Annotated in this window: 54 protein-coding genes and 1 pseudogene (1 of these 55 running past the window's edge); 22 read left to right on the forward strand and 33 right to left on the reverse strand. The window is 49.5% G+C overall.

Features of this window, described 5'->3' with window-relative positions:
* Positions 1 to 385: 385 nt before the first annotated feature.
* Positions 386 to 712, reverse strand: a complete 327-nt coding sequence (locus tag Q4A84_RS04700) for a hypothetical protein (RefSeq protein WP_303087776.1) — start codon at positions 710 to 712, stop codon at positions 386 to 388.
* 562 nt (positions 713 to 1,274) lie between these two features.
* Complete coding sequence (locus Q4A84_RS04705; RefSeq protein ID WP_303087777.1) at positions 1,275 to 2,063, reverse strand: inositol monophosphatase family protein; 789 nt, start codon at positions 2,061 to 2,063, stop codon at positions 1,275 to 1,277.
* A 74-nt stretch (positions 2,064 to 2,137) separates the two neighbouring features.
* Between Q4A84_RS04705 and Q4A84_RS04710 the strand changes: the two genes are divergently transcribed.
* Together Q4A84_RS04710 and Q4A84_RS04715 are read left to right on the forward strand one after the other, a co-directional pair.
* Complete coding sequence (locus Q4A84_RS04710) at positions 2,138 to 2,860, forward strand: 16S rRNA (uracil(1498)-N(3))-methyltransferase (protein WP_303087778.1); 723 nt, start codon at positions 2,138 to 2,140, stop codon at positions 2,858 to 2,860.
* A gap of 31 nt (positions 2,861 to 2,891) precedes the next feature.
* Positions 2,892 to 3,326: pseudogene (locus Q4A84_RS04715) on the forward strand (ClbS/DfsB family four-helix bundle protein).
* 154 nt (positions 3,327 to 3,480) lie between these two features.
* On the opposite strand, the gene rmuC reads toward Q4A84_RS04715, so the two are convergent.
* Positions 3,481 to 4,950 (reverse strand): DNA recombination protein RmuC, encoded by a 1,470-nt coding sequence (rmuC, locus tag Q4A84_RS04720; RefSeq protein WP_303087779.1) that lies wholly within the window; start codon positions 4,948 to 4,950, stop codon positions 3,481 to 3,483.
* A 233-nt stretch (positions 4,951 to 5,183) separates the two neighbouring features.
* Here rmuC and dusB point away from each other — a divergent pair, with 233 nt between their 5' ends.
* From dusB to Q4A84_RS04740, 4 genes are all read left to right on the forward strand, one after another.
* Complete coding sequence (gene dusB, locus Q4A84_RS04725; RefSeq protein WP_303087780.1) at positions 5,184 to 6,176, forward strand: tRNA dihydrouridine synthase DusB; 993 nt, start codon at positions 5,184 to 5,186, stop codon at positions 6,174 to 6,176.
* 90 nt (positions 6,177 to 6,266) lie between these two features.
* Positions 6,267 to 6,515: a Fis family transcriptional regulator gene (locus Q4A84_RS04730; protein ID WP_303087781.1), complete on the forward strand. Its 249-nt coding sequence runs from the start codon at positions 6,267 to 6,269 to the stop codon at positions 6,513 to 6,515.
* Positions 6,516 to 6,625: 110 nt separating this feature from the next.
* Complete coding sequence (gene purH / locus Q4A84_RS04735) at positions 6,626 to 8,203, forward strand: bifunctional phosphoribosylaminoimidazolecarboxamide formyltransferase/IMP cyclohydrolase (protein ID WP_303087782.1); 1,578 nt, start codon at positions 6,626 to 6,628, stop codon at positions 8,201 to 8,203.
* A gap of 169 nt (positions 8,204 to 8,372) precedes the next feature.
* Positions 8,373 to 8,843, forward strand: coding sequence for an Imm42 family immunity protein (locus Q4A84_RS04740; RefSeq protein WP_303087783.1), 471 nt, complete (start codon positions 8,373 to 8,375; stop codon positions 8,841 to 8,843).
* An 87-nt stretch (positions 8,844 to 8,930) separates the two neighbouring features.
* Here the strand turns inward: Q4A84_RS04740 and Q4A84_RS04745 are convergent, their stop codons facing one another.
* From Q4A84_RS04745 to Q4A84_RS04775, 7 genes are all read right to left on the reverse strand, one after another.
* Positions 8,931 to 9,770 carry a GNAT family N-acetyltransferase gene (locus Q4A84_RS04745; RefSeq protein ID WP_303087784.1) on the reverse strand — a complete coding sequence of 280 codons (840 nt, stop codon included), beginning with the start codon at positions 9,768 to 9,770 and terminating at the stop codon, positions 8,931 to 8,933.
* Between the two features lie 223 nt (positions 9,771 to 9,993).
* Positions 9,994 to 10,479: a DUF4149 domain-containing protein gene (locus Q4A84_RS04750; RefSeq protein ID WP_303087785.1), complete on the reverse strand. Its 486-nt coding sequence runs from the start codon at positions 10,477 to 10,479 to the stop codon at positions 9,994 to 9,996.
* A 206-nt stretch (positions 10,480 to 10,685) separates the two neighbouring features.
* Positions 10,686 to 11,162, reverse strand: a complete 477-nt coding sequence (gene greA, locus Q4A84_RS04755) for a transcription elongation factor GreA (protein WP_303087869.1) — start codon at positions 11,160 to 11,162, stop codon at positions 10,686 to 10,688.
* Positions 11,163 to 11,357: 195 nt separating this feature from the next.
* Entirely contained in the window at positions 11,358 to 11,870 is a 513-nt protein-coding gene (locus Q4A84_RS04760; RefSeq protein ID WP_303087786.1) for a single-stranded DNA-binding protein, read from the reverse strand.
* Complete coding sequence (locus Q4A84_RS04765) at positions 11,870 to 13,252, reverse strand: MFS transporter (protein WP_303087787.1); 1,383 nt, start codon at positions 13,250 to 13,252, stop codon at positions 11,870 to 11,872. The genes Q4A84_RS04760 and Q4A84_RS04765 overlap by 1 nt, the downstream gene beginning before the upstream one ends.
* A gap of 65 nt (positions 13,253 to 13,317) precedes the next feature.
* Positions 13,318 to 13,950, reverse strand: coding sequence for a lytic transglycosylase domain-containing protein (locus Q4A84_RS04770; RefSeq protein WP_303087788.1), 633 nt, complete (start codon positions 13,948 to 13,950; stop codon positions 13,318 to 13,320).
* A 772-nt stretch (positions 13,951 to 14,722) separates the two neighbouring features.
* Positions 14,723 to 15,079: an energy transducer TonB gene (locus tag Q4A84_RS04775; protein WP_303087789.1), complete on the reverse strand. Its 357-nt coding sequence runs from the start codon at positions 15,077 to 15,079 to the stop codon at positions 14,723 to 14,725.
* A 760-nt stretch (positions 15,080 to 15,839) separates the two neighbouring features.
* Between Q4A84_RS04775 and Q4A84_RS04780 the strand changes: the two genes are divergently transcribed.
* A complete protein-coding gene (locus Q4A84_RS04780; RefSeq protein WP_303087790.1) occupies positions 15,840 to 18,014 on the forward strand; it encodes a malate synthase G in 2,175 nt (724 codons plus the stop codon).
* Positions 18,015 to 18,084: 70 nt separating this feature from the next.
* Here Q4A84_RS04780 and Q4A84_RS04785 read toward each other — a convergent pair whose 3' ends face one another.
* The 4 genes from Q4A84_RS04785 to yajC form a co-directional block, all read right to left on the reverse strand.
* On the reverse strand, positions 18,085 to 19,224 hold the full coding sequence (locus tag Q4A84_RS04785; protein WP_303087791.1) for a class I SAM-dependent RNA methyltransferase: 1,140 nt from the start codon (positions 19,222 to 19,224) through the stop codon (positions 18,085 to 18,087).
* A 119-nt stretch (positions 19,225 to 19,343) separates the two neighbouring features.
* Entirely contained in the window at positions 19,344 to 20,279 is a 936-nt protein-coding gene (gene secF, locus Q4A84_RS04790) for a protein translocase subunit SecF (protein WP_303087792.1), read from the reverse strand.
* A 3-nt stretch (positions 20,280 to 20,282) separates the two neighbouring features.
* Positions 20,283 to 22,133, reverse strand: coding sequence for a protein translocase subunit SecD (gene secD, locus Q4A84_RS04795; protein WP_303087793.1), 1,851 nt, complete (start codon positions 22,131 to 22,133; stop codon positions 20,283 to 20,285).
* Positions 22,134 to 22,213: 80 nt separating this feature from the next.
* The gene (gene yajC, locus Q4A84_RS04800) at positions 22,214 to 22,516 is read right to left on the reverse strand and encodes a preprotein translocase subunit YajC (protein WP_303087794.1); all 303 of its coding nucleotides are present in this window, start codon (positions 22,514 to 22,516) and stop codon (positions 22,214 to 22,216) included.
* A gap of 287 nt (positions 22,517 to 22,803) precedes the next feature.
* On the opposite strand from yajC, the gene grpE reads away from it, so the two are divergent.
* Both grpE and dnaK read left to right on the forward strand, forming a co-directional pair.
* Positions 22,804 to 23,370, forward strand: coding sequence for a nucleotide exchange factor GrpE (grpE, locus tag Q4A84_RS04805; RefSeq protein WP_303087795.1), 567 nt, complete (start codon positions 22,804 to 22,806; stop codon positions 23,368 to 23,370).
* Positions 23,371 to 23,534: 164 nt separating this feature from the next.
* Positions 23,535 to 25,472, forward strand: coding sequence for a molecular chaperone DnaK (gene dnaK, locus Q4A84_RS04810; protein ID WP_303087796.1), 1,938 nt, complete (start codon positions 23,535 to 23,537; stop codon positions 25,470 to 25,472).
* Between the two features lie 102 nt (positions 25,473 to 25,574).
* On the opposite strand, the gene Q4A84_RS04815 is transcribed toward dnaK, so the two are convergent.
* Genes Q4A84_RS04815 through Q4A84_RS04825 form a run of 3 tightly spaced genes read right to left on the reverse strand, consistent with a single transcriptional unit; the run spans position 25,575 to position 27,365 of the window.
* Positions 25,575 to 26,465 carry a tyrosine-type recombinase/integrase gene (locus Q4A84_RS04815; protein WP_303087797.1) on the reverse strand — a complete coding sequence of 297 codons (891 nt, stop codon included), beginning with the start codon at positions 26,463 to 26,465 and terminating at the stop codon, positions 25,575 to 25,577.
* A gap of 29 nt (positions 26,466 to 26,494) precedes the next feature.
* A complete protein-coding gene (locus Q4A84_RS04820; RefSeq protein ID WP_303087798.1) occupies positions 26,495 to 26,905 on the reverse strand; it encodes a hypothetical protein in 411 nt (136 codons plus the stop codon).
* Positions 26,906 to 26,936: 31 nt separating this feature from the next.
* On the reverse strand, positions 26,937 to 27,365 hold the full coding sequence (locus Q4A84_RS04825) for a thioesterase family protein (protein ID WP_303087799.1): 429 nt from the start codon (positions 27,363 to 27,365) through the stop codon (positions 26,937 to 26,939).
* A 168-nt stretch (positions 27,366 to 27,533) separates the two neighbouring features.
* On the opposite strand from Q4A84_RS04825, the gene Q4A84_RS04830 reads away from it, so the two are divergent.
* On the forward strand, positions 27,534 to 27,980 hold the full coding sequence (locus Q4A84_RS04830) for a universal stress protein (RefSeq protein ID WP_303087800.1): 447 nt from the start codon (positions 27,534 to 27,536) through the stop codon (positions 27,978 to 27,980).
* A 70-nt stretch (positions 27,981 to 28,050) separates the two neighbouring features.
* Here the strand turns inward: Q4A84_RS04830 and Q4A84_RS04835 are convergent, their stop codons facing one another.
* Positions 28,051 to 28,680 (reverse strand): TetR family transcriptional regulator, encoded by a 630-nt coding sequence (locus Q4A84_RS04835; protein WP_303087801.1) that lies wholly within the window; start codon positions 28,678 to 28,680, stop codon positions 28,051 to 28,053.
* 220 nt (positions 28,681 to 28,900) lie between these two features.
* Between Q4A84_RS04835 and Q4A84_RS04840 the strand changes: the two genes are divergently transcribed.
* The 10 genes from Q4A84_RS04840 to Q4A84_RS04885 all read left to right on the forward strand — a co-directional run bounded on the left by Q4A84_RS04840 (position 28,901) and on the right by Q4A84_RS04885 (position 38,821).
* Complete coding sequence (locus Q4A84_RS04840; RefSeq protein WP_303087802.1) at positions 28,901 to 30,181, forward strand: efflux RND transporter periplasmic adaptor subunit; 1,281 nt, start codon at positions 28,901 to 28,903, stop codon at positions 30,179 to 30,181.
* 11 nt (positions 30,182 to 30,192) lie between these two features.
* Positions 30,193 to 33,438: an efflux RND transporter permease subunit gene (locus Q4A84_RS04845; RefSeq protein ID WP_303087803.1), complete on the forward strand. Its 3,246-nt coding sequence runs from the start codon at positions 30,193 to 30,195 to the stop codon at positions 33,436 to 33,438.
* Positions 33,439 to 33,452: 14 nt separating this feature from the next.
* Positions 33,453 to 34,889: an efflux transporter outer membrane subunit gene (locus Q4A84_RS04850; protein ID WP_303087804.1), complete on the forward strand. Its 1,437-nt coding sequence runs from the start codon at positions 33,453 to 33,455 to the stop codon at positions 34,887 to 34,889.
* A gap of 179 nt (positions 34,890 to 35,068) precedes the next feature.
* Complete coding sequence (locus Q4A84_RS04855; protein WP_303087870.1) at positions 35,069 to 35,521, forward strand: DoxX family protein; 453 nt, start codon at positions 35,069 to 35,071, stop codon at positions 35,519 to 35,521.
* A 67-nt stretch (positions 35,522 to 35,588) separates the two neighbouring features.
* Positions 35,589 to 35,936, forward strand: a complete 348-nt coding sequence (locus tag Q4A84_RS04860; RefSeq protein ID WP_303087805.1) for a hypothetical protein — start codon at positions 35,589 to 35,591, stop codon at positions 35,934 to 35,936.
* Positions 35,937 to 36,040: 104 nt separating this feature from the next.
* Positions 36,041 to 36,346, forward strand: a complete 306-nt coding sequence (locus tag Q4A84_RS04865; RefSeq protein WP_303087806.1) for a hypothetical protein — start codon at positions 36,041 to 36,043, stop codon at positions 36,344 to 36,346.
* 129 nt (positions 36,347 to 36,475) lie between these two features.
* Complete coding sequence (locus Q4A84_RS04870; RefSeq protein WP_303087871.1) at positions 36,476 to 37,321, forward strand: DUF692 domain-containing protein; 846 nt, start codon at positions 36,476 to 36,478, stop codon at positions 37,319 to 37,321.
* Positions 37,308 to 38,036 carry a DUF2063 domain-containing protein gene (locus tag Q4A84_RS04875; RefSeq protein ID WP_303087807.1) on the forward strand — a complete coding sequence of 243 codons (729 nt, stop codon included), beginning with the start codon at positions 37,308 to 37,310 and terminating at the stop codon, positions 38,034 to 38,036. The genes Q4A84_RS04870 and Q4A84_RS04875 overlap by 14 nt, the downstream gene beginning before the upstream one ends.
* Complete coding sequence (locus Q4A84_RS04880; protein WP_303087808.1) at positions 38,036 to 38,617, forward strand: sigma-70 family RNA polymerase sigma factor; 582 nt, start codon at positions 38,036 to 38,038, stop codon at positions 38,615 to 38,617. Before Q4A84_RS04875 ends, Q4A84_RS04880 begins: the two co-directional genes overlap by 1 nt.
* 27 nt (positions 38,618 to 38,644) lie before the next feature.
* Positions 38,645 to 38,821 (forward strand): anti-sigma factor, encoded by a 177-nt coding sequence (locus Q4A84_RS04885; RefSeq protein WP_368389559.1) that lies wholly within the window; start codon positions 38,645 to 38,647, stop codon positions 38,819 to 38,821.
* Positions 38,822 to 38,917: 96 nt separating this feature from the next.
* Here the strand turns inward: Q4A84_RS04885 and trxA are convergent, their stop codons facing one another.
* From trxA to Q4A84_RS04960, 15 genes are all read right to left on the reverse strand, one after another.
* The gene (gene trxA / locus Q4A84_RS04890) at positions 38,918 to 39,247 is read right to left on the reverse strand and encodes a thioredoxin TrxA (RefSeq protein ID WP_303087809.1); all 330 of its coding nucleotides are present in this window, start codon (positions 39,245 to 39,247) and stop codon (positions 38,918 to 38,920) included.
* A gap of 71 nt (positions 39,248 to 39,318) precedes the next feature.
* Entirely contained in the window at positions 39,319 to 40,860 is a 1,542-nt protein-coding gene (locus tag Q4A84_RS04895; protein ID WP_303087810.1) for an ABC transporter ATP-binding protein, read from the reverse strand.
* Positions 40,860 to 41,882 carry an ABC transporter permease gene (locus tag Q4A84_RS04900; protein ID WP_303087811.1) on the reverse strand — a complete coding sequence of 341 codons (1,023 nt, stop codon included), beginning with the start codon at positions 41,880 to 41,882 and terminating at the stop codon, positions 40,860 to 40,862. Before Q4A84_RS04900 ends, Q4A84_RS04895 begins: the two co-directional genes overlap by 1 nt.
* Positions 41,883 to 41,948: 66 nt before the next feature.
* Positions 41,949 to 43,001, reverse strand: a complete 1,053-nt coding sequence (locus Q4A84_RS04905) for an ABC transporter permease subunit (RefSeq protein ID WP_303087812.1) — start codon at positions 42,999 to 43,001, stop codon at positions 41,949 to 41,951.
* A 58-nt stretch (positions 43,002 to 43,059) separates the two neighbouring features.
* On the reverse strand, positions 43,060 to 43,266 hold the full coding sequence (locus tag Q4A84_RS04910) for a DUF2788 domain-containing protein (protein WP_303087813.1): 207 nt from the start codon (positions 43,264 to 43,266) through the stop codon (positions 43,060 to 43,062).
* Positions 43,259 to 44,473 (reverse strand): MFS transporter, encoded by a 1,215-nt coding sequence (locus Q4A84_RS04915; RefSeq protein ID WP_303087814.1) that lies wholly within the window; start codon positions 44,471 to 44,473, stop codon positions 43,259 to 43,261. The genes Q4A84_RS04910 and Q4A84_RS04915 overlap by 8 nt, the downstream gene beginning before the upstream one ends.
* A gap of 69 nt (positions 44,474 to 44,542) precedes the next feature.
* Positions 44,543 to 45,709: an O-succinylhomoserine sulfhydrylase gene (metZ, locus tag Q4A84_RS04920; RefSeq protein WP_303087815.1), complete on the reverse strand. Its 1,167-nt coding sequence runs from the start codon at positions 45,707 to 45,709 to the stop codon at positions 44,543 to 44,545.
* A 263-nt stretch (positions 45,710 to 45,972) separates the two neighbouring features.
* Entirely contained in the window at positions 45,973 to 47,517 is a 1,545-nt protein-coding gene (purF, locus tag Q4A84_RS04925; protein ID WP_303087816.1) for an amidophosphoribosyltransferase, read from the reverse strand.
* A 2-nt stretch (positions 47,518 to 47,519) separates the two neighbouring features.
* Positions 47,520 to 48,035 carry a CvpA family protein gene (locus tag Q4A84_RS04930; RefSeq protein WP_303087817.1) on the reverse strand — a complete coding sequence of 172 codons (516 nt, stop codon included), beginning with the start codon at positions 48,033 to 48,035 and terminating at the stop codon, positions 47,520 to 47,522.
* Between the two features lies 1 nt (position 48,036).
* Positions 48,037 to 49,665 (reverse strand): SPOR domain-containing protein, encoded by a 1,629-nt coding sequence (locus tag Q4A84_RS04935; RefSeq protein ID WP_303087818.1) that lies wholly within the window; start codon positions 49,663 to 49,665, stop codon positions 48,037 to 48,039.
* Between the two features lie 13 nt (positions 49,666 to 49,678).
* Positions 49,679 to 50,968 carry a bifunctional tetrahydrofolate synthase/dihydrofolate synthase gene (folC, locus tag Q4A84_RS04940; RefSeq protein WP_303087819.1) on the reverse strand — a complete coding sequence of 430 codons (1,290 nt, stop codon included), beginning with the start codon at positions 50,966 to 50,968 and terminating at the stop codon, positions 49,679 to 49,681.
* Between the two features lie 122 nt (positions 50,969 to 51,090).
* Positions 51,091 to 51,531, reverse strand: a complete 441-nt coding sequence (locus Q4A84_RS04945; RefSeq protein ID WP_303087820.1) for a protein YgfX — start codon at positions 51,529 to 51,531, stop codon at positions 51,091 to 51,093.
* 4 nt (positions 51,532 to 51,535) lie between these two features.
* The gene (locus tag Q4A84_RS04950) at positions 51,536 to 51,895 is read right to left on the reverse strand and encodes a hypothetical protein (RefSeq protein WP_303087821.1); all 360 of its coding nucleotides are present in this window, start codon (positions 51,893 to 51,895) and stop codon (positions 51,536 to 51,538) included.
* Between the two features lie 163 nt (positions 51,896 to 52,058).
* Positions 52,059 to 53,747, reverse strand: a complete 1,689-nt coding sequence (locus Q4A84_RS04955) for a cation acetate symporter (protein ID WP_303087822.1) — start codon at positions 53,745 to 53,747, stop codon at positions 52,059 to 52,061.
* Positions 53,747 to 54,064: a DUF485 domain-containing protein gene (locus Q4A84_RS04960; RefSeq protein WP_303087823.1), complete on the reverse strand. Its 318-nt coding sequence runs from the start codon at positions 54,062 to 54,064 to the stop codon at positions 53,747 to 53,749. Before Q4A84_RS04960 ends, Q4A84_RS04955 begins: the two co-directional genes overlap by 1 nt.
* A gap of 261 nt (positions 54,065 to 54,325) precedes the next feature.
* On the opposite strand from Q4A84_RS04960, the gene Q4A84_RS04965 reads away from it, so the two are divergent.
* A complete protein-coding gene (locus Q4A84_RS04965) occupies positions 54,326 to 55,225 on the forward strand; it encodes a LysR family transcriptional regulator (protein ID WP_303087824.1) in 900 nt (299 codons plus the stop codon).
* Positions 55,226 to 55,373: 148 nt separating this feature from the next.
* Positions 55,374 to 56,630 carry the 5' portion of a DNA polymerase III subunit gamma/tau gene (gene dnaX, locus Q4A84_RS04970; protein WP_303087825.1) on the forward strand. It continues 795 nt past the right edge of the window, so the window shows 1,257 of its 2,052 coding nt (coding positions 1-1,257); it begins with the start codon at positions 55,374 to 55,376; the stop codon falls past the right edge of the window.

The raw sequence follows: 56,630 nt of genomic DNA on the forward strand, positions 1-56,630 counted from the left end.
TTAAGTGAACCGGAACGACAGGCAAACGAAAAAAGCCCGATGACAGTCGGGCTTTAGTGTTGGGGCCAAAAGACAAAGGGCAGATGCTTATAAAGGAGGGCTCTCCGACTGCAATTTGTCTCAATATGTACTGTTCCGGTGCGGTTATATAAAATTATGTTCAGAAGGAAGGATAATTAAAAATCTTAATTAATAAAGAATCGCGTACTATTTAGAAAAAGCCTGTCTGAAATTATTTTCAGACAGGCTTTTTTTAGGGAAAACCTTATTTAATATTCATTAATAATATCCAATCAAATTTGAATGGCTCAGCTTTGGGATGGCAGATTTTGTGGTTTTTAAACACAAATTAGAAAATGCTTGTGCCATTCAATAAATGATCTGGTTAAGGTTGGGGAGGAGTTACCGCGGCATCGTTGCCTTGTTCTGTTGACGTAGCAGCCTCATGGTTTGCGGTTTTTTTCATGGCTTTGTGTTTTTTGTGCGCTCTTTTTTTGTTTTTGGCTTTTTTGGTTTTTTTAGGGGTAACCGCCTGTTCGGCATCAGTAGCCGGAGCGGAAGTTACGCTGCTGCTATCCGGTGTTGTTGTAGTCATCGGAGCAGTCGGTAGGGATGTAGATTGATCTGAAGAAGGTAATGGTGCGCTAGCAGGAGCGGCGATAAGGCTGCCTGAAACCAATAATGATGATGCTAATAGGATAAGTTTTTTCATATTTAAAGTCTCTCTGTTTTTCAAATTAAGATGTTGCTGTTTACAGCGGTTTTCATGCTATCGGTTTTGGTGTAAGTGGGCGTTAAAGGGCGGATAATTTAGGCGTTTTTGGGTAATTTTCAACAAATAGGGTTAATGGGTGCAATATGGTTTTATTATTTTGATTTTATTGTATATTTGATGATGAATAACTGGTTATGCAAAGTCAATAAATTTATTAAAGGGTAAAATTAATTTATATTTTTGAACTTTATTAAGAAAGGAATTATTGATAGCCGGTTAAATTTCTGCAGGCTGGTTAGGGAGCCATCTTTGATATTTAGGTTATTTGATGAGCGCTGGATACAGGCAAAAAAAAAAACCATTCAAGCTGGGAAGCATGAATGGCCAATACATATACGGGAAATGTCGTACTTACTTGGGTTGCAGGGAGATATACAACCTTAGTGAGACGGTTACAATTATAACTAAGTTAATTTTAATAACTGTTAAGTATTGCAATAAGGATATTAAATTTAGTATTTATTCTATTTGGATATATTTTTGTGACTGTTTGAAAGATTTATTGGTTGGTACGAATCCATTGCAGCCATGTGTCGAATAATTCTGGTTGTAGGGCTGCGATAACGGTGCGTTTGAAAACATGCTGCCCACTCCAGAAATCGTCACCTTCCAGTGTGGCTAAGAGGCCGCCGGCCTCTTCGAAAATTAAAGCGCCTGCGGCGTAGTCCCATAGTTTTTGACCGCCGTGCACATAAACGTCATAGCGGCCTGCGGCTAGATAGCACCAGTCAAGCGTGCTGCTGCCGAGGCTGCGTATGCTGCCGAAGGGCGATAGCGTGTTCATGCGGCTGGCCAACTTGCCTGAGCGCAGATGCTTGATTTCTACGCCGGCGATAGCGTGTTGTAATTTTTTTTCTATGCTGCGTAAAGGCAAAGGCCTGCCGTTGAGGAAGGCACCTTTACCGCTTTCGGCATAAAAGCATTCGTTGCTTACCGGGTTGTATACGACGCCGAGCTTGGGGCGGCCGTTTTCTATATAGGCCGCGGATAGGGCAAAATGGGGAATGCCATTGATGAAATTATTAGAACCGTCAATCGGGTCGACCACCCATAAGCCGCTGTCTGAATTTTTCCATAATTCGCGTTGCTGCGTTTCGGTCATTTCTTCACCGAGCATAGGGCAATCGATGATTTCGGTCAAGCCGTAGGCAAATGCGGCCTGCGAAGCTAAATCAGCCTCGGAAAACAGGCTGCCGTCTGCCTTGCGGTTGGCGGCGACGTTGAGGAAAAAAGGCATAACTTCGGCTTGAGCCACTTCGCGTACCAGTGTTTGCAGTTGGTTTAACACGGTTTGTCCTTAGAAAGCTTCAGTTTGATGGTTATAATAGCAGGCTTATATTAACCTATTTTTCTGTGAAAAACATGCCTAGATTCTATCTTGAGGCCGGGCTTGCTCCCGGGCTGATACTCGAGCTGCCTTCTGATGTTGTGCGTCATATTCATGTGCTGCGCTTGCGTGAAGGAGGCGGCATTGTTTTGTTTAATGGCAATGGTAAAAGTTATCCTGCTGTTTTGCGTCATTTGTCGAAGAAATCGGTGCAAGCGGAGGTGACGGGAGAGGAAGGCTCCGATAATGAATCCCCTTTGGATATTACTTTGGTGCAGGCTGTGTCAAGCGGCGAACGTATGGATTTTACGCTGCAAAAAAGCGTGGAACTGGGGGTGAATCGGATTATTCCGGTTACCAGCGCGCGTAGTATTGTGAAGCTCGATGTTGAGCGGGCAGAAAAACGGGTGGCGCGCTGGCAAGAGATTGTGATTTCGGCTTGCGAGCAGTGCGGGCGTAATGTGGTGCCGCAGGTTATGCCGATTATGGGCTTCCGGCAAATGCTGCAATGCCTGCCTGAAAAGAGTACGCGTTTTTTATTAGGATTGAATGATGCGCAACTCTTGAATAATCGGGTTGATAAGCCTGAGCGTATTGTGTTTATGGTGGGGCCGGAAGGCGGATGGGCTCCGGAAGAAGAGCAGCAGGCATTGGCGGCCGGATTTGAGGCGATATTGCTCGGGCCTCGGGTTTTGCGTACGGAAACCGCCGCTCTGGCTGCATTGGCAGCGATGCAAACTTTGTGGGGTGATTTTTAAAAGTAAATTGTGATGTTGGGAGCGTGTCGGTATGCGAAGTTATGCTGATAAAACGGAATTAGTGGCGGCTATTCAAACGAGTTTGGATAAATATCTTGTTGAATTTGCCGATATCCCGGAAGCGTTGAGGCATCAGCGGTCGGATGACAATGAAAAAACACCTTTCGAACATCTTTCTTATCAATTGGGTTGGGTTAATCTGTTGTTACAATGGGAAAAGGATGAGCAGGCAGGCAAGACGGTGCATATGCCTGCATCGGGTTATCAGTGGAATTAACTGGGAAAATTGTATCAGCATTTTTATGCTTGCTACGGCAGCTATAGTTTGTGCGAGCAACAGAAAATGTTGCGAGACTCGGTAGCAGCGTTATGCGATTGGGTGGCAACGTTGCCGGAGCCGCAATTATTCGAACCCGGGCAGTGCCGATGGGCAACCACGTCGGCTGAATGGCCTTTATGGAAGTAGATTCACATGAATACTGTGGCGCCGTTTACGAATTTCCGGGGGAAGATTCGTCGTTGGAAAAAGCAAGAATTGAGTGGTAAGGCGGATTGACGGTTTGTGTTGATGGCGTAGCGATGCCTGGCCTGTCTGAAAAACAGTTTCAGACAGGCATTTGTTATGAGGATATATCCGATTGGTTTGGCGCTATGGCAACGGTCGGTTCGTTGGCCGCATGTTCGGCCAGCTGTTTGTCGAGCTGTTTGCTGGCTTTGATGCCGAGCTTGCGTAGTTTTTCGGCCCGGTTGACAAGGTTGCCGCGGCCTTCGTAGAGTTGTTTGTATGCCGCTTGATATTGGCTTTGCGCCTGATCGATGTTTTTGCCGACGCTTTCAAGCGTTTGCACGAAACCGACGAATTTGTCATACAGCCTGCCGCCTTCTTCTGCGATGGTCAGGGCATTTTGGTTTTGCTGCTCGTTACGCCATAAATGGGCAACGGTGCGCAAGGTGGCGAGCAGGGTGCTGGGGCCGGTAAGCATGATGCGTTTGTCGAAGCACTCTTGGAAGAGGGCTTGATCATGTTGCAGGGCGAGTAGGTAGGCCGGCTCGACGGGGATGAACATAAACACAAAGTCGAGCGTCTGTAAGCCGTCGATTTCGTTGTATTGTTTCAGCGAGAGGGTTTTTATGTGGTGGCGGATGCTGGCGATGTGGGCCGCCAGCTCGCGTTCGGCTTCATCGGCGGTTGATGCCTGCGTGTAGCGGACATAAGCGGTCAGCGACACTTTGGCATCGATGATGATTTGCTTGCCGTCGGGCAGGTTGACCAATACGTCGGGCTGAAGGCGGCGGGTGCTGCCGTCTTCTTCTCGGCGGGTCGATGCGGCCTGCACGATATATTCGCGGTCTTTTGCTAAGCCTGAGTGCGTCAATACGCTTTCCAGAATCATTTCGCCCCAGTTGCCTTGCGTTTTGTTTTGCGTGCCGACTAAGGCCTCGGTAAGGGCTTTGGCATCGGTGTGAAGTTGGGTATTAAGGCTTTGCAGGCGTTTCAGTTCGTTTTCTAGTGTAAGGCGTTCTTTGGTTTCTTTTTCGTAGGTGTTTTGCACCAGTTGGCTGAAGCCGCTGATGCGCTCGTTTAAAGGATGGAGCAGACGGTTGAGATTTTCTTGGTTTTGCTCGGTAAACCGCTTGGTTTTTTCTTCGAGAATTTCGTTGGCCAGTATTTGGAATTGATGACTTAAACCGGCGCGGGCGTCTTGCAGGAGCGCGATTTTTTCTTCTTGGATTTGGCGCTCTTGCTCGATTTGTGTGTTTAAGCGCTCGTTGGCCAGCCGCAGATGCTCATAATCTTGTTTCAGACAGGCATAGTCGCTCTGGCGTGCTTGCAGATCTTCGATGTGTTGATTGGCTGCGGCAAGTTGGTTTTGTGCCGATTGATGCGATTGGCGCAAGGCGGATAGCTCGGTTTCGGCTTCGCTTAGAGCCTGATTGGCAAAACGGTATTGCTCGGAGCGGCCGGCTAGCTCTGTTTGCAAAGCTTGCTTCTGGGCTTGAAAGCGATGGCGGAGCAGCGCCCAAATCAGAAGGCAAAACAACAAACAGAAAGCGGCGGCAATAGCCAGATGCAAAGTGGAGTCGGTCATGATTGTGCGGGTGGAGTATCGAGTAAAGCAGCATGTTAGCAGATTTTACTTGCCGCTTGTGCCGTCGATATGCCTGATATTTTTACGCATTCGGAAATCTTTGTTTCGGCATGGGCGGGCTGATTTTTAATTTCAGACAGGCATGTAAAAATAACGAGAGTGGCTTGGCGGAAGCTGCCTAAGAATTGTACAATCTACCCTTATAAAAATTCTATCGAACATAACACCGCACCATGTTTATCGGCCCCTATCCAACCGACACGCCTATCGCGCTGGCGCCTATGGCCGGTATCACAGACAAACCATTCCGCAACCTCGCCCGTTCTTTTTGCGCAGGTTGGGCCGTAAGCGAAATGCTGACCAGCGACCCTTCGCTCAGAAACACTCAAAAGACCTTGCGCCGCAGCGATCACCGTGGAGAAAACGGCGTGATTGCCGTGCAGATTGCCGGCAGCGATCCCCTACAGATGGCCGAAGCCGCTCGTTATAATGTGGCGCAAGGCGCGCAAGTGATTGATATCAATATGGGCTGCCCTGCCAAGAAAGTATGCAATGTGCTTGCCGGCAGCGCCCTATTGCAAAACGAACCGTTAGTTGAGGCCATTTTGCAGGCCGTGGTTAAGGCCGTGAACGTGCCGGTTACGCTGAAAACCCGTTTGGGCTGGAGCGACGAGCATAAGAATATCCTTACGGTGGCTCGTATGGCCGAAGATTCGGGCATCGCTGCATTGGCCGTGCACGGCAGAACGCGCACGCAAATGTATAAAGGCGAAGCAGAATACGAGCTGATTGCCGAAGTCAAAACACAAATAGGCATTCCGCTGTGGGTAAACGGCGATATTACCAGCCCGCAGAAAGCCGCCGCCGTGCTTCGACAGACTGGTGCCGACGGCGTGATGATCGGGCGGGGTGCGCAGGGTTGCCCTTGGTTGTTTGCCGACATCAAGCATTATTTTGAGACTGGCGTTCTGCCGGCCGAGCGGCCGTTTAACGAGGCGGCGGAGACGATGCTGGCGCATTTACAGGCCATGTATGATTTTTACGGTGAAATAGCCGGCGTTAGAATCGCCCGTAAACACATCGGCTGGTATACCGCGCTTTTCCCCGATGGCGATGCTTTCCGTCGAGCAGCCAACCGTTTGGAAAGCGCTGCGGCGCAATATGATGCGGTGGCCGGTTATCTGGCCGGGCAGGAAGCCGAACATTGGCCTTCGGCCTATCGGTAGCCAAACTTATTCTGCTTGCCTGAAGCGTATGTTCAGACAGGCATTCTGTCAGACAATGTTTATAACCATTCTATAAAAAAGGAAAACGATATGCCCGGACGAGTACCTGATATCGCCCACACCATTGAACAAAATCTCAACCAGTATTTTCGCATGCTCGATGGCGAGCCGGCGCAAGGTGTTTATGATATGGTCGTCAAACAAGTAGAAAAGCCCATGTTGCGTTGCGTGATGATGCAATGCGGCGGCAATCAGTCGAAAGCGGCGGCTGTTTTGGGGCTGAACCGAAACACCCTGCGCAAGAAATTGGTCGAACACGGAATGCTGGGTATCGAATAAGCGTAGCGAGCCGTCTGGAACAATGATGTTCCGGACGGTTTTGTTTTTTGAATGCTCAGATTCACTATTTATCCCTCTGTTTTTAACCCCAATCCCCATAAGGAACCAACATGGCAACTGTAAAGCGTGCCCTTATCAGCCTGTCGGACAAAGCAGGCGTTGTCGAATTTGCCCAAGCCCTGAGCCGGCTCGGCGTAGAGATTCTTTCCACCGGCGGTACGGCCAAGCTGCTGGCCGACGCCGGCTTGCCGGTTATCGAAGTGGCGGACTACACCGGTTTTCCAGAAATGCTGGACGGCCGTGTGAAAACGCTGCACCCGAAAATTCACGGCGGTATTCTCGGCCGTCGCGATTTAGACGAACACGTTGCCAAGATGCAGGAGCACGGCATCGGCAATATCGATTTAGTGTGCGTCAACCTTTATCCTTTTGCCTCTACCATTGCCAAGCCCGGCTGCACACTGGAAGATGCCATTGAAAATATCGACATCGGTGGGCCGACTATGGTGCGTTCCGCTGCGAAAAACTGGAAACACGTTGCCATTGTTACCGATAATGCCGACTTTGCATCGGTTGCTGAAGAATTACAGAATCACGGCGGTGCATTGAGCGATACAACCCGCTTTAATCTTGCCCGCAAAGCGTTCAGCCACACCGCACAGTATGACGGCATGATTTCCAATTACCTGACCAGTTTGTCTGATGAAAAATTAAGCGGCGAGCCGCAAGTCGGCACGTTTCCACAGCAGTTTAATCAAAGCTGGCTGAAGGTACAGGAAATGCGCTATGGCGAGAATCCTCATCAACAAGCCGCGTTTTATCGGGATATTTACCCCGCCGCCGGCAGCTTGAGCGCTTATCATCAATTACAAGGCAAAGAATTGTCATATAACAACATCGCGGATGCCGATGCTGCTTGGGAAGCGGTTAAATCGTTTGATGCGCCTGCCTGCGTGATTGTGAAACATGCCAATCCTTGCGGCGTAGCCACGGCCGATACCCCGCTGAATGCCTATAAATTGGCCTTTGCAACGGATACCACCAGCGCATTCGGCGGCATCATCGCGTTTAATAGAGAAGTGGATGCCGATACGGTGGAAGCGGTAACTGGGCAGTTTCTTGAGGTTTTGATGGCACCGAAGTTTACCGACAAAGCCAAAGAGATTATCGCCGCCAAGAAAAACGTGCGCGTTTTGGAAGTGCCGTTGCAGGCGGGTGCCAATCGCTTTGAATTGAAGCGCGTCGGTGGCGGCCTGTTGGTACAAACGCCCGATGTTCACCGCATCCGTCGTGAAGATTTGAAGGTGGTTTCACAACGGCAGCCAACCGAGCAGGAGTGGAGTGATTTACTGTTTGTTTGGAATGTAGCCAAATTTGTTAAATCCAATGCCATTGTGTTTGGCAAAGGCGGGCAGACTTATGGCATCGGTGCCGGCCAAATGAGCCGTGTTGACTCAACCCGTATCGCTGCGCGTAAAGCCCAAGAAGGCGGCTTTGATTTAAACGGAGCCTGTGCCGCTTCCGATGCGTTTTTCCCTTTCCGCGACGGCATAGATGTGATTGCAGAGCAGGGCATTAAAGCCATTATTCATCCGGGTGGATCGGTGCGCGATGAAGAAGTGTTCGCCGCAGCAGACGAACATGGCATCGCAATGGTGCTGACGGGTGTGCGTCATTTTAGGCACTGATTCAATACGGCCGGTTAAAGAATGCCTGTCTGAAAATATTCAGACAGGCATTTTGTTTTTATAATGAAAACCGCGGCGCTGAAAAATCGAATGGATCATGCTAAGGCTTGGAAACAGACAACAAGCCGCATGATTGAAATAAGTATTTACTAAAAGTAAAGGCACTGAAATGATTATTGGCGATAATATGGAGTTTTTTATTCAATATGATGTTCTTTTTGATGACCCATTCTTCCCACTTGGTCCATTAAATTTATGGATCAACGGAAAAGCCTATCCTGGGAAAGGTCCTAATATAACGTTGAGTTCGGACATGCCTGATTTGATAGCAGGTTTTAAAGGTGCACTCAAATATAACTTTAAACAAACCAATCTTCCGCTGGATAAGATTGATTTTCTAGATGAAGAATATAATCAGACTAACTTGCTTGTACTAACAGGAGGCGAACTTTGGGACAATGGGTTATCTACATTATGTGAAATCGTGGGCGAGACATTCAGATTATTTTATTCGTATCAAGAAGGGTCATATGAATTGATAGAATTACCTTTAGCCTATTGTAAACGATTGACAGAAGAGCTGGAAAAAGAATTAGATAGAATATGCCCACCAAGAAATTATGATGATGAGCCTGAGTGATTAGACTTCAGCAAAAATGATTAAGCTTAATGCCTGCCTGAAAATTTTCAGACAGGCATTCTTTATGGGTTTGGGAAAATAGCCGTTTTATACCTTGCGAATAAAATGATGGCCGGTGATATCGAAGCCGTGGCGGAAATAGAGGCGCCGGGCGTCGTTGCGGTCGGAGCCTACATTGGAATTGATTTGGATTTGCGTGATGCCGGCTTGGCGGGCAATTTCCACCACTTCTGACAGCAAACGGGCGGCATGCCCGCGGCCGCGGCTTTGTGGAATGGTAACCACATCATCAATATGAATGTATACGCCGCTGACCAGATTAACTGCGACGCGGAAACCGCATACGGCCACGGCGTTGTTTTTGCCTTCTTCAAAAATACCCAGCAGACGGTAGCCTTGCGGACGTTGCTGGGCATTGACTTGCTCGACGAAACGGTTTACGTCGGTCAGTGTCGGGCGCAAAATGCTCAGTGCGGCAAAAGCGGAAGCGGTTTCTTCCGCTTCAATTTCGCGTAACTGGCCTTCTTCGGTGTTGCGAGCATGGCTATGAGCCGAGGCGCTTTGGGTTGCGTGTTTTTCTGTGGAAAGGTTTGTTTCATCGGTTTGTTGCGCTTCTTGTGCCTGTTGCGTTTCTTGTTCGTCTATCAAGGTTTGGCAATTGATAACACGCAAGTCATTGTCGGCGGCAAAGTCCATCAGAAAGCGGAACATCGCAGGGTTGATTTCTTGCAGTTTTTTATGTACTGCAACGCAGCGTACATTTTCTACTAGCAGAGGGCGCACCCATTCATGATAGGAAAGGCGGTTGCCTTTATCAAAAGACGACAAAATGCCGCATAAACGTTCCGACCAATCGCTCGGGCGGAAGGTTTTTCCTTTGCTGGTCGTACCGTGGATAATGATTTCATCAACATTGCAGACTAACATAATGTCCTCTTCAAAATATAGGTGGTATTTGCGCCGGCAGGCGGAAGCGACCAAGTGATAACGGCTTTGCTCGACTTGTGCGTGTTTGCCGGTTCGTAAGGATTGCCCATATTATACATAGGTTTGAATATCGGAAACATGGTTTGCCTGATTCGGAAGTTGTTTTCTTTCAGGTAAATTTAGAGGATTGGCTGAAATACGGTGTTTTGCAGCAATATATTGGTTAAAGCTGTGTGCGCTTGGATTGGAAACTTAAACGTAAAAAAACGGAGAGGATAAACAGCCCTAAGACGGTAATGGTCATATAAAGCAGACTGGAGAATCCATGCCAGAAAGCAAATTCGGTCATGCAGCTGGATTCGCAGGAACCTGAGCTGAAGTGGTGGGAAATGCGGCGCAAAGGATGATCTTGGCCATATTTCACAGCTTGGATGACGGGATGTATCAACAGCTGATTGATACCGATTAAGACGATTTGCAGGGCAATCCAGCGGCGCGGTTTGGCAGATGCCGCTTCCATGCGAGCTACGATATACACCAGAAACCAAGCGGCCAGGCCGTAGTAGCCGACTATGGTAAACAGCTTGCCTGCAAGTTCGCCGGCCTGCATTTTTTCTAAGTTTTTAAATAAAATCGGTGCGGCGACATAACCGGCCAAAACCTGCATGCCCAGCCAACTGCCGGCAATCAGCGCTGTTAAACGGTTCATAGAAAATCTATCTGTAAATTTGACTTAACATTTAGAAATTAAACAACGCGCCCGCCTCGGTGTCAACCCGGCCAGTATGGGCGCATCGCTAATTTGATGGGAGCATAATGCTTTGTGGTAAAAATGCCTGTCTGAAAACAATCGGCTGCTTTGGCAAAAGCAAATCGGGTTTTCAGACAGGCAATGAGGAGCCAGTGTATATCGTATCAGATATATTCCACGGTTACGATGTCGTATTCGCGAATTCCGCCGGGCGCCTGAACTTCGGCGGTATCGCCTTCTTCCTTACCAATTAAGGCGCGGGCAATCGGGGAGCTGATGGATATTTTGTTTTCTTTGATATCGGCCTCATCTTCGCCAACGATTTGGTAGCGCACTTCCTCGCCGCTTTCCGAGGCTTCCAGCGTTACGGTAGAACCGAAAACAATCTTGCCTTCGGCATGGATTTCAGCCGGATTGATGACATGAGCGTGGGATAACTTATGCTCCAGATCGGAAATACGGCCTTCGATGAAGCCTTGGCGCTCTTTGGCTGCTTCATATTCGGCGTTTTCCGATAAGTCGCCATGCGAACGGGCTTCCGCAATCGCTTCGATAACGGCGGGGCGCGCAACGCTTTTAAGCTGTTGCAATTCGGCTTTCAATAATTCGGCGCCGCGGATGGTTAACGGGATTTTTTTCATATTGGTTTTATGCTCCATTTGGGGCGCCGTAATGGGCGAGGTGGCGGCCCGTTTCAATCCATAAAAACGCAAGCCGCGCTAAATTGGCGGCTTGCTTAATCATTCGTTTCTGATTGGCATTGTATCAAATCGGCGGGAAATGGCAAACTTTCTTCAATAATTCGGCCGGCCGGTTTGATGCCTGTCTGAAAGGCATCAGAACGGAATATCGTCGTCGATATCGTCAACCGGCGCGGCAGGGGTGGCGGCCGGTGCTTGGCGGCGAGGTGCGGCCGGCGGCTCTGCGGCGGCAGGCTGGGATTGGTAGGCTTGCTGGGGTGCGGATTGTTGGTAGCCGCCTTGGTGAGCGTTGTCATCGTAAGGTGCACCGCCGCCCTCGCGACTGCCGAGCATTTTCATTTCGCTGGCAACAATTTCGTAAGCCGTACGTTCCACGCCGTTTTTGTCGGTGTATTTGCGGCTTTGGATGCGGCCTTCCAGATAAACCTGGCTACCTTTTTTCAGATATTGGCCGGCAATTTCGGCCAAACGGCGGTACATTGTGATGTTGTGCCATTCGGTACGCTCAACACGCTGGCCGCTCTGGCGGTCGTTCCAAGTTTCGCTGGTGGCTACGGAAAAGTTGGCCACGGCTTCGCCGTTGGGCATGTAACGCACCTCCGGGTCGCGCCCTAAACGGCCGACGAGAATCACTTTATTAACTGACATTAATCTACTCCTGAAATAATTTTTTTCGCGCCGGCTTCGTCAAAGCCTTTCTGCAGCGCTTTGATGAATATGGTTTCGCCATCTTTGCTGAAGCTGATACGTTCGATTCCGGCTACTTGCTGTAATGCGGCTTGCAAATCTTCGTGCCGATTGTACCAAGATTTGCCGATGGGCTGGGTTATATTCTTGACCGGTTTGGGCGGGGGAGCCAACCAAGCGATAACCAGCCATAACAGCATTAATGCCGTGCAAAAAAGGAAAACGCCATTGTGACCGAAGTGCTGGAAGATCCAGCCGCCGAGCGTGCCGCCTACAAACAGGGCCATGGATTGCAGTGTGTTGTAAACACCCATTGCGGTGCCTTTCAGCTCGCCCGGTGCGATTTTGGAAACCAGAGAAGGCAGGCTGGCTTCGAGAATGTTGAAGCCGATAAAGTAGACCACCAGCCAAGTACCGATGAGCCAGAGAGAATTCAGGCCGAACATCAGGCCGACTTGGGCGGCGGCAATGAGGCCTATACCCAACAGAAAAACGTGTTTGAGTTTATTGCGCGTTTCGCCGATGATAATGGCCGGCACCATGAGAATCAGGCCGATAACGGTGGCCGGAAGATACACTTTCCAATGTTGGATTTTATCGAGCCCTAGTCGGGTTAGCGCGAAAGGTAGGGTGGTGAATAAGGCCATCAGGCCGGTTTGCAGTGCGAAAATGCCGAAGTTTAACCGCAGCAACTGGCGGTCTTTTAAAACTTCGGAAATTCTGGCCGGTTGGGTTTCCGCGTCTTCATGCAGCTTGGAGCGGTTTGGATCGGGTGTCATCCAGGCAACGATGCCGATGCTTGATAGGGTGAGCACGCCCATCAAAATAAACAAGCCGGGTACGCCGATATAACGAGTTAATACGGGAGAAAGAACCATGCTGAATGAAAAAGTCAGCCCGATGCTCAGGCCGATCATGGCCATGGCGCGGGTGCGGACTTCTTCTCGCGTTAAGTCTGCCACCAGCGCGGTTACGGCAGCGCTGACTGCGCCTGCGCCTTGCAGAGCACGGGCGGCTATCAATACGGGCAGGCTGTGGGCATAAGCGGCCAGGAAGCTGCCGGAAGCAAACAGTATCAATCCGAAATAAATGACTTTTTTGCGCCCGAAACGGTCTGAAGCGATGCCTAGCGGCAGCTGCCATAGAGCCTGCGTGAGGCCGTAGATACCCATGGCAAGCCCGACTTGAACCTTGTTCCCTCCGCCCGGGAGGTCGTAAGCGTAAAGCGCCAATACGGGAAGCACCAGAAACATACCGAGCATCCGCAGGGCATAAACCCATGCCATAGAGGTGCTGGCACGCCATTCTTCTGGATACATGCGGGTTTGTTGTGTTCTTGCCATAATGATGTGCAGGCCGGATGCCTGTCTGAAAAATGAACTACTGAATTATACAGACTTTTGGGTGCTCAGTTCCATTGCCAGCGGTTGCGCCATGCGCCGATAACGGCATTGGGATATTTGTTGCTGCCCAAACTGCCATTAAAACGGGCAAGTGCGCGCACGATATCGCCGTTTTCACGGTTGCGGTAGTAACGCAGGATGGTGCAACCGTAGCGCAAGTTGGTGCGGATGTCGAACAGGTTGTGTGATGCCTGACCGATATGGTTTTTCCAGAAAGGCATCACCTGCATCAGGCCGCGTGCGCCGACATTGCTGATGGCGTATTGGTGGAAACGGCTTTCTACTTCGATAAGCCCGAGGATAAGCTGGGTGTCGAGACCTGCGCGGCTGCTTTCGTATTGTATGTTGACTAATAAGCGGTTGCGTTGGGTGCTATCGGGTACGAAACGCGCAAGCCGGGCCGACATGTCGCGCATCCAGCGCTCGCCGTCGCGGCTGTTTGAGAAGACGAGGTGTGCGGGATTAACGTTGTTGATAGAACCGCGCATGACCGAAGCAACATCGTCGGACAGCGTTTCTTCCCGCTGCATGCCTGCCAACACGGCTTTCGGCGCCAATAGTACAGCTCCGCCGGCGGCCAACAGCAGACGGCGATTGTGCATGACGGCGGTTAACGTGGGTGTCGTGTGTTTTTCCATGTGTTTGTATGTTGTTATGGTTAATGCCTGTCTGAAATAGGTTTTCAGGCAGGCATAAATTATAAAGCTACCAGTAAAAAAGCGCCAAATCGGATTTGATTCTGGATAAATCAAGGAGGAAAAAGAAAAGTTGTATGTCATCGTTTTAATGAGCACCTTAATATTGTCAAATAGTTGGCAGTCTCTATTTTTTCAATAATTCCTATTGATTGTAAGGTTTAGATTATGAAAGCAGAAAAATCAACGTTTTTGTTTGTTCTGCCAACTTAAATATTTTTGCGTCGGATATGATTTGAATTTGCTCTGATAATTTTTAGACTATAAAGTCTTTTCCTTAATTTAGTTGATTGTCTTAGTTTTTGAATCTGAGCCAATGATAAGGGATGTTGAGGAGCAGAATATGTTTTCTACCTCTTGGCTGGTGTTTTGCCACCGTTCTAAACAGGTTATTACTTTTTCTAAGCTTGGTGATTATTCTATCTGTAATGAAATTTAACCCTGTGAGGATGTTGGTTCTATTCTCAATGGCGATAAAAAAGAGCGTGCTCAAAAGAGGCACGCTTAAACTTAGAGAGAGTGTATAAACGGAATTAAATGCTATATGGAGTGTTTTCCATGAAATGCATAAGGCTAAAGCGATTAATTAGAACAGACTTTACTTATTCAGTTAGAAGTAACGTACTCTTTGCATCATAAATAATCGGCTTATTCCAAACTTTTCAGTAGAACAAAGGGATTAGCTTTAATTCTCTCTGTTCAGATGCCTACAGGGTTATTTCTTTAGACCCAGTTGCATTTCACCATTTTGGCTGAATTTGATTTCTTTAACTACGCTGAATTCTTGGGCTTGGCCGTTAACGAAGGCAGGGCGTAAAGTTTGGGTGCCCATCCATGCAACGGCTTGGTTGTCGATGGCAGTATTGCCGCTGGTGCGGGTAACGCGTACGTCTTTTACCGAACCGTCGGTGTTGATGGTTAGGCGAACAGCTAATTTGCCATCAATACTTGCTTGGGCCGCGTTAATTTCATTGCTTTTGTGGAAAAATTGAATGCTTTGTGCGACGGCTATTTGGCTGGCAAATACAGCTGCAGATACGATAATGGAAGAAGCAAGAGAGCGGATAGACATGATAAAAACCCTTATGTAATGTGTTTAATTATTTTGGCATAAAATACCAAGTTTTATTTAACTGTATTTAAATAGCCGGGTTGATTCTCGGTTTTAGTTTTTATGTTGATGGTTGTATTCTGCCAAAATAAAATGATTTAAGCAATAAAGAAAATGTCAAAAATATTTATTTATCGCTCAAAAATTATGATAAGCGGTATTTTATTTTTTAAATTGCTTCTTGCTTTGCGATACGGTTTAAATGATAAATAGATTTATATTTTTTATTTTGAAAAATATATTTCAAAATCAAATATTAATTTTAAGTTTTAAATACTATTCAATTAGAAGTTATGCGCGCCTTATTTGAATGACAATCTGTTTTTAAACCGATTGTCTATTTAATAATCCGATTATCTTTAATTTTTTATGTTGTATTTTTGCATTTTAAATTTTATTAAGGCTCTGAGAGAAGCTAGAGAAATTTTCTTTTAAAAATATATAAGCGAGTTGGATTTTTGGGTTTAAACCATTTTATGGAATGGGCTATGGATTGGGATGAGATTTCTTTTTGGTATAAAATGCCATTTTGATTTTTAATGTTCAATATGTATTGGAAAATAAAAATGTGTAGTTAAGTGTAATAAAACTAAATGCTTGTCTGAAAAATATGTAATTAAATATTTTCAGGCAGGCTATTTATTCTTGCTGGAATCAATGTTATTTTTCTTCTCGCATGTTTGTAAATGCACTATGAGAAAAACAATTTCAGGAGAACCAAATGGCTTATCAATATACACAAGCCGCAGGCTTGCAAGTCGACAATCATTTATATCAATTTGTTAATGAAGAGATTTTGCCCAAACATAACCAGCATACAGTGCAAAGTTTTTGGCAGGGGTTCGCTGATTTGGTGCACCAATATGCGTCGCGTAATCGTGAGCTTCTGGCTAAACGCGATGCTATTCAATTGAAACTTGACGGGTGGCATAAAGCGTACCCGGGGCCGGTGCGGGATGAGGCTGCTTATCAAGCGTTTTTGCGTGAAATCGGTTATTTGGCGGATGCGCCTGCTTCTTTTCAGATTGAAACTCAAAATGTAGATCGTGAAATCGCTGAGCAAGCCGGTCCTCAGCTGGTGGTGCCGATTAATAATGCGCGCTATGCTTTGAATGCGGCTAATGCTCGTTGGGGCAGTTTATATGATGCCTTATATGGTACGAACGCAATTTCTTTGGATGGTGAGTTGGCACCTGTCGGGGCGTATAACCCGAAGCGCGGCGACGCGGTCATTGCGTTTGCTCGTGATATTTTAGACGGCAGTTTGCCGCTATCTGAAGGCAGCCATAGGGATGTGTCGGCTTATCTGGTGGCTGACGGGGCATTACGGGTGAAGTTTCAAAATGGGCGAGAGTGTGGACTTAAGCAGCCTGATTTGTTTAAAGGTTATAACGGCAGCCCGGATGCACCGACTTCTTTATTGTTTTTACATAACGGCTTGCATATTGATATTCTGATTGATAAAAATAGTCCCATCGGCAGCCAAGATCCTGCGGGCATTAAAGACATTGTAATGGAAGCGGCGTTGTCGACCATTATGGATTGCGAAGATTCTGTAGCGGCAGTAGACGGAGAGGATAAAACACTGGTTTACCGCAACTGGCTTGGCTTGATGAGCGGCACGCTGGTGGAGGAAGTGGAGAAAAACGGCAAAACCTTTACCCGTAAACTTAATTCAGACAGGCAATATACTGCACCCGATGGTTCTGCTTTTAAATTGCCCGGTAGATCGATGTTGTTTATCCGCAATGTTGGCCACCTGATGACGACGCCGGCCATTTTGGATAAGGACGGCAACGAAATACCCGAAGGTATTTTAGATGGTGTGATGACTGCGATGATTGCGCCTTTTGATTTGCAGCGTTCAGAAAATACCAATAGCCGCTCCGGTTCCGTATATATTGTTAAACCGAAGATGCACGGCCCGGAAGAAGTGGCTTTTGCCAATGAGCTGTTTGGTGCGTTTGAAGATTTGGCCGGATTGCCGCGTTATACTTTGAAAATGGGCGTGATGGATGAGGAGCGCCGTACTTCGGCCAATCTGGCTGCCTGCATTGCCGCTGCTAAATCGCGCTTGGTGTTTATCAACACCGGTTTTCTAGATCGCACGGGAGACGAAATCCACACTTCCATACATGCAGGCGCTGTGGTGCGTAAAGGCGATATGAAGTCGACCGAGTGGATTAAAGCCTATGAGCACAATAACGTTCAGCAAGGTTTGGCCTGTGGTCTGCCGGGCAAAGCGCAAATCGGCAAAGGCATGTGGGCGATGCCTGATTTGATGGCGGAAATGCTGGAGCAGAAAATTGGGCACCCGAAATCAGGTGCGACAACTGCATGGGTTCCATCGCCAACTGCGGCCACGCTGCATGCGCTGCATTATCATCAGGTAAACGTGTTTGATGTGCAAAAGGCTTTCCAACCTTGGGAAGATAAAGAAATACTGGATAAGCTGTTGATGATTCCGGCAGCAGAAAACACTGCTTGGTCGGATGCGGAGAAACAACAAGAGCTCGACAATAACTGCCAAGGCATTTTAGGCTATGTGGTGCGCTGGGTGGAGCAGGGTGTGGGTTGTTCGAAAGTGCCCGATATTCATAATGTCGGCCTGATGGAAGACCGCGCCACTTTGCGTATTTCCAGTCAGCATATTGCCAACTGGCTCTTGCATGGTGTTGTTAGCCAAGCTCAGGTTAGGGAAACGCTGGAGCGCATGGCAGCCGTGGTGGATAAGCAGAACGAGGGTGATAAAGCCTATACGCCGATGGTAGGGCGCTTTGATTCTTCTCCTGCGTTTCTCGCCGCTTGCGACTTGATATTTAAAGGCACGGAACAGCCCAACGGCTATACCGAGCCATTGCTGCATCATTGGCGCCGTGTGGCTAAAGGCGATTAATGGGCTAGAGGTTTGTAGAAATGCCTGTCTGAAAATTTTCAGACAGGCATTTTGTATTTCAGACAGGCTTTTAGCGGTTGCTGCCTTGAACCATTTCGAGCAGAAACAGGCGGCAGTCGAGATTGCCGTTATAGAGCGGGATTTTGCGTTTGGGTTGCAGGCGCATCAGCTTGGGCATGTCGCGATCGCCGGTAAACATGCCAATCAGCCAACCGGCATAATGCAATTTCAACCAAGTGCCGATTTGCGGATAGAGCGCGTGTAATGCCGCAATTTCGGCTAAGCGAACGCCGTAGGGCGGGTTGGAAATCATGATGCCGTTTTCGCCGTTCGGTCGCGATTCTTGGGCGTCTTGTATTGAAAAAGTGATGCAGTTTTCGATTTCAGCGGCGCGAGCATTGTTGCGGGCAGTGTGAATCATCTGGCGATCGTTGTCGCTAGCATCGATGGCGGCGGATTGTGTGGTGACGGCCTCGCGGGCTTGTTGTTTCAATTTTGCCCATAAGGCTTGATCGAAGCCTTTTAATTTTTCAAAACCGAAGCGACGCATCAGGCCGGGGGCTCGGCGGGTTGCAATAAGTGCTGCTTCGATGGCCAGTGTACCGCTGCCGCAAAACGGGTCTTGAAACGGCTGCGAGCCGTCATATCCGGCCAGCAGCAGCAAGCCGGCTGCCAAGTTTTCACGCAGGGGCGCTTCGCCCGCATCTTGACGATAGCCGCGTTTAAACAATGCTTCGCCGCTGGTGTCGATGAATATTTGAATGGTTTGATTGTCGATGAAGGCATGAATGCGTATGTCAGGGCGTTGTTTTTCCACGCTGGGGCGCGAACCGAGATGCTCGCGGAAGCAGTCGCATACAGCGTCTTTGATTTTCAGGCCGGTAAAATCAAGGCTCTTGACGCGAGCGTGCTTGCCTTCTACTTTGACTTTGAAGGTATCACGTACATCGAACCAATCGTACCATTTGAGGTTGCGAGCCAAGGTATAGATGTCTTGCTCGTTACGGAAGTTGCCTTTAGTTAGCCTGAGTAAAGCCCGGCTGGCCGTGCGTGCGTGCAGATTGATGCGGTAGACCTGTTCCCAGCCGCCGCGGCAGGACACACCGCTGTCGGTTGCTTGGATATCGGTGCAGCCTTGAGCAGACAGCTCGGTTTGTAACACGGTTTCCAAACCGCGCGGGCAAGTGATAAAGAGGGAATAAGTAGTCATAAATTTCTCAAGAGGAGGAGGGCTGGGCATAGCGCTTGGTTGGCAACGGCTTGGATTATAACCGAAATGCCTGTCTGAAAATTTTCAGACAGGCATTTTTGTTGGCAGACAGTGAACGTTTATACCACTGCTTCTTCTTTTCTTTTCTGCGGCTTGGCAATGTTTTCGCGGCTCAGGCCAAACATCAAAAGCAGCGGGCTGGCAACCAACACCGAAGAATAAATACCGAATACGATGCCGATGGTCAGCGCCGACGCGAAACCATGTAGTGCGCTGCCGCCGAAAATCAGCATGGAAAGCACCATTGCTTCGGTTGAACCGTGGGTAATCGCAGTTCGCCCCATCGTTGCAGTAATCGCGTTGTCGATGATTTCGGGCACGCTCTTATTGCGCATACTGCCTTTTCTGAAGTTTTCGCGAATACGGTCGAATACAACCACAGATTCGTTTACCGAATAACCTAACACAGCCAGAATGCCTGCCAAAACCGTTAATGAGAATTCCCACTGGAAAAAGGCGAAGCAGCCCAAAATAATAATAATATCGTGCATGTTGGCGATGATGGCCGATACAGCAAAGCGCCATTCGAAGCGCATCGAAAGGTAGATAATGATGCCGATAACCACCAAAGACAAGGCAATCAGGCCGTTTTGCACCAACTCATCGCCTACTTGCGGGCCGATGAATTCCACCTGACGCAAGCTTACCTTCGGGTCATCTTTTTTCAGGATGTTGATCACTTGATTGGAAAGCGCGGCGGAAGTGGTGCCTTCTTTATTGGGCAGGCGGATCATGATGTGCTGCGTGCTGCCCAGAGCCTGAACTTGCACCTCGCCCAATTTGAGCGAGCTTAATTCTTCACGTATTTGATTGACTTCCGCCGATTTGCTGTATTGCACTTCCATAACCGTGCCGCCGGTAAACTCCACCGAAAAATTCAGGCCTCTGGTAAATAAGAAAAATACGGCAAGAATGAAGGTTAGCAGCGAGATGAATGTCGTTAGCTTCCCATATTTCATAAACGGAATGTCGCGTTTGAAGTGGAACAGTTCCATGAGTTATTCCTTATTGGCATTGGCGGCGGCAACAGGGTTGGCGATGCCGATGGAGATTTTTTTCAGGCTGCGTTGGCGGCCGTACCACAGATTGGCTAAAGCGCGGGAAACTACAACCGAAGAATACATCGATGTAAGAATGCCGATACAGTGCACCACGGCAAAGCCGCGTACCGGGCCGGAGCCGAAAATCAGCAGCGCCAAACCGGCGATTAACGATGTAATGTTGGAGTCAACAATGGTATCCCAAGCATGCCGGTATCCTTCGTTTATCGCGGTCTGCGGTTTCTTTCCTAGCCGCAATTCTTCACGGATGCGCTCGTTAATCAACACATTAGAGTCGATTGCCATACCCAGCGTCAGCGCAATCGCCGCGATGCCGGGGAGCGTCAACGTTGCTTGTAAGAAAGATAGAATCGCAATAAGGAACAATAAGTTGGCGCTCAATGCAATCACGGAGAAAATACCGAACATGCGGTAGTAAATCACCATGAAAACGGCTACGACAACAAAACCCCATAAAGTGGAATGGAAGCCTTTTTCAATGTTTTCCTTACCCATAGACGGGCCGATTGTACGTTCTTCCACGATTTCCATCGGGGCAGCCAGCGAACCGGAGCGTAAAAGCAGAGAAATATCCTGAGCTTCGGCGGTTGACATGCTGCCTGAAATGATGGTCCGGCCGCCTGTAATCGGCTCGTTAATGACCGGAGCGGTAACCACTTCCGCTTTGCCTTGATCGATTAACACCATCGCCATGCGTTTTTTGACGTTTTCACGAGTGAGATCGGCAAAAATCGCAGAGCCGGAACTGTCGAAATTGATGCTGACGCCGGGTTGGTTGTTTTCGTTGAAGCTGGGCTGGGCGTCGTTGATGTTGTCGCCGGTAAGCTCTACTTGGCGGTTGACCAACACGGCTTGGCGATGTTCACCGGCAGTGTAGAGCAGCTCGTATCCGGCCGGAACATTGCCTGCGGCTGCTTGCTGCAACAGAGTCGGGTCGTCGCTGACCATGCGGACTTCCAATGTTGCAGTGCGGCCGATGATGTCTTTGGCTTTGGCGGTATCTTGCACGCCGGGCAGTTGCACGACGATGCGGTCGGCTCCTGCCTGTTGGATAACAGGCTCGGCCACGCCCAATTCGTTGACACGATTATGCAGTGTCGCGATATTCTGCTTAACCGCATCGGAACGGATACGGTTGATGACTTGTTCGGATAAAGTCAGAATCAAACGGGAACCGTCGCTGGTTAGCGTGGCTTCGGGGAAGCTTTTCTGCAGTGTCGATAAGGCTTTGGCTAAATCGGCTTCGCTTTGAAACGGAACGGCCAGGCTGTTGTCGTTGTGAATGATGTTGCCGGCACGGATTTTCTGGCGGCGCAATTCGCGTCGGATGTCGCCTGCATAGCGCTCGAAGGTTTTCTGCATCGCTGCCTTCATGTCGACTTGCATGGCAAAGTGTACGCCGCCGCGCAAGTCAAGGCCCAGAAACATCGGATTGGCCTTGATTCGCGCCATCCAATCGGGGCTGTTCGGTATCAGGTTTAGCGCGGTGATGTAGCCTTCGCCCAGCATTTTTTCTATAACGTCGCGCGCTTTAAGCTGTGTTTCGGTATCGCGGAAACGCACGCGCAGCGAGTTATCGGTTACAAACATGCCGTCGGAAGCAATGCCCGCCTGTTTTAAAGCCGCGGCAACGCGTTCTTCGGTTTGATTGTTAATGATGATGGATTGCCGGTTGGTTGAAACTTGTACGGCCGGTGTTTCACCGAAGAGGTTGGGTATGGTGTAGAGGAAACCTAAAACAACGGTAGCCAGAATCAGCAGGTATTTCCAAAGCGGATAGCGGTTCATAGAAAAATCTTCACGGTTTTATCAAGATAAACAACTGCCGCAGGATGGTTTTGCATCGGCTGCGGCTTTTGCAAAAAGAATCATGCTTCGATTTTGCTGGCAATGGCGTTGCGTTCTACTTGGACTTCCACGTTTTTAGCGATTTCCACCGTAAAGAATTTTTCATCTACACGGGTAATGCGTCCGGCGAAGCCAGAGGCGAGAATGACACGGTCACCGCTTTTCAATTCGGCCAGCATGGCTTGATGGGCTTTGAATTTTTTCTGTTGCGGACGCATGATCAGGAAATAGAAAACAACCAGAATCAGAATCAGCGGGCCAAATTGCATTAGCATATTATTGGCTGCAGGGGCGGCATCAGCGGCGTAGGCAAAATTAATCATAGGGTATCCATATTCTTGTTAAATTTTCAAAAGCGCCCCGCTTGTTGGAAGGGGCGTGCAGAATTAAGGGCAATATTCTAAAGGCCGGCACGTTTTTTTCCAAGAAATTTCCGTATTTATTATCTTTCATTTACGAATGCCTGCCTGAAACGGCTTGCCGAGTTTCAGACAGGCATAGATATGGATGGATGGGATTTGTTAAAAATACCCCTTGAAACTGTTTGGTACAGCCTTAATATTGGAAGCACGATATGAAATTCACTTCTCTATTCCGTAAAGGAAAAAACATGACAGAACAAACTCAATATTCTGAAGAAGAAAAAAATAACGACGGTACCGACTCCGTTGAATTGGCAGGCCAGCAGCAGGCCGAAACAGAGCAGGGCGAACCGACTTACGAAGATTTGCAGACCAAAGTTGCCGAGTTGGAAGGCCGCTTGAAAGATGAGGAACTGCGCGCCTTGGCTAACGAGCAAAATCTACGCCGTCGCCATCAGGAAGAAATTTTAGCAACCCATAAATTTGCCGGGCAAAAATTTGCGGCGGAAATGCTGCCGGTTAAAGATTATCTGGAAATGGCGCTGCTTGACCAAAGCGGCAATTTCGATGCTTTGAAAATGGGCGTACAAATGACTTTAAATGAATTGAACAAAGCATTTGAGGCCACCCAGATTAAAGAAATCAATCCTCAGCCGGGCGAAAAACTTGACCCGCATCATCATCAGGCGATGCAGGCGGTAGAAAGCGAGCAAGAATCGAATACCGTGGTGGGCGTGATGAAAAAAGGCTATATGCTGGCTGACCGTGTATTGAGACCTGCAATGGTAACGGTCGCCAAAGGAAATGACGCTTAAAAAACAAGCGGCCTGTTGATAAGTTTTTAGATATTTGATTTTTATAAAAAATAAAATAGTTATCCACACTTGAAAAAGCCGATGGAAAACCTTATTTAACAGACCGACAGGGGCGATAAGCCCGAACATGATTCTATAATTTGATTTTCTAGGAGCAATAAATAATGGCAAAAGTAATCGGTATCGATTTAGGTACAACCAACTCATGTGTGGCCATTTCGGAAAGCGGCCAGACCCGCGTTATTGAAAATGCCGAAGGCGCGCGCACAACCCCTTCCGTAATCGCTTATTTGGACGGCAATGAAGTGTTGGTCGGTGCGCCTGCCAAACGTCAGGCCGTAACCAATGCGAAAAATACGATTTATGCGGTTAAACGCTTAATCGGTCATAAATTCGAAGACAAAGAAGTACAAAAAGACATCGATTTGATGCCGTTTGAAATCGTTAAAGCCAAAAACGGCGATGCTTGGGTAGAAGCCCAAGGTAAAGAATTGTCTCCGCCTCAGGTTTCCGCTGAAATTTTGCGCAAAATGAAAGAAGCGGCTGAAGCTTATCTGGGCGAGAAAGTAACCGAAGCGGTCATTACTGTACCGGCATATTTTAACGACAGCCAACGTCAGGCAACCAAAGACGCGGGTCGTATTGCCGGCTTGGATGTGAAACGCATCATCAATGAACCGACCGCTGCTGCACTGGCTTTCGGTATGGATAAAGGCAATAAAGGCGATCGCAAAGTAGCGGTTTATGACTTGGGCGGTGGTACTTTTGATATTTCCATCATCGAAATCGCCGATATTGACGGTGAAAAACAATTCGAAGTATTGGCAACCAACGGCGATACATTCCTTGGCGGCGAAGACTTTGACCAACGTTTGATCGACTACATCATTGCCGAATTCAAAAAAGAGCAAGGTATTGATTTGAAAAATGATGTAATGGCTTTGCAACGCCTGAAAGAAGCGGCGGAAAAAGCCAAAATCGAATTGTCCAGCGGCCAGCAGACTGAAATCAACCTGCCTTACATCACAATGGATGCCAGCGGCCCGAAACACTTGGCGATGAAAATTACCCGCGCCAAATTCGAAAGCTTGGTGGAAGATTTGATTACCCGCACCATCGATCCTTGCCGCATTGCCGTGAAGGATGCCGGTTTGAACGTGGGCGACATCAATGATGTGATTTTGGTTGGCGGTCAGAGCCGTATGCCGAAAGTTCAGGAAGCCGTTAAAGCGTATTTCGGCAAAGAACCGCGTAAAGACGTTAACCCCGATGAAGCGGTGGCTTTGGGTGCTGCGATTCAGGGCGAGGTTCTGGGCGGTGGCCGTAGCGACGTATTGCTGCTTGACGTAACTCCGTTGTCATTGGGTATTGAAACAATGGGCGGTGTGATGACCAAACTCATCAATAAAAACACCACTATTCCGACCAAAGCATCGCAGGTGTTCTCTACTGCCGAAGATAACCAAAGTGCCGTAACCATTCATGTGTTGCAGGGCGAACGTGAAAGAGCGTCTGCCAACAAATCTTTGGGCCAATTCAATTTGGGCGACATTGCACCCGCTCCGCGCGGTATGCCGCAAATCGAGGTGACTTTCGATATTGATGCCAACGGTATTCTGCATGTTTCTGCTAAAGACAAAGGTACTGGTAAAGCGGCCAATATTACCATCCAAGGTTCTTCCGGTTTGAGCGAAGAAGAAATCGAACGTATGGTGAAAGATGCCGAAGCAAATGCGGAAGAAGATAAAAAACTGCATGAGTTGGTGCAAAGCCGCAACCAGGCCGAAGCTCTGATTCATTCTGTGAAAAAATCTTTGGAAGAGCATGGCGACAAACTTGATGCGGATGAAAAAGCGAAAATCGAAGAGGCGGTAAAAGCAGCTGAAGAAGCTGTTAAAGGTGAAGACAAAGCCGATATCGATGCGAAAGCAGAAGCTTTGGGCACTGCCAGCCAGAAATTGGGTGAGATTGTGTATGCCCAAGCTCAGGCTGAATCGGAAGGTGCCGCAGGCGCCGGTCAAGCTGATGCTTCTGCCTCGGCTAAAAAAGGCGATGATGATGTTGTGGATGCCGATTTTACCGAAGTGAAAGACGATAAATAAAAGTTTTTGATTGAAGCGAAGCGCTGCATTTAACCATGCGGCGCTTTTTTAATGCCTGTCTGAACGTTTTCAGACAGGCATTGGTTTTGGATGATAGCAAGTTTATTTTTTGCGCTTGGCGCGGGGATGGGCTTGGTCGTAAATTTGGGCCAGATGGTCGAAATCGAGCTTGGTATAGATTTGGGTGGTTGCGAGGTCGCTGTGGCCGAGCAATTCCTGTACGGCCCGGATATTATGGGAGGATTGGAGAAGATGGCTGGCATAGCTGTGGCGCAGCATATGCGGCGACAAGTGTTGCGGGCTGCCTTGCTTGAGCGCCCATTCGCGCAATCGGTTTTGAATTTGGCGCGTGCCGAGGCGGCGGCCGAAACGGTTGGTAAAGAGGGCGCTTTCGTTATGCGCTGCATGACGCTGAGGCAGATAGGCTTGCAGGGCCTCGATGCTTTTGCGGCTTAACGGAACGTTGCGCTCTTTATTACCTTTGCCTAACACATGAACCCATCCGTCTTGCAGCATGATGTCATTCAGATTGAGTGTGCACACTTCGCTCAAACGCAGGCCGCTGCCGTATATCAATTCGAATATGGCTTTGTCGCGCAGGCTGAGCGCTTCGTTATCCGTATCATTGTCGAGCAGACGGTTTAGAGTTTCTTGTTCTACTGCTTTGGGCAAACGCTGCGATGGTTTGGGCGCTTTGAGGTTTTCTATGGGGTTGCCGGTTAGGAAGCCTTGCTGTGCCAGCCAATCGCAATATTGCCGCCAAACGGAAAGTTTGCGCGCCATGCTGCGGGGATTTTGGTTTTGCTGAGAGAGCTTTTTAAGAGCAGTAATAAAATGGCTGCGTTGCGGCATGCTTTCCGCCGCTTTTTCGGGCAGCAAACCGGCTAATTGGACGAGGTCCCGGCGGTAGGCTGCCAAGGTATGTGGCGATTTGCCTGCGTTTTGCAGGGTTTTCAGATAGGCATCTTGGTAATCGAAGAAGCTGTGTGGCATGTTGTAAAAGCCTGTCTGAATGGGAAGCGTTATGCGAGGCTGACTTCGATTTCGAGGTCGGTCAGGTCAAGCTGCCAGTGTTGCATGATGTGGTGAAACAATACGAGCTCGGCGTTGTTGAGTGCGTTGTCGCTTTTGCAAATGCAAAGGGCTGTGGCCAGTGTGTTGATGCGGGCTTCGCGTTCGGTTACTTCGCTTAAAAGGGTGTTGACTCTGTCGGGTTGTAACAGATTAATGTGGCCATCGGGCGCATCGTCAACAATGTCTTCCAGATAATGCGCCAGCACGGTCATGAACTCGCGTTGACTCAGGCCGATGGCTTCGTATAGTCGGGGTTGTAATTCGGCAAATTCGCTAGCGTCTATATCGCTGTCGGCCATGATGCACATGCACACGATACGGGCCATTGCTTCCGGGCTGTTGACGGGGTAAGTTCTCATTTTACGTTTCCTTCTCAAAGGTTTGGTATTTTCAGACAGGCATTAAGATGGAGTGTAATGCCTGCGGTAATCGGGTGACTTTCTGTTTGCCATAATCGAAGCAAACCATGCCTGTGCGCACGGTTGCTATGGTTTGGCTGTCGGCTGGGCGCGTGATGCGGTAGAACAGGGCAAAGCCGGAGCGGTTTGTTTCGGCTGCGGCAAGGCTGATCAGGAGCCGGTCGCCGTGCCGTGCCTGAGCGGTGTAACGGAGGGCGGCATCGACCATAATCAAGCCGCAGCCGCCGGCATCCAATTCGGTAAAGTGGTGTGAGGCCAACCAACGGATGCGGGCTTCGTGGCACAGCCGTAGCACGGCATCGTTGGCAAGATGGTTGCCGTAGTTGATGTCGCCGATTTGGACGGTCATTTCCGTTTCGAAGAGAAACGTGTCTGGCATGATGATGGCAGGTGAAGGCATATCGGTTTCACTTTGTTTTTTGATGGTATCTTAGCATTGATTTGGTTTAAATGGGTGGCAGTGGGGTTGTTTTATGTTAAGCTGAATCTGAAAAAAGCTGCGTATGATCGGGCTGTTTGAGGGTTGTATGCGGCTGACTTAACTGTGGTAAATAAAAGGAGATTCGATATGTATCGCAAAATTTGTGCATTGGTAGACGGTAGCGCCGCATCGATAAATGCTTTGGAGGAGGCGGTAAAGCTGGCCAAAATGAGCGGAGCAACTATTCTGGCGCTGCACGTGGTTGATTTGCTGAGGATGGAGCGGGAGAATGTATTGATATGGGAAGGCGACGAATTAGACCGAAAGGTTAAGGAAGCGGCGCAAGAAGTTTTATCGACGGCAGAGCGTGTAGTAGCCGGCTCGGGCGTGCCTTTTGCAAGCAAAGTGGTAACCAGCCAAGGCGAAAAAATGACGGATTTGCTGTTGGAAGAGGCCGAAGACGAGGGATGCGATTTGATTGCGATGGGTACGCACGGTTATTCGGGTGTAACGCATTTGCTATTGGGCTCGGTAGCGGAAGGGGTGTTGCGTAAAGCTGAGGTGCCGGTGCTTTTGGTACGTAAACCTGATTGATGTTTTTGCTTGCAGTGTATCCGAAGTTTTAAACAATGCCTGTCTGAATGTTTCAGACAGGCATTTTGTTTTATTTGCGCAGCACAGTGCTTTCTTGAAGGTTGTTGAGGCTGATGTCAATGATAATCGGCGCGATTTTGCTGATTTGAAATTGTTCCGAATTTATCAGCCATTGATGCAGCAGGCCGCTGATGGTGGATTGAAGGTAAATTACAGTCAATTCGATATCCAGATTTTGCGGCAGGGATTTTTGTTTCAGGCAGGCTTTGAGCGTTTCGGTTAGCTGGTTGTGCCACATATTCTGATAGTTTTGCATCAAATTGATGATAGATTCGTTTTGCTCGGTATGCTCGCATTTCAGATGCAGGATATTGCAAAATTTACGATGCATCTCGTTGTTTTCCAAACGGTCGAACGTATTAAGCAAGGCTTTGCGAAAGCTGATCCAGATGTTAGCCGATTCATTTTTGATGTCGTGTTCCAGCTCTGAGTTTATATCGCAGAAGATTCGTTGAAACAGCGCATCGAATAAATCGTCTTTATTTTTGAAATGCCAGTATAAAGCGCCTCGAGTCACACCCGCATTCTGAGCGATTTCGTTGAGAGAGGATCGTGAAATTCCTTTTACATAAAATGTATCGAGTGCGGATTGCAGCAGATATTCGCGTGTTTTTAAAGCTTCTTCTTTGATTTTTCTCATAAAAAATTTCTTAATGTTGTGTAAGGGCTGGTTTGTGATGACATGATTATAAAAAATAATTTTGTTACATGCAATTGTGTATGTATAATGCTGTTTATTGTTATTGCTGGGGTGTGCACGTTATTTTATTTCAAGGCCTGGTCTGAGAATCTTGTTCAGACAGGCCTGAAACTCATTTCACGCATACTTCAGTTGGTTTATTTCAAGACAGGATATACATATGACTCACATCAATGCCTCCAAAAAAGCTTGGCGCATAGCAACGCTGGCGGCGGCCATCGTTTTGGCCGTGTCAGCCTGTGGACAAAAAGAAGACGCGGCGCAGGGCGCGTCAAAAGGCGGAGCGGAGCAAAGTCAGAGCAATCAGGCGCCGGCACCTGTTGTCGGAGTGGTAACCGTGCAGCCGCAACAGGTAACGGTTAGTACGGATTTGCCGGGCCGGCTGGAATCGCGCCGTTCCGCCGATATTCTGCCGCAAGTCAGTGGCATCATTAAAAAACGCTTGTTTCAAGAAGGCAGTTATGTTCATGCCGGGCAGCCGCTCTTCCAATTGGATGATGCGACTTATGCGGCCGCGCTGGAGAGTGCCCGCGCCCAATTGGCTTCCGCTCAGGCAACCTTAGCCAAAGCAAACGCCGACGTTACGCGTTACAAACCGTTGGTTCAGGCCGATGCCATCAGCAAACAAGAATATGACGCAGCCGTAGCCGCCAAGCGCTCAGGTGAAGCTAGTGTGAAATCCGCCAACGCGGCGATTAAATCGGCTCAAATCAATGTGAACTATTCGCGCATCACGGCGCCAATTTCCGGTTATATTGGTCAATCTTATGTTTCGGAAGGTACTTTGGTTAGCACGGGCAGCACCACGAAACTGGCCACCATCCAGCAAACCAATCCTATGTACGTTAATTTAACCCAGTCTGCCACCGATGTGATGAGGCTGCGTCAGGATATTGCCGACGGCAAGATGAAAGCGGTAAACGGCGGGGTGGAAGTAGACATCAAGCTGGAAAATGGCAAAACCTATGCGCATAAAGGTCGATTGTTATTTGCCGATCCTACGGTCAACGAAACGACCGGCCAAGTTACGCTGCGTGCCGAAGTGCCAAATCCCGATAATGTATTGCTGCCGGGATTGTACGTTCGCGTAAGCCTGCCGCAGGCGGATATGGAGCATGTATTTGTTGTGCCGCAACAAGCGGTAACGCGCGGCAAACAGGATACGGTGATGATTGTGAATGCGCAGAACGGCATGGAACCACGTGTGGTGACCGTTGCTCAGCAGCAAGGCAGCAACTGGATTATTTCAGACGGCCTGAAAGCGGGTGATAAAGTTATTGTAGACGGCACGATGATTGCCGGTATCACGGGGGCGAAAAAAGTAACACCGAAAGAATGGACGCCCGCAACTGATGCATCGATGCAGCAACAATCTTCCGCTGCCAAAGCGGCTTCCGCTCCTGCCGACAATGCACAGACCGCATCCGCTGAAAAGAAATAAGGATACGTTAAATGGCTAAGTTTTTTATCGACCGTCCCATCTTTGCATGGGTGATTGCGATATTCGTTATCGCAGCAGGGATTATCGGCATTACCAATCTGCCGATTTCCCAATATCCTTCCGTAGCAGCGCCGACCATCACGCTGACGGCACAATATCCCGGTGCCTCGGCTAAAGTGATGGAAGACAGCGTACTCTCCGTTATCGAACGCAATATGTATGGCGTGGAAGGGTTGGACTACATGACCACGTCTGCGGATTCCAGCGGACAAGGTACGGTCAGTCTGACCTTTACTCCCGAAACCAATGAAGATTTGGCACAAGTGGATGTGCAGAACAAGCTGTCGGAGGTAACCGCAAGTTTGCCTGCAACCGTGCAACAATACGGTGTAACCGTATCCAAATCGCGCTCCAATTTCTTAATGGTGGTCATGCTGTCTTCCAATACGCAGAGTACGGAAGACATGAACGATTACGCCCAGCGTAACGTTGTACCTGAGTTGCAACGTATCGAGGGCGTCGGTCAAGTCCGCCTGTTTGGTGCGCAGCGAGCCATGCGGGTTTGGGTAGATCCGAAAAAACTGCAGAATTACAATTTGTCTTTTGCAGACGTTTCTTCCGCCATCAGCGCTCAGAATGCCCAGATTTCCGCCGGCTCTTTGGGTGCATTGCCTTCCGTCAGCGGTCAGACCATTTCGGCCACCATCACTTCTCAAGGCCAATTAAGCACGCCTGAAGAGTTTGGCAATATTGTTTTGCGATCAACCACTACCGGTGCCAATGTTTATCTGAAAGATGTGGCGACTGTGAGTTTGGGTAGTGAAAGTTATTCAACTTCCACTAAGCTTAACGGCGTCAATACAACCGGTATGGCCGTGATGCTGTCTAACAGCGGCAACGCAATGGCAACCGCTTCTGCGATTCGTACCAAATTGGATACTTTGCAGAAGTATTTTCCCAGCGGCATGACATGGAGTGCACCTTACGATACTTCCAAATTCGTTCAGCTTTCGATTGAAAAAGTCGTACATACGCTGATTGAAGCGATTGTGTTGGTATTCCTGGTGATGTTCCTGTTCTTGCAGAACTTCCGCTATACCTTGATTCCTACGATTGTTGTGCCGATTTCTTTGTTGGGTGCGTTTGCCGTTATTTCCTATTTTGGGATGTCGATTAATGTGCTCACCATGTTTGCGATGGTCTTAGTTATCGGTATTGTGGTCGACGATGCGATTGTCGTGGTGGAAAACGTTGAGCGGATTATGGCAAGCGAAGGTTTGCCGCCGAAGGAAGCCACGAAAAAGGCAATGGGGCAGATTTCCGGTGCGGTTATCGGTATTACCGCCGTGTTGATTTCCGTGTTTGTACCTTTGGCCATGTTTAGCGGCGCAACAGGTAATATTTACCGTCAGTTTGCCGTTACGATGGCCGTGGCTATCGGCTTTTCCGCTTTCTTTGCCTTAACGCTAACACCGGCCTTGTGCGGCTCTTTGCTGAAGCCGATTCAGAAAGGGCATCATGAAGAGAAAAAAGGCTTTTTCGGTTGGTTCAACCGTAAATTCACCAGCAGCACCCACAGTTATGAAGGTTGGGTTGCCAAAGTATTGCGCAAATCTTTCCGGATGATGGTGGTTTACGTCGTATTGGCCGGGGTGGGCGTGTTTATGTTGATGCGTTTGCCGACTTCTTTCCTGCCGACGGAAGACCAAGGTTATTTGATGATGAGTATCCAGCTGCCAGCCGGTGCTACCAAAGAGCGCACGGATGCGACTTTGGAAGGCATTACCAAACTGGCCAAAGGCATGCCTGAAGTGGAAAATGTAATCGGTGTTTCCGGCTTCAGTTTTTCAGGTTCGGGTCAGAATATGGCTATGGGCTTTATCATGTTGAAAGATTGGTCGGAGCGTACCGGAGGTGCCAGTTCCGCTTCTGCTTTGGCCGGAAAACTGACCGGTGCGGCAATGGGAACGGTAAAAGACGGTTTTGCTTTGGCCATCGTGCCGCCTTCTATTAACGAATTGGGTAATAGTTCGGGGTTGAGTCTGTATCTGCAAGACCGCAATAATAGTGGCCATGCAACATTATTGGCAAAGCGTAATGAGTTGTTGAATAAGATGCGCCAAAGTCCGGTATTTGATGCCAGTACCGTGCGATCTACCGGTTTGGAAGATGCGCCGCAGTTGAAAATCGACATCAACCGTCAGGCTGCCGCTGCGCAAGGGATTAATTTCTCAAGCATCAGCAGCGCGTTGGGTGCAGCATTGGGCTCTTCGTATGTGAACGACTTCCCGAATAATGGCCGTTTGCAGCGCGTTATGGTGCAAGCCGATGCCGCCAGTCGTATGCAGCCTTCCGAGATATTAAACATCACGGTGCCTAATAGCCAAGGTGTGGCAGTGCCTTTGTCGACCATTGCAACGGTATCATGGGAAAACGGTACGGAGCAAAGCGAGCGTTTTAACGGCTATCCTGCAATGCAAGTAACCGGTTCTCCGGCCTCCGGCTATTCTACGGGTGAGGCAATGGCCGAAGTACAACGTATGGTGAATGAGTTGGGTAATGGTTATAGCTTGGAATGGGGAGGTCAATCCCGTGAAGAAGCTAAGGGCGGTTCTCAAACCATTATCTTGTATGGATTCGCCATTGCAGCCGTATTCTTGGCGCTTGCCGCTTTATATGAGAGCTGGTCGATTCCGTTGGCCGTGATTCTGGTGGTGCCGTTGGGCTTACTTGGCGCTGCGTTGGGAGCGACTGGCCGTAATCTGTTTGGTGGGCTATTTGGTGCTGAACCGGCTTATTTGAACGACATTTATTTCCAAGTCGGTTTCATTACGGTGATGGGTTTGAGTGCCAAAAATGCGATTCTGATTATTGAATTTGCCAAAGACTTGCAGGCGCAAGGCAAAACCGCGATTGAGGCCGCGCTGGCTGCGGCACACTTGCGATTCCGCCCGATTATCATGACTTCGTTTGCCTTTATCTTGGGCGTGGTGCCTTTGTATATTGCTTCGGGCGCCAGCTCGGCCAGCCAACGTGCCATCGGTACTACGGTATTGTGGGGTATGTTGATCGGCACGATATTGTCGGTGTTTTTGGTTCCCCTGTTTTATTTGGTGGTACGCAAGCTGTTTAAAGAAAGCGCGCATGAGCACGAAATGGCCGCCAAACATGCCCTTGAACATGGCGTGTCCGTCGACAGTTCGGAGCTTCACTTTGATGCTGCCGAAGATGATGACAAACCGTCTGGCAAGCATTGAAAGAAGGATGCAATATGGAAAAAATGAATTTCAAACCGGCGTTGAGCGTCTTGGCCGTTGTGCTTGCACTATCAGGCTGCACGATGATTCCCAAGTACGAGCAGCCTCAAGTGAATGTGCCGGAAACGTTTAAATACGATAAACAGCCCGAGACGGGCATCCAGGCGGCCGCGGTGGGGTGGCAGGATTATTTTGCAGACCCGCGCTTGCACAGTTTGATTGAAATTGCGCTACAGCGTAATACTGATTTGCGTACGGCAACACTTAATGCTGAAGCCATTCGCAAGCAATATATGATTCAAAGGGCTAATCTGTTGCCCGGAATCAATGCCACTGCTACGGGTTCTCGCGGTCGTTCGGCTAAAGATTTGAGCCAAACCGGTCAGTCAACCGTTTCTTCGTCTTACACCGTTGGTTTGGGTGTGACTTCTTATGAGCTTGATTTGTTCGGTAAGGTTCGTAGCAACACGCAAGCTGCACTGCAAAGTTATTTCAGTAGTTTGGCTAATCGTGATGCGGCGCAGCTGACTTTGGTGGCTTCGGTGGCCAAAGCTTATTTTAATGAGCGTTATGCTGAAGCAACGATGAAACTGGCACAAGATGTGTTGAAAACCCGTGAGCAGACATACAAATTGGCCCAGCTCAGACACAAGGCGGGTGTGATTTCCGCTATTGATTTGCGCCAGCAGGAGGCGTTGATTGAATCGGCTAAAGCGGATTACGCCAGTGCCGTGCAGGGTAGGGAGCAAGCATTAAATGCATTGGCATTATTGCTGAATCAGCCGCTTCCGGAAAATCTGCCTGCAGGATTGCCGTTAAGCCAGCAGTTTAAAATCAATAAACTGCCGGCCGGCTTGAGTTCTGACGTTTTGCTTAACCGCCCTGACATTCGTGCCGCCGAATTTTCGCTGAAACAGGCGAATGCCAATATCGGTGCGGCACGAGCGGCCTTCTTTCCCAGCATCAGCCTGACTAGCACCATCGGCACAGGCTCTACTGAGTTAAGCAGGTTGTTTAAAGGTGGCAACCAAACATGGGCGTTTGCTCCCACCATCAATCTGCCGATTTTCAACTGGGGCAGTAATAAAGCCAATCTCGACTACGCTAAGATTCAAAAGCAAGTTCAGGTGGTTGCTTATGAAGCTGCAGTGCAGTCGGCGTTTAGGGATGTTGCTAATGCCTTGGTTGCCCGCGAGCAATTGGATAAAACGTACGAGGCGAACCTGAAGCAAAGTAAAGCCTACACTGATGCGTTGCGTCTTGTTCGCTTGCGTTACAAACACGGTGTATCGAGTGCTTTGGATTTGCTGGATGCTGAACGCAGCAGTTATGGAGCGGATACGACGTTGCTTGCCAATCAGCTTACGCGTTTGGAAAATCTTGCCGATTTGTACAAAGTGCTTGGCGGCGGTTTGAAACGCTACACACAGGATGTTCCCGACCCGAAATAAGCGGTATTTTTTGCATGAAAAAAGCCTGTCTGAAAAATTCAGACAGGCTTTTTTATTTTGTTTTTCAATGATTTATGAATTATTTGAAAAAAATATCAAAAAAAATGTAAGATGCTGTAGCTTTTGGCGTCTACTCCTGCATGAACAACTTATTTTAGAAAGCACATATCATGGGTCGCATGGCTTGCTTGAACCGCTTTTCCGATACATGGGGTAAAGATTTTGCGATGTTGGGATTGCGTTTGTTTACTGCTTACGAATTCTGGGAATCGGGCGTTGAAAAATGGAAGGGTGAAAACTGGTTTGCCGATATTCAAGATTCATTCCCGTTTCCGATTAACTTGCTTCCGGTCAATGTGAGCTGGACGATGGCAATGGGTGCCGAATTAATCGTACCGGTGTTGTTGGTAATCGGTTTGTTCGGGCGTATAGGCGCTTTATCTTTAATGGTGGTAACGGCAGTGGCATGGGTGGCTGTGCATGGTGGCAACGGTTATAACGTATGCGACAACGGCTACAAAATGGCTTTGATTTACATATTGGTGTTATTGCCACAAGCATTGCAAGGTATGGGTCGCTTTTCTTTAGATTATCTGTTTTTTGGTCGCCGTGCAGTAAAAAAATGCTGCTAGGCTGGTTTGAAATCGAGTACGACTGAAAAGTCAATTTTGTATGTATTAATAATTAGGAGCATGAAACATGAAAAAAACTTCTTTAATCGCGTTGGCCGGTGCCATTGCTTTGGCTGGTTGTCAGGCTGGTTCCCAACATACTGCACCCGAATCAGGTGTGGCTGCACATCAGAAAGCCGGTGAAGCTAATTGTGGCGCTTCAAAAGCGGGCGAAGCCAATTGCGGTGCGGCTAAAGCTAAGGCTGGCGAAGCTAACTGCGGCGCTTCAAAAGCAGGTGAAGCCAATTGTGGTGCGGCTAAAGCTAAGGCTGGTGAAGCTAACTGTGGTGCATCTAAAGCAGGTGAAGCCAATTGCGGTGCTTCTAAAGCCAAAAAAACTGGCTATATCAATTCAAGAAGCAAAAAAATGCGTTAGAATTATTTTTGCAGTAGTAAATAAAGGCGTAATGCCTATCTGAAACAATGGTGTTATCAGGCAACTTAAGTAATCTAAATTTAATTAATCATAAAGGAAATATCATGAAAAAATCTTCTTCTTTGATCGCTTTGGCTGGTGCTTTGGCTCTTTTGGGCGGACAAAGTGCTATGGCTGCTCAAACCAAGCACACTGTTGCTGCTAAAACAGTGAAACCGGCTGCGAAAAAAGCCAAAGAAGGCACTTGCGGCGAAGGTAAATGCGGTGCTTCTAAAGCCGGCGCGCAAAAAGCCAAAGAAGGCAGCTGCGGCGAAGGCAAATGCGGCGCGTCTAAAGCTGCTGCCAAAACAGGAACCAAAGCTGCTGAAGGCAAATGCGGCGAAGGTAAATGCGGCAACAAAAGCAAATAATTGATGCTGTAAGGCCGCCTGTATTCGGGCGGCCTGTCTGAAAAATACAGGTATCATTCTATCAATATGTTGGATGACGGCAGCTTATTGATACGGTTATACCTCTGAATAAGGATCAGGATGATGAGTGTGTTAAACGGTGCAGGCTTAGGTTACAAACGCAGTATGGCTGATGATTTCTTGCATTTAGATCGACAGACAAGCCCGATTCAATTTATCGAAATCGCTCCCGAAAACTGGCTGCGTATGGGTGGTGCCGCGCGGAAAAAATTTGATTCTGTTGCCGAGCGCTTTCCTATTGCGTGTCACGGCCTTTCCCTATCCTTGGGTGGCCAAGATCCGCTGCAAGTTGATTTTTTAAAACAAGTCAAAACGTTTTTGAAGCAATACAAGATTGACTTTTTCTCTGAGCATTTAAGCTATTGTAGCGACCACGGCCATGTTTATGATCTGCTGCCGTTGCCGTTTACATGGGAATCAGTTCGCCATACTGCCGCGCGAATCCGCATGGTGCAGGATATCCTTGAACAACGGATTGCCGTTGAAAACACATCGTATTACGCCCATAACCCCATTGCAGAAATGAATGAAGCAGAATTTCTCAATGCGGTGGTGCACGAAGCGGATTGCGATATCCATTTGGATGTGAACAATATTTATGTGAACGCGATTAACCATGGCATCGTGGCATCAAAAGATTATGTCAGAGGTGTAGACTTGGCTCGGGTAACATATATGCATATGGCGGGCCATGATGAAGAGGCCGAAGACTTGTTAATCGATACTCATGGCCAACCGGTGTGTGAAGACGTATGGGATTTGTTTGCCTACACTTGCCGCCGTTTACCGCACAGCGTGCCGACTTTACTGGAACGTGATAGTAATTTCCCCCCGTTTGCAGAACTTGAAGCCGAAGTCGGTCGTATTGCTGCGATTCAGCAACAAGTGGAGAAAGAACGTCATGCAGCGGCATAAACTTTCGTCTGCCAAGGCGCAAGCTATGTTGGCCGATCATGTTCGCGACCCATCATTGCCTGCGCCAACGGGGATTGCACCGGAACGGTTGGCTGTTTATACAAGGCTGGTTCGTAATAATCTGCAGAGCTTTCTTGATTTATGTTTTAGCGACAGCAGTGCATTTATAGATAGCATGCAGTGGCAGGATTGGCAAAACCGTTTCCTTATTGAAGCTCGCCCCGAATCTCCGTTTTTCAACGATATTCCGGCACAATTTCTTGAGTATTTGAAATCGTTGCCTGAAGAGGAAAGGCCGTCTGAAAATATTTTGTCGATGATGGATTTCGAAACGGCATTGCTGCATGCCGAAACGGCCATCCAATCTGAATCGAGCAGCATTTGGAATGATGAAACGGTGTTGGGCTGGTCTCCTGCGGCGCGGCTACAGGCCTATCCATGTGATTTTGTGAGCAGCGGTCTGGAGGAAATTGATGATACGCCTTGCCATGTGCTGACATGGCGCACTCGAGACAATCAAGTATATTACCGGATTGTAGATGGTACGGATTTGTTTTTATTAGAGCATTTTCAATCTCAGAATGATACTTTTTCGTCGCTTTTAAGTGGTTTGCAAGCCTTGTTACAAGGACAGGATATTGAGAATTTGATTAGAGAAACGGTCAGCAAATGGGTTGACGCAGGCGTTCTACTGGTTGTCTCCGAGAAGACTTAATGGAGCAATTTGCGGAAAGGCTCGCCGCGTTGCATACCGATATCTTGCGTTTCGCCAAAATTCAATTGCGCGACGATGATCTGGCTGAAGACATCGTGCAAGATACTTTAGCAACAGCTATCGACAAACAAGACCAATTCCGTGGCGACGCGGGGTTGAAGACTTGGGTGTTGAGTATACTCAAAAATAAAATCACTGATTATTTTCGCAATACAAATACAAAATATACGGTTAGTCTGGATGGCATGCAGGAAGAAAACGATGCCATTGATTGGGCATACGATCACTGCTTTGATGAGAGCGGGCACTGGCAGGCAGTATCCAGCCCGCAAAGCTGGCAGGAAGCGCCGGAAGATACGGTTAACCGACAGGATTTTTTCCATGCTTTAGAAAATTGCATGCAAGGATTGCCTCAAGACACGGCTCGTATTTTTTATCTTCGAGAAATTATGGGCTGGGAAGTGGAGGAGATTTGTGAGCAATTTTCCATCAGTAAGGAGAATTGTTACGTTATTCTGCATCGCGCCCGTAACGGTTTGCGTGACTGCTTGCAACACCGCTGGTTTGATTTGACTAAATAATGACGATAGATACGGAGGAAAAAAATTGTGAATTGTAAAAAAGCCTGCGTACTGTTATCTGAAAGCCAAGATCGTCGGTTGACCGCAACCGAGCGGATGTTGTTACTGTTGCATCTGGCTATTTGCCCTCATTGTCGCCGGTATCGAAAGCAATTAAAATTTATTCGGCAGAATATGCGATCGTGGCAAGGAAAGGATAAGTAGGGAAGTAGTTTAACAGTCTGCATTAAAATGAATGGCAATAGATTAAAAAGCCTGTCTGAATATGTTTCAGACAGGCTTTTGATTCATTCAACAGAATCAGATGGAGGCATTTACAAAGGCAACCAATTGGCCTTTGGCCAGCGCGCCTACTTTGGTAGCGACGTTTTGGCCGTCTTTAAATACCATCAGGGTCGGAATGCCGCGCACGCCGAATTGGGCAGGCGTTTGCTGGTTGTCATCGATATTGATTTTAACCACTTTCAATTTGCCTGCGAATTCAGATGCTACTTCATCCAGAAGCGGGGCAATCATTTTGCAAGGGCCGCACCATGGTGCCCAGAAATCCAGCAATACGGGTACGTTTGATTTTAAAACGTCTTGTTCGAACGAAGCATCGGTGGCGTGTACGATTAAATCGCTGCTCATTGTTTTTCCTTTTTTTGTATGGAATGTCAAAAAATTTCTAGTTTGCAGAATAAAGGTAGTTAATCGAAATTTCAAGTCTTATTATGGGCCAATAGTTTCTTTGTATAGTCGTTATCAGGTTTGTCAAACACGGCCGTGCAATCGCCTGTTTCGACCAGCGCGCCGTCTTTGAACACGATAACCCGATGCGAAAGGGCATTGATAACGGCTAAGTCGTGACTGATCAGAATCAGGCTTAGGCCGTATTGCTGCTGTAATCCGCGAAGCAGTTTCAAGATTTGCTGCTGCCATTGCACGTCGAGCGCGCTGGTTGGTTCGTCAAGCACCAGAATTTTCGGTCGTACGATAATGGCTCGCGCAATGGCCAGACGCTGGCGTTGGCCGCCGGAAAATTCATGCGGATAGCGGTTAAGAATCTCCGCATCCAAGCCCACAGCCTGTAAAACCTCGGCTACCTTTTTTTCTTTATCTTGTTGGCTTAATTGAGGCTCGTATACGTTCAGCGCTTCGGAAACGATGTCGAACACATTCATCCGCGGATTGAACGCGCCGAACGGGTCTTGGAACACCATTTGAATTTCGCGGCGCAGTTTGGGTTGCCAAGTTTCGCCGTTGATTTTGATATGGCCGTTTGCTTCTATCAGCCTGACCAACGCTTTAGCCAAAGTGGTTTTCCCGCTGCCGCTTTCACCGATAATCCCCATGGTTTCGCCGCTTTTTAATTCAAACGACAAAGGTTGCAGCAACACTTTCTCTCGCTTGCCAAACCAGCCTGCCCGTTGGCTGACCGACACGCTGAGCTTGTCTGCCGATAATATCGTCGGAGCCTTTTCAGACAGGCATGATACTTGGCGCTCGGGTGCGGCATTCAGCAGCATTCGGGTGTATTCGTGTTGCGGACGGCTGAATACGGCGTTTACATCGCCTTGTTCGACTATTCTGCCGTGGCGCATGATGACGACACGGTCTGCAAAACGGCGTACTAAATTCAAGTCGTGGCTGATGTAAAGCAAAGTCATCTGTTTGGTTTGCTGCAGGCGGCTGAGCAAATCCAAGATTTGCGCTTGTACCGCAACGTCAAGCGCGGTGGTGGGCTCGTCTGCGATGAGCAATTTGGGTTCAACCGCAATCGCCATGGCAATCATCACGCGCTGGCGCTGGCCGCCGGAAAGTTGGAAAGGATAGGCCGATGCTTTTTCTTCTGGGGCTTGGATGCCGGTTTCGGCCAGTAAATCTACTGCCCGTGCCCATGCCTGTTTTTTATCGAGCCCCAAATGTAAGGTCAGCACTTCGGCGATTTGCGCGCCAACCCGCATAACCGGATTGAGCGCGGTCATCGGCTCCTGAAAAACCATGCCGATTTCCCGCCCGCGCAGGCGGCGCAGTTGTTTTTCGGAGTAAGCCAGCAGATTTTCGCCGTTAAATTTCAGACTGCCGCTGAACGACACATCAGGGTTTAATCTCATAATGCCTTGCGCCAGCACGGTTTTGCCGCTGCCGCTCTCGCCTACAATGGCGGTTTTAAGGCCTGCCGGAATGTTGAGGTTAATATCGTGCAGTACCGGTTTGCCGGGGAATGACGCATTGAGGTTTTCGATTTGTAGAATAGCCATCAGCTGCGCGCCCTTACGTCAAATGCCTGTCTTAAGCCTTCTCCTATCATGACCAGAAGCAGCAGCATCACGGTCAGGGTGCCGAAGGCGGATAGGCCTATCCACCATGCGTCGAGATTGTCTTTGCCTTGCGCCAGTAATTCGCCTAGGCTGGCTTGCGAGGCGGGTACGCCCAAGCCGAGAAAATCAAGGCTGGTTAGCGCCAATACGCCGCCGGAAATGCGGAATGGTAAAAATGCCAGCACGGGGGTCAGGCTGTTGGGCAGGATGTGGCGCCACATGATGGCGCGGTTGGAAACGCCCATGCTTTGGGCGGCCAAAACGTAATCGGCTTGGCGGTTTTTCAGAAATTCTGCGCGGACGTAATCGGAAAGCCCCATCCAGCCGAACAGGGAAAGCAGCAGAAGCAGAATGAGCAGGCTGGGGTTGAAGAACGAGGAAAGGATAATCAGTAGGTAAAGCTCGGGCAGGCCGCCCCAAATTTCGAGGAAACGCTGCATCAGCATATCGGTTTTGCCACCGAAATAGCCTTGTATGGCACCGGCCAGCATGCCGATGAAGGTGGTTACGGCGGTGAGCGCCAGTGCGAACAACAGTGAATCGCGAAAGCCGTAAACCAGCCGCGCTAAGATGTCGCGCCCTTTGTCGTCGGTGCCGAGCAGGTGATTGGCGGAAGGCGGTGCTGGGTCGGGCTGAGTATCGAAGTCGTTTAATGTGTTGGCAGCATAGGGATTGAGCGGGTAAACGGCACGATTGCCGTCACCGGTGATGTTTTTACGGATTAATGGGTCGAGATAATCGGCAGGAGTATCAAAATCGCCGCCGAAGGTTTTGTCGTAATAGGTTTTGAATAATGGAAAATAATGCTGACCCTGATATTGCACCCATAAGGGTTTGTCGTTGCTCCATAAGGGCGCCATGAGGGCAAGGGCGAACAGCAATGCCAGAATTTTCAGGCTGGCGCTGCCGCGTTTGTGTTGTTTGAATGACCGCCATGCTCTTGCGGCTAAGGTATTCTGCATAAATCTCCGTTGGTATCAATGCCTGTCTGAACAAGCAAAATGCTGTGTTTGGCTGTTTGCGGCGGATTATTTTCGTGCGCCGAAATGAATCCGCGGATCGACCCATGAGTAGGAAAGGTCGGATAATAATTTGGCTGCCAGCCCCATCAGGGTAAAAACGTAAAGCGTGCCCATTACGACGGGATAATCGCGTTTGATGACGGATTCGTAAGAGAGCAAGCCGAGGCCGTCGAGCGAAAACAGGGTTTCGATAAGCAGGCTGCCGGTAAAGAAGGCGCCGATAAAGGCGGCGGGAAAGCCGGTAATCAGCGGTATCATGGCATTGCGGAAAATGTGGCGGGTGAGAATACGTTTTTCAGACAGGCCTTTGGCGCGTGCGGTGTAAACGTATTGGCGGCGGATTTCTTCGAGAAATACGTTTTTGGTGAGTATCGTCACCACGGCCAGATTGCCAATGACCGAGGCCGTAATCGGCAGGGCGATATGCCACAGGTAATCTTTGATTTTGCCGATAGTGTTGAGGTTTTCCCAATTGTCGCCGGTCAGTCCGCCTTGTGGAAACCATGCGAAAAAGCTGCCGCCGCCGAAGAAAACCAGTAGCACCAGCCCCAATACGAATGCGGGCACGGTATAGCCGATTAAGATGATGATGCCGCTTAGGGCATCGAAGCGGGAGCCGTCTTTAACCGCTTTCATGATGCCGAGCGGCAGTGAAATCAGATAGGTCAGGAAAAATGTCCATAACCCGAGGCTCATGGATACGGGCAGCTTTTCTTTGACCAGCTCGAATACGGTTTGGTGGTGGAAGAAACTTTCGCCCAAATCAAAGCGGGCGAAATTGGCCAGCATTTCGGTAAAGCGTTGCAGGGGCGGTTTGTTGAAGCCGTAGAGTGCGTTGAGTTTGGCCATGTCGTCGGCGCTCAGGCGGCCGCCGCTATGATTCGTGTTGTGGCTGCTTCCTTGGGCCGCTTCACTGGTGACGCTCGTGTTGTTCAACCGGTCGACCATTTGGTCTACCGGGCCGCCGGGCACGAATTGGATGATGGCGAAGGTCAGCGCCAGAATGCCCAATAGCGTGGGAATAAGCAATAACAGACGCTGAATCGTGTAGCGTAACATGGGAAAGCCTTTGAATGCCTGTCTGAAAACGGCTTGACGCTTTCAGACAGGCATAACGTTATTTATGCATTAAAAACCATTCGACCAGCACGTTTTTCAAAACGAAGCCCAATACGCCTAAGCCGAGCACTAAAAAAAGCATAAACATGCCGAATTTGCCCGCATTGGATTTTTTACCCAAATCCCACACGATAAAGCCCAGAAAAAGCACCAATATGGTTAGGCAGATTCTGAGCGACCAGGTTGTAAATTCTTCTTCAGTCATCTTCCGGTTTATCCTTTTTATTCATTCCCGCCGCTTCGCGCAAGCTGATCGGGCGCGCACAATACCAGCCGCAGCCGCATTTTACCAGCATCAAAAGCGTCATAATAGCCAGACCGGCATCCCACGATTGGGTTTGGGCAAACAGCCAGCCGGCGCCGACCGGCCCCGTTGCCGCGATTAAATAGCCCACGGTTTGCGCCATGCCCGAGAGTGTTGCTGCTTCCGCTATCGAGTCGGTGCGTCTGATAAACAGCAGCAGGCATAAAGTAAAGGTGCCCGACACGCCGGCGCCAACGCAAAATACCCATAGTGCGATTGCGTAGGGCAGCAGCCAGATACCGGCTATGCCGATAAAGCTCAGCAACGTTACCGACAGAGCTAGAAAACGCGGATTTTCCAAACGGGCGGAAAAGGTTGTAACGCAAAATATGGCCGGGATAGCGGCAATCTGCAGCAGCATTGCGTAATAGCCTGCTTCATCAGCTCCGATGCCTCGGTCGGATAAAATGGTTGGCAACCAAGCGGAAAACGTATAGTAGAGTAACGACTGCAACCCCATCATCACGCTGATGGCCCATGCCAGCTTGTTGCGCCACACCGATACCGCCTGTTCTTTGTGCGATAAAACCGTTACCGGCTGATGCCCCAGCTTGCGGCGTAAGGTTATCCAAACAACCAGCGCCAATATAACCGGTATCAACCACATATTCAGCGAGGCCTGCCAACCTATGCGCTGCGCCAAAGGCACGGCTGCCGCGGCAGACAAAGCCGCAGTACAGCTCATGGTAATGCTGTATAGAGCGGTAAACCTTGCCACATGCAGGGGCAGGCTGCGTTTGATAACGCCGGAAACCAACACATTCCCCATTGCAATGCCGATTGAAAGTAAAAACGTTCCCATCAGCAGCCAAGCGGCAGAAAGACCCGCGGTACGCAGCAAAATACCGAAACCCAGCGCCAAGAGGGCGCCGATTAACACTTCCTCAAAACCAAACCGCCGTGCCAGCGGTGCGGCAAACGGCGAACAGGCGGCAAACACCAATACCGGTATCGTGCCGATAACGCCCATAATCGTCGTATCGGCATGCAAGCTGTTTTGAACCATGCTCATAAGCGGACCCAGCGAAACAATGGGCGCGCGCAAGCAACAGGCAATCAGGAAAATCGCCGTGATGGTCAGCAAAATAGGGGATTTTTTATCAGACATTTTGTTTTGTAATGCCGGAAATGCTTTCAGACAGGCATATTAGTCTCTCAATGCCTGTCTGAAAACCGGTTAAGCCAATGCTTGTGTCAAATCGTTAATCAAATCGTCAACGTATTCCAAACCGACCGACAAACGAATCAGCCCCGGGCGGATGCCTGCTTCGAGTTTGGCCTCGGATGCCATTTTGCCGTGAGTGGTTGTCCACGGATGGCATATGGTGGAGCGCACATCACCCAGATTGGCCGTGCGGGAAAATACTTTGGTCGCATCGATAACCTTCCATGCCGCTTCCTGCCCGCCTGCAACCTCAAATCCAATAACGATACCGCCGGCCGTTTGCTGTTTTTTAACCAACTCGGCCTGAGGATGATCGGAGAAACCCGAGTAATACACTTTTTCCACTTGAGATTGGCCGCGCAGCCATTCGGCGATTTTTGCAGCGCTGCGGCATTGTTCTTGCACACGCACCGCCATGGTTTCCAAACCGCTGAGCAAAACCCACGCGTGAAAAGGCGAAAGCGAAATGCCCGAAGCGTTCATATAAAGCTGCACTTGCTTCATCAATTCCGCACGGCCAATCACCACGCCGCCTTGCACTCTGCCTTGCCCGTCTATGCCTTTGGTGGCCGATTCTACCGATAAATCAACGCCGAAACGCAAGGGCTGCTGCACAATCGGCGTAGACAAAGTATTGTCGACTGCTAATAACGCGCCCGCATCATGGGCGATTTTGGCCAGTGCTTCCAAATCTGCCACTTCGCCCAGCGGGTTGGAAGGCGTTTCCAAAAACAGCATTTTGGTATTCGGCTTGAGCGCAGCCTGCCATTCGGCGGTTTGGGTTGACGACACCAGCGTTACCTCGATGCCGAAGCGCGTAACATGGTTCATGATGAAGCCCATCGTCGTGCCGAACAGGCCGCGGCTGGCGATTAGATGGTCGCCGGCGCTTAGAAAGGTGAGCAATGCCGCCTGAATTGCTGCCATGCCGGTTGCCATGGAAACGGCTTGCTCGCCGCCTTCCAAAATAGCCATGCGCCGGTTGAAGGCGTTTACCGTGGGGTTGGCGGTGCGGCTGTAGGTGTAGCCGCTTTGCTGGCCGGAAAACAGCGCTTCCGCTTCGGCGGCGTTTTGCCATGTGAAGCTGCTGGTAAGAAAAAGGGCTTGGTTGTGTTCGTTGAAGTCGGTTTGCTCTTTGGCGCCGCGTATCGCCAGAGTTTGCGGATGGAGCTCGCTCATAAAAGATCCTTTAGATTATGATACTTTGGAAACAAAAAGGCTTAGGCGCTGATTTTGCGCTTATTTACAGGCAATTTCAAGGCATTGCGGCTGCTTAATCCGTAAATCCGATTGTCGCGGAGGTTTTATAATATTTCTTTATTAATAATATCAAATGCCTGTCTGAAAACCGTTCAGACAGGCATTTGATAAAAATAGAATAGGCTTGCCAAGCAAGTGAAGCGAAACGGTGATTATCAATCCGTTGAATTGCTTAATCCGATTCAGGCTTCGTCATTGCTGTCGTCCACACGTACGCTGTGATCAATCAGGCTTGGCTGAACGAAAGCGGCGGCCGACGAAGATTTAACTTCAGACAAGCGTTGCAGGTAGGCCTCATCAATATCGCCGGTCAGATAGCAGCCGCTGAAGCAGGAATCGTCGAAGCCGACAATTTCCGGATTCAGCTCGCGCACAACATTTTCGAGTGCGTCCAAATCTTGGAATACGCAGGCATCGGCGCTGATTTCGCGGGCGATTTCGTCGGCGTTGCGGCCATTGGCAATCAATTCTTCGCGGGTCGGCATATCGATACCGTACACATTCGGAAAGCGAACTTCCGGCGCCGCCGAGGCGAAATAGACTTTACGCGCGCCGGAAGCGCGTACCATTTCGACGATTTCGCGGCTGGTGGTGCCGCGGACGATGGAATCGTCGACCAACAACACGTTTTTGCCTTCAAACTCTGATTCAATCGGGCTGAGTTTCTGGCGCACCGATTTTTTACGCGTCGCTTGCCCCGGCATGATGAAGGTGCGGCCGATATAGCGGTTTTTAATCAAACCTTCGCGGTAAGGCTTGTTCAAGTGATGTGCTAACTCCATCGCGCTCGGGCGGCTGGTGTCGGGAATCGGCATGACCACGTCGATGTCGTCAACCGGCAGATACCGCTTCACTTTCTCGGCCAGCGCGACGCCCATGTTGACCCGCGCTTGATAAACGGATACTTCGTCGATAACCGAATCGGGGCGGGCGAAATAAACATATTCAAACAGGCAGGGGGTGAGCTTGCTCTGCTCGGCGCATTGTCGGGAATAAAACTTGCCGTCCAGCGTGATGAACACGGCCTCGCCCGGGACGATGTCGCGCTCTCGATCAAAGGCCAAACTGTTGAAAGCAACGGATTCCGAAGCAACGGCATAAGCGGTTTTGCCGCTTTTCTCATCGGTTTGTGCACCCAAAACTAAAGGACGGATGCCGTGCGGATCGCGGAAGGCCACCAATCCGTAGCCGGCAATCAACGCCACCACGCCGTAAGCGCCGCGCACCTGCCGATGCACATGGGCGACGGCATTGAAGATGTTGTCGACGCTTAAATGGCTGTCGTCGGAGGAAGTCACTTCCCGGCGCAGTTCGTGGGCAAACACGTTGAGCAGCACCTCTGAATCAGAGCGGGTATTGATATGGCGAAGATGCTTGTTGCACACGTTTTCATATAGTTTGTCGGTATTGGTCAAATTGCCGTTATGCGCCAGCACGATACCGAAGGGCGAGCTAACGTAAAAAGGCTGTGCTTCCGCACTACTGCCCGCGTTGCCCGCAGTCGGATAACGCACGTGGGCAATGCCGGCATTGCCGAGCAAATCGCGCATATTGCGGGTGCGAAACACATCCCGAACCATGCCTTTGCCTTTGTGCATATGAAAAACACTATCTTGCACGGTAACAATCCCGGCTGCATCCTGCCCACGGTGTTGTAGCATTTGCAAGCCATCGTATAGCAACTGGTTTACAGGTTCGTTTGCCACCAAGCCAAATACGCCACACATTTCTATTTTTCTCCAAGAAGGTTAATCGTCGGATCTTTCAGCTTTTCCGTCATGTAGTCGGACAGCGCCGGCAGGGCAGTAGCCGCCAGTGATTCAAAATAAGGCGCGCTGACGGATTGCTTCCAGTCCGCGGTTTTCGGCAGGTCGGTAAACGAGCATACCAATACAATGAAGGTAACCACCAATATCCCTTTAATTGCACCGAACATGCCGCCCAACAGCCGGTTGATGCCGCCCAGGCCGAAAGAGCCGACGATGGCGGTCAATATCGAGCGTAACAAATATTGCACCAGCCAAGCCGCGGCGAATACCAAAATAAAACCAACCGCTACGCTGAAAACATAGGGTTGGATTGAAGTGAGAAAGGCATCGGCGAAGGAGCGGCCAAACATTCGAGCGGCAATAAACGAAACAATCCACGAAAACAAGGCCGCCATTTCTGTAATGATGCCCCGCATCATCGAAATCATCATACATAAAGCAATTACCGTTGCCGCCAAAATATCAAATGTCGACATATCACTTTTCCTGACTCATCACCGAACCGCCAATGCCTTTGCCTCTCAGGCGCGACAAAGCGGTATCGGCAGCTTCTTTGTTAGGATAAGAACCGGTGCGTACCCGATAAACGGTTCCCTTATTGGTTTCCACTTTGCTGATCGATGCGTTTACACCTGATTGGCGCAAAGTTTGCAAGGTTTTGCGGGCGGCTTCTTCATCTCTGAAGGCGCCGGCCTGAATAATGGCTTTGCCCGAGCTTTTTGATGTGTCGGTGGTTTTCTTCGCAGCCTCGGCTTTTTTACGCTCGGCTTCTTTTTTCTCTTCGGCGGTTTTCTTGAGTTCTGCTTCTTTCTTCAGTTGGGCTGCGGCCTTGCGTTCTTGCTCGGCTTGTTTGTCGGCGGCGTCTTTCTTAGCCTGCGCCTCCTTTTTGGCTTCGGCCAGTTTCATTTGAGCGGCTTTTTTCTCTTCTGCGGCTTTTTTGAGTTCTGCTTCTTTCTTCAGTTGGGCTGAGGCTTTGCGTTCTTGCTCAGCTTGTTTGTCGGCAGCATCTTTCTTAGCTTGTGCCTCTTTTTTGGCCGCGGCCAGTTTCATCTGAGTGGCCTTTTTCTCTTCGGCGGTTTTTTTGAGTTCTGCTTCTTTTTTCAGTTGAGCTAGGGCTTTACGTTCTTGCTCGGCTTGCTTCTCGGCAGCGTCTTTCTTAGCCTGAGCCTCTTTTTTGGCTTCGGCCAGTTTCATTTGTGCGGCCTTTTTCTCTTTGGCAGCTTTTTTGAGTTCGGCTTCTTTCTTCTGCTGTGCCGCCACTTTGCGTTCTTGTGCTGCTTTTTTGGCTTCGGCCTGTTTTAATTGAGCGGCTTTTTTCTCTTCTTCCGCTTGTTGTTCGGCCGCTCTAAGCTGTTCGGCTTCCGCTTCTTTTCTGGCTTGTTCGGCCTTTCTAGCTTCGGCTGCTTTCCGTTCAGATAGGCGTTGTTGGGCTTCGGCTTTTTCCACCGCTGCTTTTTTTGCTGCCGCTGCGGCTTTGCGTTCGCGCTCTCTGGCAACGGCTTCTTTGTTGGAATTTTCGATGGTTACGGTTGGAACGGGTGCGAATTCTTCCGGTTTGGGGTCGATGCGTTCGGCCGGAGCGGCTTGTTTGATTACGGTGTGCGCTTGGCCGTTTTCATCGGAAACTTCTACGCTTTCCTGATTGTCTGCCAATTCGTAAATCCGATTGTCTTTGTTTTTTGACCGGGTGGCTTCGGTTTCGTTTTTCGGTGGCGGATTGGTGTCGTCGGGGCTCAGAAAAACCACTTTTTGTCGGTTTTTCTCAGCAGATTCGGCAGATTCGGGAAGCGGAGAGACGGCCGCTTTGGGCTCAACTAAGGCGGCGGTTTCTTCAACGGTTGAATCGGGCGGAAGGTTTTTTTCTTCGGACTTGGCCGCTTTGGGTTCGCTCGCTCGTACTGCGGCTTTCGATTTTGCGGTTTGTTTGGCTTCGGCAGGAGCGGATGTGGCCGCGGCCTGTTTGGGTTCGGTTTCGTCTGAGCCGGATGTTTTGGCAAAGATAAGACCGACTGCCACAATCATGGCTGAGGCGCCGGCTAACCGACGGCGGTTTTTGCGCTTGAGATTTTCGTATTCTTCCAATGATTCCAAGTGCTTCGATAGCATCGCTCAATCCTGTTTATAGTGTGGCCATGACTTCGGCAACTGTATGAAAGGAGCCGAATACGACAATTCTATCATTTTCCGAAGCCGCCGCAAAAGCCGCATCATAGGCTTTTGCTATATTTTCAAACTGTTTTACATTGGCTATGCCGTGTTCGGCGAGCTTGGCTTCGAGCACTTCGGCTGTTGTGCCGCGCGGTAGATGCAGCGGGGCGATGTGCCATTCGTCGAATTGGTCTTTCACGATATCGAGTACGCTGTCGATGTCTTTATCGGCCAGCATGCTGAATACGGCGGTGCGTTTTTGAGCGAACGGCAAGGCGATAAGGCCTTGTCTTAGGGCGTGTGCGGCATGGGGATTATGTCCGACGTCTAGCACGGTTAATGGCCGGCCGGGCAAAACTTGGAAACGGGCGGGATGGTTGACCAGTAACAGACCGCGTTTGATGGCGCCGAGGTCTATCGGTAGCTTCGGGTTGAGGCATTCGATTGCGGTGAGTGCGCAGGCGGCGTTGTTCAGCTGGTAGGCGCCGCGCAAGGCGGGAATCGGCAAGGCGTTGCGGTTGCGTGCATGCCTGTCTGAAAATTGGGGGTTGGGGTGAGGGTGGAATCGATACGACCATTGTTGGTTTTCCAGCTTGGTATAACCGAAATCTTCTCCGATTAGCAATAAATCCGCGCCGATGGTTTGGACGTGGTTTTTGAGGGATTCGGGCGGTGGGTTTTGCCCGCAGACGGCCGGTTTTCCACTGCGGAATACGCCGGCTTTTTCATAGCCGACGGCTTCAACGGTGTCGCCCAGAAATGACTGGTGGTCTAAATCTACGCTGGTAACGACGGCTACGTCGGCATCGAAAATGTTGACGGCGTCGAGCCGTCCGCCGAGGCCGACTTCCAGAATCATGATGTCTACTTGGTTTTGGATGAAGATGTCTACCGCGGCCAGTGTGTTGAATTCAAAATAGGTAAGGGAAATATTGCCGCGTGCCGCTTCGATGCGTTCGAATGAAGAGATGATGGTGTTGTCGTCAACCGGCTGGGTGTTGATGGCGATGCGCTCGTTGAATTTCAGAAGGTGCGGGCTGGTAAGCGTGCCGACTTTGAAGCCGGCTTCTTTATAAATTTGTGATAAGAATGCGCATACGGAGCCTTTTCCGTTGGTGCCGGCCACGACCACGACGGGGCATTGCGGTTCGAGTTGCATGATGTTTTTCACTTCGTTGACGCGTGATAAACCCATGTCAATCAGGCCTTGGCTGTGTGCGATTTCCAGATGGGCGAGCCATTGGTTGAGGTTTTTTTTCATCGGTTTTCCCGTTGTTTGGGGCGTTGCGGATAAGTCAGGCCGTTGTTCCTTTCGGGTTTATCGGGCCGGTTTGTCTGTCTAAATGCCTGTCTGAAAATTTTCAGACAGGCATTTTATGGTTGTCAGGGTTGGGGCGTGTTTGCCAAAGCCGCTTTGCTGCGGCCGAATTTTGCCCATACCATCAAGCGGCGGTAGCTTTCAGCGTCGGTCATGTCTGGTAATACGGCCTGCCAGCTGATCTTGCCGTTGATTTGCCATTGTAGAAAACAGGCTCTGCGGTGTATCAGGCTGCTTTCCAATAATACGGCAGCTTCTCTATGCCCGGCTCGCGTTAGGGTGGCGCGGCCGGAAGTGTCGATATGGATTGTTTTTATACTGTTATGGCATTGAAGGTTTTGCACCCGCCAAGCCCATAGCAGGCTGCCGCACAGGGCGATGATGCCGAACCACCGCATGGCGCCGTAAAACGAGGTCAGGCAGACCATCAGGGCGTAAAGATGCAGCCCAACAGCCAGCAGGCGGCCGTTTTTCGATGGTGTCAGCTCGGCTCGGAACGCTTGCATAGGCTTACATCATATTGTCGAATACGGGGCTGACGTTGAGTTCGGCCGCTTCCATGTCGAGCACCATATCATGAATCTCCACTTCGAAAAATTCCCAGAAGGCCTGTAGGCTCATATCTTGCGGCCATTTGCTTTTTTCGATGTCCCAGCCTGAGAGTTCGGCGGCGAAGATTTCCTGATAACGGTCGTCGAAATAGGTGATTACGGCTTCGGGTTCGTCGAATTGAGGCACCAGGTAAACCGAGCAGTTGGTGCGGATTTGCGCCAATGTTAAATCGGGCATGTCGGAATCGCAGGATTTGAGCCATGCGAGAAATTTTTCGGTCGGCTTCAATACGGTGGCGGTGCGGTCTACAAAATACATTCGGTCGGCCTTTCTGGTTCGGATTCGTTTTGCTGCGGATTTTACTGTAACCGTGCCTGTCTGAAAATGCCTGTCTGAAGATATTTTCAGACAGGCATTAAGCAATAAAAAGACGGTAGGGAGCAGCAACGCCCTACCGTGAAACTGCGACTGCAGCGAGAAATCAGTGATCCGAAGCGTCGGCCGCGCCGATGCCGGTCATAGAACGTACATATTGTTCTTCAAAGCCTTCTTTGTCTTTTTCACTTTGAGGCGATTTATCCATGATGGAAACCAACCAGCCGACGATAAACGCTGCCGGAATGCTGAAAAGCGCAGGGTTGCCGTAAGGGAAAATTGCTTCTTTGTGGTGCAACACGCTGACCCATACAGTGGGGCCCAGCACAATCAGCACCAGTGCGAGCAGCAAACCGGTAAAGCCGCCGGCCACCGCGCCTTTGGTGGTCAGACCTTTCCAAAACATCGAAAGCATCAATACGGGGAAGTTGGCCGAAGCGGCGATGGCGAAAGCCAAACCCACCATAAACGCCACGTTTTGTTTCTCAAACATCACGCCGAACAAGATGGCCAATACACCCAATGCCAGCGTAGTAATTTTGGAAACGCGCATTTCTTCTTCCTGCGTAGCCTTGCCCTTGCGGATAACCGAGGCATAAATGTCATGGCTTATCGCAGAGGCACCGGAGAGCGCCAGCCCGGCAACCACCGCCAGAATGGTGGCGAAGGCAACGGCGGAAATGAAGCCTAAAAACAGATTGCCGCCCAGTGCTTCCGACAAATGGATGGCAGCCATATTGGAACCGCCGACCATTTCGTATACGGTTTTGCCTTCTTTCAACACGGCGTTGAAAAAGTGCGGATTTTCTTTGTTGATGAAAATAATCGCGCCGAAACCGATGATGAAGGTCAGCAGATAAAAGTAGCCGATAAAGCCGGTAGCCACGAAAACCGATTTGCGTGCTTCTTTGGCATCGGGCACGGTAAAGAAACGCATCAGAATATGCGGCAGACCGGCCGTGCCGAACATTAACGCCAAGCCTAACGACAAGGCGTCAATCGGGTTTTTCACCAAACCGCCCGGGCCTAAGATGGCGGTACCTTTTTCATGGATGTCGGTTGCCTGTTTAAACATGGTTTCAAAGCTGAAGCCTGCGTTTTTCAAAATCATGAAAGACATGAAAGTCGCACCGGCCAGCAGCATGACGGCTTTGATAATCTGCACCCAAGTGGTGGCCAGCATGCCACCGAACAACACGTAGCAAACCATCAGCACGCCCACCAGCAATACGGCGTAGATGTAGTCCATACCGAAGAGCAGTTGGATCAGTTTTCCCGCACCCACCATTTGCGCAATCAGGTAAAAAATCACCACCAAAATCGAACCCGAAGCGGCAAACAGGCGGATGGGCGTTTGGGAGAGGCGGTATGCCGCAACGTCGGAAAAGGTGAATTTACCGAGATTGCGCAGGCGCTCCGCTACCAGAAACAAGACAATCGGCCAGCCCACCAGAAAGCCGGTCGAATAAATCAAACCGTCGTAACCGCTGGTGAACACCATGGCGGAAATGCCCAGAAAAGACGCTGCCGACATAAAGTCGCCCGCAATGGCCAGGCCGTTTTGGAAGCCGGAAATACCACCGCCGGCGGTGTAATAATCTTTGGTGGATTTGTTTTTCTTCGATGCCCAAACGGTAATGCCTAGCGTAAAGCCGACGAAAATAAAAAACATCACGATGGCCGAAACATTCAATGGCTGCTTCTTTACCTCGCCGGTAAAAGCATCGGCCAGCGCCATCGCCGGCACGAGCAAAGGCAATGCGGCTAGCCCGATTTTTTTGCTGATTTGTCTCATTATTTATCCCCCATAACGCGGTCAACAACGTCTTTCGTCATTTTTTCAAATTTCCCGTTGGCAATCATGACGTAAATGCCGGTGGTGATAAATGAAAACACAATAACGAAAATGCCAACATAAATCCCCCAAGTCGTAATGCCGCCGGAAGACACCGGAGCCTTGAGCAATTCGGGGCTGTCGCCGATTATCCAGATGTAGCTGAGGTACATCAGCAGAATCACGGCTGAAAAACTCCAGCCGAGCAAAGCTTTCTGACGTGCCATTTTTTGGAACTCAGGATTATCCAATACCCTGCGTGCAGTCTGCTTGTCCATAAAATTATTCTCCTTGTGTTTGATTTACCGTATTTGTAATACGGTGTAGCCGATTAAACGCTAAACGCAGCGCAATCCGCTAATTTTATTTTCTGATGCCTGCCATCTGTTTTTCTGATAGTGAAAGAGTAAATTTTTGTTTTTCAAATAATTTAAACACTATCCAGCTGCGCGCAGATATGTTAAAAATAGCTAACAAAAAACGAAAAGGCTACTACAGCCTGACTACAAATCTGCAAACTGAAGCGAGAAACCTTAAAAATGGACATCAACCACTTGAAATCATTCGTTGCGGTTGCCCACTATGGCAACCTGACGCAGGCCGCCGAGCGGCTGTTTCTTTCCCAGCCAGCCGTATCGGCGCAAATCAAAGCCATCGAAAGCCATTTGGGCACGCCTTTGTTTAGCCGGGCCAGTAATGGCATGAGCCTGACCCGTGCCGGAGAAATCTTTTTGCCCGAGGCGGAAGCTTTGTTACAACACAAGCACAAACTGGATGCTTTTGCCAAAACACTGGCCGAGCATTACACGCAAGACGTGCAAATCGGCCTGATACACCCGATTAACAGCCGCCGCGTAACCCGGCTTACCCAATTTCTGAACCGTGCCGCACCGGATATCCAGCTGCATATTCAATACGGCATGAGCGGGGAAATTCTGGCGCGTATACAGTCCAAGCAGTTGCACGGCGGTTTTTTCCTCGGCCACGCCGGCACCCGCAGCGTGCGCAGCATTTTTCTGGAAAACATTCAGTATTCGCTTATTTGCCCTACGGCTGATATCGAAGCCATCCGCAGCAATCTGCCTAAAAGTTTGGAAAACCACATCTGGATTGAAATGTCGGGCGTATCCGCCAGTAACAAACATTTACAGCAATTCTGGCGCGTCAACCGCCTTTCGCCCAAAAGGCAGATTATTTGCGACTACCCGCAAACCATTATTGATCTGGTCGGCGATGGTGTTGGCATTGCCATGGTGCCGAGCCATAAAGCGCAAAGCGCCGTTGCGGCAGGCAAGCCGATTACCGTTATTGAAGAGTTTCGCCAAAGCTTGCCGCTCAATTTCATCTATCTCGACGAATACGAACGCGATCCGGCGCTTTCGTTGATTAAGCAAGGAGTGGAGGCGGTTTGGCAACTGCAAGCCCAGCCGGTTGCGTAAGCGCGGCCTGCAAGCTTGCTATATCTGATAAAATAGCGCGGCATTTTTTTTCAGACAGGCATGGTTTTTACCTAAGGCTCGGAAAACAAAGCCTGAGCAAAATGCCTGTCTGAAAACATTCCCGCTATCCGTATACGAAATCTAGCTTATGGCCTATCAAGTTCTCGCCAGAAAATGGCGCCCGAAAACCTTCGCCGATTTAGTCGGTCAGGAGCATGTTGTCAAAGCTCTGCAAAACGCGCTCGACAAAGGCCGTTTGCACCATGCTTATTTGCTCACCGGTACGCGCGGCGTCGGCAAAACCACCATCGCCCGCATTTTGGCCAAAAGCCTCAACTGCGAAAACTCGCATCACGGCGAACCTTGCGGCCAATGCCAAAGCTGCGTGCAAATTGATACCGGCCGTTTCGTCGATTTGCTGGAAATCGACGCCGCTTCCAACACCGGTATCGACAACATCCGCGAAGTGCTTGAAAACGCTCAATATGCGCCGACAGCGGGTAACTACAAAGTCTATATCATCGACGAAGTGCACATGCTTTCCAAATCGGCTTTCAACGCCATGCTCAAAACGCTGGAAGAGCCGCCGGAACACGTGAAATTCATTCTCGCCACCACCGACCCGCACAAAGTGCCGGTTACCGTGTTGAGCCGCTGCTTGCAATTTGTGTTGCGCAATATGACGCCGCAACAAGTTGCAGGCCATCTGGCCCATGTGCTGGACGTCGAACAAATTTCTTACGAAGCGGCTGCATTGCAGCTGTTGGGTCGCGCTGCTGCAGGGTCGATGCGCGATGCGCTCAGCCTGCTTGACCAAGCCATCGCGATGGGTTCCGGCAGCGTTACCGAAGCCGATGTAAGGCACATGATAGGCGCGGTCGATAAACGTTATCTTTACGAATTACTGCAAAGTCTGGTCAACCAAGACGGCGAAGCGCTGTTGAAAAAAGCGCAGGAAATGGCGGAACGGGCTATCGGATTTGACAGCGCGCTCAGCGAGCTTGCCGTCTTATTGCAACGCATCGCCCTTTACAAAACTGTGCCCGCCGCGTTGGCGCAAGACGACCCTGAGCGGGAAGTTCTGCATTTACTGGCGCAACATCTGGGCGACGAGCAGATCCAGCTTTACTATCAATGCACCATTCGAGGTAAACACGACCTCAGCCTTGCGCCCGACGAATATGCCGGCTTTGTGATGACTTTGCTGCGCATGCTGGCGTTTGCTCCGCTGGCCGCCGCCGAGCACCCTGCAAATGCCCGCATCAGCGGCACCGAATTGCAAAGCTTGTCTGAAAAGGAACCCGCAGCAAAAAAGCCGATACGCCTGCCTGAGGTGTCCGATGCACCGCCTCAGCCGGCGATAATGCGGGCCGCCGAACCTGTTGCGGTTAGCGAACCTGTTGCA

The sequence above is a fragment of the Neisseria sp. genome, assembly GCF_030527965.1.
In the GTDB taxonomy this organism is placed as follows: domain Bacteria; phylum Pseudomonadota; class Gammaproteobacteria; order Burkholderiales; family Neisseriaceae; genus Neisseria.

What these genes read in the sequence shown, in the direction of transcription:
- Q4A84_RS04740 (WP_303087783.1), top strand. Translation starts at nt 8,373, where the DNA reads ATGATTATTGGCGATAATATGGAGTTTTTTATTCAATATGATGTTCTT.
- folC (WP_303087819.1), bottom strand. Translation starts at nt 50,968, where the DNA reads ATGAAAAAAAACCTCAACCAATGGCTCGCCCATCTGGAAATCGCACAC.
- Q4A84_RS04950 (WP_303087821.1), bottom strand. Translation starts at nt 51,895, where the DNA reads ATGTATTTTGTAGACCGCACCGCCACCGTATTGAAGCCGACCGAAAAA.
- Q4A84_RS04815 (WP_303087797.1), bottom strand. Translation starts at nt 26,465, where the DNA reads ATGCCACACAGCTTCTTCGATTACCAAGATGCCTATCTGAAAACCCTG.
- Q4A84_RS04840 (WP_303087802.1), top strand. Translation starts at nt 28,901, where the DNA reads ATGACTCACATCAATGCCTCCAAAAAAGCTTGGCGCATAGCAACGCTG.
- Q4A84_RS04710 (WP_303087778.1), top strand. Translation starts at nt 2,138, where the DNA reads ATGCCTAGATTCTATCTTGAGGCCGGGCTTGCTCCCGGGCTGATACTC.
- Q4A84_RS04820 (WP_303087798.1), bottom strand. Translation starts at nt 26,905, where the DNA reads ATGAGAACTTACCCCGTCAACAGCCCGGAAGCAATGGCCCGTATCGTG.
- purH (WP_303087782.1), top strand. Translation starts at nt 6,626, where the DNA reads ATGGCAACTGTAAAGCGTGCCCTTATCAGCCTGTCGGACAAAGCAGGC.
- Q4A84_RS04750 (WP_303087785.1), bottom strand. Translation starts at nt 10,479, where the DNA reads ATGAACCGTTTAACAGCGCTGATTGCCGGCAGTTGGCTGGGCATGCAG.
- Q4A84_RS04955 (WP_303087822.1), bottom strand. Translation starts at nt 53,747, where the DNA reads ATGAGACAAATCAGCAAAAAAATCGGGCTAGCCGCATTGCCTTTGCTC.
- yajC (WP_303087794.1), bottom strand. Translation starts at nt 22,516, where the DNA reads ATGATTAATTTTGCCTACGCCGCTGATGCCGCCCCTGCAGCCAATAAT.
- metZ (WP_303087815.1), bottom strand. Translation starts at nt 45,709, where the DNA reads ATGAGCGAGCTCCATCCGCAAACTCTGGCGATACGCGGCGCCAAAGAG.
- Q4A84_RS04880 (WP_303087808.1), top strand. Translation starts at nt 38,036, where the DNA reads ATGGAGCAATTTGCGGAAAGGCTCGCCGCGTTGCATACCGATATCTTG.
- secF (WP_303087792.1), bottom strand. Translation starts at nt 20,279, where the DNA reads ATGGAACTGTTCCACTTCAAACGCGACATTCCGTTTATGAAATATGGG.
- Q4A84_RS04775 (WP_303087789.1), bottom strand. Translation starts at nt 15,079, where the DNA reads ATGTCTATCCGCTCTCTTGCTTCTTCCATTATCGTATCTGCAGCTGTA.
- trxA (WP_303087809.1), bottom strand. Translation starts at nt 39,247, where the DNA reads ATGAGCAGCGATTTAATCGTACACGCCACCGATGCTTCGTTCGAACAA.
- Q4A84_RS04760 (WP_303087786.1), bottom strand. Translation starts at nt 11,870, where the DNA reads ATGTCAGTTAATAAAGTGATTCTCGTCGGCCGTTTAGGGCGCGACCCG.
- Q4A84_RS04905 (WP_303087812.1), bottom strand. Translation starts at nt 43,001, where the DNA reads ATGTTACGCTACACGATTCAGCGTCTGTTATTGCTTATTCCCACGCTA.
- Q4A84_RS04910 (WP_303087813.1), bottom strand. Translation starts at nt 43,266, where the DNA reads ATGACTGAAGAAGAATTTACAACCTGGTCGCTCAGAATCTGCCTAACC.
- Q4A84_RS04700 (WP_303087776.1), bottom strand. Translation starts at nt 712, where the DNA reads ATGAAAAAACTTATCCTATTAGCATCATCATTATTGGTTTCAGGCAGC.
- Q4A84_RS04965 (WP_303087824.1), top strand. Translation starts at nt 54,326, where the DNA reads ATGGACATCAACCACTTGAAATCATTCGTTGCGGTTGCCCACTATGGC.
- Q4A84_RS04960 (WP_303087823.1), bottom strand. Translation starts at nt 54,064, where the DNA reads ATGGACAAGCAGACTGCACGCAGGGTATTGGATAATCCTGAGTTCCAA.
- dusB (WP_303087780.1), top strand. Translation starts at nt 5,184, where the DNA reads ATGTTTATCGGCCCCTATCCAACCGACACGCCTATCGCGCTGGCGCCT.
- Q4A84_RS04895 (WP_303087810.1), bottom strand. Translation starts at nt 40,860, where the DNA reads ATGGCTATTCTACAAATCGAAAACCTCAATGCGTCATTCCCCGGCAAA.
- Q4A84_RS04900 (WP_303087811.1), bottom strand. Translation starts at nt 41,882, where the DNA reads ATGCAGAATACCTTAGCCGCAAGAGCATGGCGGTCATTCAAACAACAC.
- Q4A84_RS04745 (WP_303087784.1), bottom strand. Translation starts at nt 9,770, where the DNA reads ATGTTAGTCTGCAATGTTGATGAAATCATTATCCACGGTACGACCAGC.
- Q4A84_RS04945 (WP_303087820.1), bottom strand. Translation starts at nt 51,531, where the DNA reads ATGCAAGCGTTCCGAGCCGAGCTGACACCATCGAAAAACGGCCGCCTG.
- Q4A84_RS04830 (WP_303087800.1), top strand. Translation starts at nt 27,534, where the DNA reads ATGTATCGCAAAATTTGTGCATTGGTAGACGGTAGCGCCGCATCGATA.
- Q4A84_RS04860 (WP_303087805.1), top strand. Translation starts at nt 35,589, where the DNA reads ATGAAAAAAACTTCTTTAATCGCGTTGGCCGGTGCCATTGCTTTGGCT.
- greA (WP_303087869.1), bottom strand. Translation starts at nt 11,162, where the DNA reads ATGAAAAAAATCCCGTTAACCATCCGCGGCGCCGAATTATTGAAAGCC.
- dnaK (WP_303087796.1), top strand. Translation starts at nt 23,535, where the DNA reads ATGGCAAAAGTAATCGGTATCGATTTAGGTACAACCAACTCATGTGTG.
- Q4A84_RS04780 (WP_303087790.1), top strand. Translation starts at nt 15,840, where the DNA reads ATGGCTTATCAATATACACAAGCCGCAGGCTTGCAAGTCGACAATCAT.
- secD (WP_303087793.1), bottom strand. Translation starts at nt 22,133, where the DNA reads ATGAACCGCTATCCGCTTTGGAAATACCTGCTGATTCTGGCTACCGTT.
- Q4A84_RS04850 (WP_303087804.1), top strand. Translation starts at nt 33,453, where the DNA reads ATGGAAAAAATGAATTTCAAACCGGCGTTGAGCGTCTTGGCCGTTGTG.
- Q4A84_RS04865 (WP_303087806.1), top strand. Translation starts at nt 36,041, where the DNA reads ATGAAAAAATCTTCTTCTTTGATCGCTTTGGCTGGTGCTTTGGCTCTT.
- Q4A84_RS04730 (WP_303087781.1), top strand. Translation starts at nt 6,267, where the DNA reads ATGCCCGGACGAGTACCTGATATCGCCCACACCATTGAACAAAATCTC.
- Q4A84_RS04915 (WP_303087814.1), bottom strand. Translation starts at nt 44,473, where the DNA reads ATGTCTGATAAAAAATCCCCTATTTTGCTGACCATCACGGCGATTTTC.
- Q4A84_RS04875 (WP_303087807.1), top strand. Translation starts at nt 37,308, where the DNA reads ATGCAGCGGCATAAACTTTCGTCTGCCAAGGCGCAAGCTATGTTGGCC.
- Q4A84_RS04935 (WP_303087818.1), bottom strand. Translation starts at nt 49,665, where the DNA reads ATGCTATCGAAGCACTTGGAATCATTGGAAGAATACGAAAATCTCAAG.
- Q4A84_RS04835 (WP_303087801.1), bottom strand. Translation starts at nt 28,680, where the DNA reads ATGAGAAAAATCAAAGAAGAAGCTTTAAAAACACGCGAATATCTGCTG.
- Q4A84_RS04845 (WP_303087803.1), top strand. Translation starts at nt 30,193, where the DNA reads ATGGCTAAGTTTTTTATCGACCGTCCCATCTTTGCATGGGTGATTGCG.
- Q4A84_RS04770 (WP_303087788.1), bottom strand. Translation starts at nt 13,950, where the DNA reads ATGGAAAAACACACGACACCCACGTTAACCGCCGTCATGCACAATCGC.
- grpE (WP_303087795.1), top strand. Translation starts at nt 22,804, where the DNA reads ATGACAGAACAAACTCAATATTCTGAAGAAGAAAAAAATAACGACGGT.
- Q4A84_RS04825 (WP_303087799.1), bottom strand. Translation starts at nt 27,365, where the DNA reads ATGCCTTCACCTGCCATCATCATGCCAGACACGTTTCTCTTCGAAACG.
- Q4A84_RS04765 (WP_303087787.1), bottom strand. Translation starts at nt 13,252, where the DNA reads ATGGCAAGAACACAACAAACCCGCATGTATCCAGAAGAATGGCGTGCC.
- purF (WP_303087816.1), bottom strand. Translation starts at nt 47,517, where the DNA reads ATGTGTGGCGTATTTGGCTTGGTGGCAAACGAACCTGTAAACCAGTTG.
- Q4A84_RS04855 (WP_303087870.1), top strand. Translation starts at nt 35,069, where the DNA reads ATGGCTTGCTTGAACCGCTTTTCCGATACATGGGGTAAAGATTTTGCG.
- Q4A84_RS04785 (WP_303087791.1), bottom strand. Translation starts at nt 19,224, where the DNA reads ATGACTACTTATTCCCTCTTTATCACTTGCCCGCGCGGTTTGGAAACC.
- rmuC (WP_303087779.1), bottom strand. Translation starts at nt 4,950, where the DNA reads ATGACCGACTCCACTTTGCATCTGGCTATTGCCGCCGCTTTCTGTTTG.
- Q4A84_RS04930 (WP_303087817.1), bottom strand. Translation starts at nt 48,035, where the DNA reads ATGTCGACATTTGATATTTTGGCGGCAACGGTAATTGCTTTATGTATG.